This is a genomic window from Roseovarius sp. D0-M9, assembly GCF_037083805.1.
Classification (GTDB): domain Bacteria; phylum Pseudomonadota; class Alphaproteobacteria; order Rhodobacterales; family Rhodobacteraceae; genus Roseovarius.
Genome location: NZ_JBAPKZ010000012.1, coordinates 55596 through 112235, shown reverse-complemented (window position 1 = coordinate 112235; position 56640 = coordinate 55596). Strand labels below are relative to the sequence as shown.

Genomic DNA, 56640 nt, shown 5'->3' with positions numbered 1-56640 from the left:
GGGACTGGGCGACAGGGGCGATCTGGTGCCCGGTCAGCGCGCCGATCTGGTGGTGATCGACAGCCAGACGCGCCGAATTGCGGCCACCATCGCAGGCGGGTGCATCAGCTATCTCAGCGGCGCGGCTGCCGAGCGCATGATCGGCGCGCGCGCCGTCGCGCCTTAAGCGAAACCTCGCGGTCAGATCATCCGTCACGCTTTCACACATGACGGTTGTTGCATATCATGAGACAATTCCAATTCATGACGCGGTCTGGAGGCAATTCATGACATATTTCAAGGCAGGCATCGCAACGCTGCTTTTGATGCTGCCGCCTGCCGCATTTGCAGAGTTGTCCAGCGATTTGCGCCCCCAGCCACGGCCCGAGGGGCTACAACAAACCGCACTGCGCGTGGCCGTTTCAGACGCCGGGTTTCGCCAGTGGCTGACCTCGTTTCGCAGCCGCGCCATTTCGGCGGGCATTCACACCAGAACGCTCGATGCCGCCTTTGCGGGCGTGCGCTATGACGCGGGCATCATCCGGCTGGATCGAAATCAGTCGGAATTCTCCAAGCAGATCTGGGATTATCTCGACACGGCCGTCTCGCCCACCCGCGTTGCCAACGGCCGCAAGGCGATCTCGCGCCACGGCGCCGCGCTGCGCGGGATCGAACAGCGCTATGGCGTCGATAAGGAAATCGTCGCGGCGATCTGGGGACTCGAGAGCGCGTATGGCGCCGTGCGCGGCGACACGCCGTTGATTGGCGCGCTGGCAACGCTGGCCTACGATGGCAGGCGCGGCGCTTTTTTTGAGGAGCAGTTGCTGGCCGCGCTCAAGATCGTGCAATCCGGCGACGTGGCACCGCGCACGATGACCGGCTCCTGGGCTGGGGCGATGGGCCACACGCAGTTCATGCCGACGTCATACCTGGCGCATGCGGTGGATTATACCGGCGACGGACGGCGCGACATCTGGTCGGACGATCCGGCCGATGCGCTGGCCTCGACCGCTGCGTATCTTCAGCATTTCGGTTGGCAAAAGGGTCAGCCCTGGGGCGTGGAGGTGCGCCTGCCCGCGAGCTTCGATCCCGCCGATGCCCGCCGCGACAACACGCGCAGCCCCGCTGCCTGGGCCGCCGAGGGCATCCGCGACACAGCCGGGCGCAGCGTGCCGAACCATGGCCGCGCATCCATTCTGCTGCCCGGCGGCGCAGAGGGGCCCGCCTTCATGATCTTTGACAATTTCGAGGTGCTCGAGCGCTACAACAAGGCCGACGCTTATGTGATCGGTGTCGGCCACCTGTCCGATCGCCTCAAGGGCGGTCCAGACATCGCAGCCCCCTGGCCGCGCCAGCACAGCGCAATCAGCGCGCCCCAGCGCAAGGCGCTTCAGCGCCACCTCAAGCGGCGCGGCTTTGCGGTGGAAAAGATCGACGGCATCATCGGACCCAACACTATCGACGCCATCCGCGAATTCCAGAAATCTGCGGGTCTGAGCGCCGATGGATTCCCAACACATGAATTGCTGGAAGCGTTGGGAAGCTAAGCCAAGGGTTTTGGGTATTTCCCCCCAAGAATAAGCATGAGGGCCGGCAACGGTTTTTTTCCTGGCGGAAATACCCCCTCGCCGGAGCCGTCCGGACCCTGCAACATACGCACAACCATGAAAAAGGGGCCGCCGGATGGCGACCCCTCTGAAGTTTTGCGTAAGCTCGGTCAGCTTGGTGGAGGTTTGGCGCGCCTGGCTCTGCCAGATGCCCGGTCCTCCACCTGCTCGATCATTTTCGCGATGCGAAAACGATCTTACATCATGCCGCCCATGCCGCCCATGTCGGGCATGCCGCCACCGGCACCGCCGCCGTCCTTCTGGGGACGATCGGCAATCATGGCCTCGGTGGTGATCAGCAGACCGGCGATCGAACCTGCGTCCTGCAATGCGTGACGCACCACTTTGGCCGGGTCGATGACACCGAATTTGAACATGTCGCCATATTCTTCGGTCTGCGCGTTGAAGCCGAACTTGGGATCGTCCGACTCGCGGATCTTGCCCGCGACGACCGAGCCGTCGACACCTGCGTTCTCGGCAATCTGGCGCAGCGGAGCTTCAAGAGCGCGGCGCACGATCGAGATACCGACAGTCTGGTCGTTGTTCTCGCCGGTCATACCTTCGAGAACCTTGCCAGCCTGGACCAGGGCAACACCGCCGCCGACGACGATACCTTCCTGCACGGCTGCCCGTGTGGCGTTCAGCGCGTCATCGACGCGATCCTTGCGCTCCTTGACTTCGGTTTCGGTCATGCCGCCGACGCGGATGACTGCAACGCCGCCTGCGAGTTTCGCAACACGCTCTTGCAGCTTTTCCTTGTCGTAGTCGCTGGTGGTCTCTTCGATCTGGTTACGGATCTGGGCAACACGTGCCTCGATCTCGGCCTTCTCGCCCGCGCCGTCGACGATGGTCGTCTCGTCCTTGGTGATGGCGACTTTCTTGGCCGAACCCAGCATGTCCATCGTGACGGACTCAAGCTTCATGCCCAGATCTTCGGAGATGACCTGACCGCCGGTGAGGATCGCGATGTCCTGCAGCATTGCCTTGCGGCGATCACCAAAGCCGGGTGCCTTGACCGCTGCGATCTTGAGACCACCGCGCAGCTTGTTGACGACCAGCGTGGCCAGGGCCTCGCCTTCGACGTCTTCGGCGATGATCAGCAGGGGCTTCTGGCTCTGGATGACCTGCTCGAGCAGGGGAACCATCGGCTGAAGCGACGACAGCTTCTTCTCGTGCAGCAGGATCAGGCAGTCCTCAAGATCTGCAACCATCTTGTCGCTGTTGGTCACGAAGTAGGGGCTGAGGAAGCCACGGTCGAACTGCATGCCTTCGACCACATCGGTCTCGGTCTCGAGGCCTTTGTTCTCTTCGACGGTGATGACACCCTCGTTGCCGACCTTCTGCATCGCGTCCGCGATCTGCTGACCGATCGCCTTTTCGCCGTTGGCGGAAATGGTGCCGACCTGCGCAACTTCGGCGCTATCGCTGACGTCGCGGGCTGCGGCGCGGATGGCCTCGACGACCTTGGCTGTCGCCATGTCGATGCCGCGCTTGAGGTCCATCGGGTTCATACCCGCTGCGACCGATTTCATGCCCTCCTTGACGATGGCCTGAGCCAGAACCGTCGCGGTGGTTGTGCCGTCGCCGGCCTCGTCATTGGTGCGGTTGGCCACTTCTTTGACCATCTGCGCGCCCATGTTCTCGAACTTGTCTTCCAGTTCGATTTCCTTGGCGACAGAAACACCGTCCTTGGTGATGCGCGGGGCGCCGAACGATTTGTCCAGAACCACGTTGCGGCCTTTGGGGCCAAGCGTCACCTTGACCGCATCGGCCAGGATGTTGACGCCTTTGAGCATCTTGTTGCGGGCGTCAGTACTGAATTTGACATCTTTAGCGGACATGTCTGATTTCCTTTGTATGAGTGAAAAGGGACCAATGCGCGCCCGGCGGCCCTAGGGGCGTCGGCGCGGCATCGTGCGATATCAGGCCATCTTGCCCAGGATATCGCTCTCCTTCATGATCAGCAGCTCTTCGCCGTCGATCGTGATCTCGGTGCCAGACCACTTGCCGAAGAGGACGCGATCACCGGCCTTCACGGCCATTTCGATCAGGTCGCCATTGTCCTTGCGGGCGCCATCACCAACCGAGACGATTTCGCCTTCGCTGGGTTTTTCCTTGGCGCTTTCGGGAATGATCAGACCGCCCTTGGTTTTCTCTTCGCCTTCAACTCGGCGAACGAGGACGCGGTCATGCAGCGGTTTAAATGCCATCTCTGAGGCTCCTTAGCTCAAAGTTACGTTTTTACGGCCCGGTTCCGGGCCGTTAGCACTCACTCCAGGCGAGTGCTAACGAGTGGTAGTTAGGGGGCTTGCGACGATCTGTCAACGGCCGAGTGATGCAAAAAATCACGGGGCCGTGAAAGCGCCGTCCCGGCCTGCCCCAGATGCGAAGGCCGCCAATACAAGGCGGGCTGCGTGAGCGGGCGGCAGGCTCGCGTTGACCTGCTACCTGCGCAACTATCCGGCGATCGCTGCGCCCGGATCGTAACTGGCGACCTCGCAGCCCGTTTCGGACAGCGCGTAAACGCCGCGCGCGACCCTAACGAACCAGCCGTGATGGTTGGCCGCCATGATGCCCGTCGCGCGGGCAACCCCCGTGGCGCGCGCCACCTCGGCACCCTTGCAGGGTCCCGCGCCTGCCAGATGCGCGGCGCAGGCCAGCGCATCCTGACGATAGGATGTCATGACCTGCCCGTTGGTGCCGCCATGCGTGGGATCGCCCAAACGCGACGCGAACTCGCGTTGCAATCGTGCGCGTTTCCTTGGCGATTTGCGCGGCTGAAAGGGCTTTGGCTCGGCATGGAGCTGCACCGTGCCATCAGGGCCGACCGACAGAACGCCAATGCCCAGCCGTTTGCACAGTCCGACATTGCCCTTGAACGCCTTCCAGCCGGCCTTGCCCTTCCATCGCGGCACAGCGACGTAGACAGCATCGCACAGCGCCTGCCGCGCCACGGCTTGCTGGAGCAGAACCAGCGAAAACCCCAGCTTCAGCTCGACGATCAGCAACTCGTCCTCCTTGCGCGCCACCACGTCGGCGGGCCCCACCTCGCCCTTCACTTCATAGGCGCGGGCGATCAACCATTCCTTGACGGGAGGATAAAGATCGGTTTCGGCAGCTTTGCTCATAGAGGGCAGACTGGCCGCACCCGGCCCCCGTGACAAGGCCCGATCCTGCGCCTATAAGGCCCGCAAAACCACAACGCTTCAGCCCAAGGACATCGCCCCATGACCACACTCGTATTCGGCCACACCTCCCCCGACACCGACAGCACCGGCTCGCCCATCATCTGGGCCTGGTATCTGAGCGAGATCAAGGGCGAGGCTGCCAAGCCCGTCCTGCTGGGCCCGCCCAATACCGAGGCAGCGTTCATGTTGAAGCGCTGGGGCCTTGAGACCCCCGAAATCATCGACGACGTGACCCCGGATCAGGCGGTCGTCATTGTCGATACCAACAACCCCGCCGAGCTGCCCAAGTCCATCAACAGCGCCGATATCCGCAGCATCATCGACCACCACCGCCTTGTCGGCGGCCTCGAGACGCGCGGCCCGCTGGAGATCCGGATCGAGCCGGTGGCCTGTACGGCAACCATCATGTGGAAGATGATCGGCAAGGACATGGCCCAGATGCCCACAGGCGTGAAGGGCGCGATGCTTTCGTGCATTCTGAGCGATACGCTGGAATTCCGCAGCCCCACGACGACGCAAGAGGACAAGGCCATCGCCTATGATCTGGCCGAGCAGCTGGGCGTCGACATCAGCGAGTATGCCGCCGAGATGTTCGCCGCCAAATCCGATGTTTCAGCCTTTTCCGACGCCGAGCTTCTGCGCATGGACAGCAAGGAATTCGAGCTGCCGAACAAGAAATTCCGTGTCTCGGTGCTGGAGACAACGGCACCGCAAGTGGTGCTGGATCGCAAGGACAGCCTGATGCAGACGATGCAGACCGTCGCCACCGAGGATGGCGTCGATCAGGTGCTGCTCTTTGTTGTCGACATCCTGAACGAGGAAGCGACGCTCTTGGTGCCCAACGATCTGGTCAAGGGTCTGGCCGAGGCATCCTTTGGCGCCACCGTCAGCGGCGACACCGTGGTGCTGCCCGGCGTGATGAGCCGGAAAAAGCAGATCATCCCCAACCTCAAGCTGTAAGCGATGCTCGGTCTTGGCCACCCGGCGGCGCTGGGTGGCTATTTCCTTTTCGTCAATCTGGTGACCTACGCGGCCTTCTGGCGCGACAAGCGTCGCTCCGAGGCGAAGAGCCGGCGCACCCCGGAAAAGACGTTGCTGACGCTGGCGATGGTTGGCGGCTGGCCAGCCGCCAAACTGGCGCAGCGGCGCCTGCGCCACAAGACCCGCAAACAGCCCTTTGCCTTCACGCTGAACCTGATCGGGGTGGCATGGGTCTGTGCGCTTGTGTTGCTGCTGGGGGCAGCGGCCTACACCGGCGGATAGACTCACCGGCGGATAGGCTGTCACATTTCCTGTTCGATCGTCACATGGCCTATGCCATGCCTCTCTTGCAGCAGCGCCCGGATCGCGGATTTGGCCCCGGCTGCATCCGTGCCGTCCTCCAGCGCGACCGTCATGGTGACCATGGGCCGCTCTTGGGTGACCGACCACGCGTGGACATGGCTGACCTCACGCAGGCCCGGCACTTTGGCGCAGAGATCCTTTGCGACCTCGCGCCGATCAAAGCCATCCGGCGCGCCCTCCAGAAGGATATGCCCGGCCTGGCGCACGACCGCCCAGGCCGAGCGCAGGATGATGAAGGCCACCAGCACGGACAGGATCGGGTCGATCGGCGTCCAGCCCGTCCAGATGATGACCAGCGCCGCGACGAGGGCCGCGACCGATCCCAAGAGATCCCCCATCACATGCAACGCAGCGGCGCGCACATTCAGATTTTCGCCCTCTCCGCCCCGCGTGAGAACCAGAAAACAGACGATATTCACGATCAGACCGCCCAGAGCGACCCACAGCATCACATCGCCCAGCACCTCCTGCGGGGCGCCCAGACGTTGCACCGCCTCCCACAGAATCCATGCTGCAATGACAAAAAGCGACATGCCGTTGACAAAGGCGGCCAGCACCGAGAAACGGTCAAAGCCGTAGGTCCGCTTCCAATCTGCCGGGCGGCGGGCAAGGCGAAAGCCCAGCCAAGCCAGGACCAGCGAGGCGAAATCAGTCAGCATATGACCTGCGTCAGCAATCAGCGCGAGCGAGCCCGAGATGACGCCGCCAGCGACTTCGGCCAGCATGAAGGTGCCCGTAAGCGCAGCAGCAATGGCGATCTTGGTCTCGTTCTTCAGGATGTGGCCGTGGTCGTGCCCGTGGCCATGATCGTGATGCGGATGGTCGTGCATGGTGCCCTGCCTTTCAGCGCGGACCCTGCCGCGCACCGCGCCTGTCTGCAAGTGCATCGGCACTGGCCTTGGCGCGGCGCGCCTGCCATATCTGGCGCGAACGCCACGCAGGGAGACCGCCATGACCCAGATCATCCAATCGCTTGCCGAAATATCCAGCCGCTATGACGCGCTTTTCGTCGATCTGTGGGGGTGTCTGCACAACGGCGTGACGGCCTACCCCGATGCGGTCAAGGCAATGCAGACCTATCGCGCGGGCGGCGGCACTGTCGTGCTGGTGACAAATTCGCCCAAACCGCGCAAGGGCGTCGCCGCGCAGTTGCATGAATTCGGCGTGCCCGAAGATGCCTATGACGCCATTGCCACCTCGGGCGATTCGGCGCGCGCCGCAATGTTTCGCGGGGTGGTGGGCGACAAGGTGTACTTCATGGGCGAGCCCGAGCGCGACGCGGGCTTCTTTGAACCCATGGAAGTGATCGACGATGCCGTGGACATCAAGCGCGTGCCGCTGGACGAGGCAACGGGCATCGTCTGCTGCGGCCCCTTCGATCCAATGGCGGACCCGTCCGAGAACCGCAGCGACTTCCTTTATGCCAAGCAGAAGGGCATGAAACTGCTGTGCGCCAACCCCGATATCGTCGTCGACCGGGGCGAGACGCGCGAATGGTGCGCGGGCGCGCTGGCGCGGCTCTATACAGAAATGGGCGGCGAAAGCCTTTATTTCGGCAAACCGCATCCCCCCATCTATGACCTTGCGCGCCGCCGCCTTGCCGCGTTGGGCAAGGATGTCGGCGAGGCAGGCATCCTTGCCATCGGGGACGGCATCGGCACCGATATCGCGGGCGCAATGGGCGAGAATTTCGATTCGCTCTTCATCACGGGCGGGCTGGCGGCCAGTGAGACGAATGGCTCGGAGGGCCTCGATGCAGACAAGCTGGAGGCCTATCTGGCGCGCGAACAGGCCAGCCCCACCTACACCATCAGCCATCTGCGCTAGGGCGCGTGCGCCGCATCGGGCAGTTTTTTCAAGATTAGAGGTTGATTTTCTGCGCGCGCAAAGCAATAAAGTTCCAATATTGGGCGTCACAGCGTCCTAAAATTACCCGGCCGATTGCGGCGACCACCCCCGGAGGGCCCCATGTTGGACAATATGCCACGCGGCACGATCTGTATCGAAGATATCGAGATGGGCATGACCCGCCATCTGCGAAAGGTCATCACCGACCGCGACATCGAGATGTTCGCCGAGGTTTCGACCGACCGCAATCCGGTGCATCTGGATGAGGATTATGCCCGCGACACCATCTTTGCAGGTCGCATCGCGCATGGGATGCTGACCGCTGGCCTCATCTCGGCCGTGATCGGCGAGCAGCTGCCCGGCCATGGCACCGTCTACATGGGCCAATCGCTGAAGTTCCTCGCGCCGGTGCGGCCCGGCGACATGGTGACAGCCGAGGTAGAGGTCATCTCGATCGACCATGCAAAAAGGCGCGTCGGCCTCGATTGCCGCTGCATGGTGGACGGCAAGAAGGTGTTGATTGGCGAGGCCACCGTGCTGGCCCCGTCGCGCAAGTTCGACTAGTCCAAACGCCTCTCTTCACCGCTTGCGCAGAGCCATGCGGCGCGCTACGCCTGCGCAATGCGTATTTATCGTGATTACAAGGCCGTCCCGGCCACGGCCAAGGGCGCCAGCGCCGCGATTGGCAATTTCGATGGCGTGCATCTGGGCCACCGCGCGGTGATCGACCTTGCGCGCAGCGCGGCGGATGCCCCTTTGGGTATTCTCACCTTTGCACCGCATCCGCGCGAATACTTCGCGCCAGACGCCCCACCCTTTCGCCTGATGAGCCCCGCCGCCCGCGCCAATCGCCTTGCCAAACTGGGGGTTGAGACGCTTTTCGAGCTGCCCTTCGATGCAGATATGGCCGCACTCACCCCACGCGCCTTCGCGCAGGAGGTGATCGCCGATGGCCTCGGCCTCGGTCATGTGGTGGTCGGGCGCGACTTCTGCTTTGGCAAGGGGCGCGCGGGAACGGCGCAGATGCTCGAGGACTTCGGCGCCGAGATGGGCTTTGGCGTGACCCTGTCGGATCTGGTCGCGGGCAACGGCGGCGCCGTCAGCTCGACCGCGATTCGCGCGGCGCTCAGCCAGGGCGACGTGCGCGGCGCCGCCGCGATGCTGGGCCATTGGCACCGGATCGACGGCACCGTCATCACCGGCTTTCAACGGGGGCGCGAGTTGGGCTATCCCACCGCGAACATGTCGATCGAAGGGCTGCATCCGCCGCGGTTCGGCGTCTATGCCGTTCTCGTCGATGTGCTGAGCGGACCGCACGAAGGGCAATACACCGGCGCGGCATCGCTTGGCGTGCGCCCGCAGTTCGCGGGCGAGCAGGCCAATCTCGAGACGTTTATCTTCGATTTCTCAGGCGATCTTTATGGCGCGGAGCTGTCGGTCGCCCTCGTCGAGTATCTCCGCCCCGAAGAGACATTTCCCAGCCTTGAGGCGTTCATCGCCCAGATGGATGCCGATTGTGTCCGCGCGCGCGCGATTCTGGCGGCGCTATGAGCACCCTGCGCCCCCGCTATTGGGAAGATACCCCCCTCACCCGCATGACGCGCCCCGAATGGGAGGCGCTCTGCGATGGGTGCGGCAAATGCTGCATGAACAAGCTGGAGGATGAGGAGACGGGCGAGGTCGTGATGACGCGCGTCGCCTGCCGCCTCTTTGACGATATAAGTTGCCAATGCGCACAATACCCGATCCGGCACCAGTTCGTCCCCGAATGTATCGTGCTGAAGCCCACGAACATGGACGCCAACCTCTACTGGATGCCCGAAACCTGCGCCTACAAACTGCTGTGGCAGGGCAAGAAGCTCTATGACTGGCATCCGCTGATTTCGGGCGATCCACAGTCTGTCCATGACGCCGGCGTGTCGATGCAAAGCCGCACAGTGCCTGAATTCGAAATAGACGAAGACGACTGGGAAGATCACATAATCGAGGAACCGACCTGATGTTTTTTGCCTCCGACAACACCGGGCCCATGCACCCCGCCGTGGCGCAAGCCATGGTCGCTGCCGACACCGGGTATTACCCCAGCTATGGCGCGGATCCCATCATGGACGGCGTGCGCGCGCAGATCCGCGAAGCCTTCGAGGCGCCCGAGGCGGCGGTTTACCTTGTGGCCACTGGCACGGCGGCCAACGCGCTGGCACTGGCGACGATGGCGCAGCCCTGGGATGCAGTATTTTGCACGCCGCTCGCGCATATCAACGTGGATGAATGCCACGCGCCCGAATTCTACACCGGCGGCGCAAAGCTGAGCCTTGTCGGCACCGGCGACAAGATGACACCCGACCAGCTGCGCGCCCGGATCGAGGGCTGGGGCGAAGGCGATGTCCACACATCCCAGCGCGGGCCAGTGCAGGTGACACAAGTCACTGAAATGGGGCGACTCTATACGCTGGACGAGCTGCGCGCGCTCACGGATGTGGCGCATGAATACGGCCTGCCGACCTTCATGGATGGCGCGCGATTTGCCAATGCGCTGGTCGCGCTGGACTGCTCGCCCGCCGAAATGACGTGGAAGGCAGGCATCGACGCGCTCAGCCTTGGGGGCACGAAGAACGGCTGCGCGGGCGTCGAGGCAGTGATCTTCTTTGATCCGTCCAAAGCGTGGGAGTTCGAGCTGCGGCGCAAGCGCGGCGCGCATCTTTTCTCCAAGCATCGCTACCTGTCTGCGCAGATGCAGGGCTACCTCACGGACGGTGTATGGCTGGACGCCGCGCGTGCAGCCAACGCCAACGCGGCGCGGCTGGCCCAAGGACTGCGCGATGTGCCCGGCCTGCAATTCGTGGAAGAGCCCGAGGCGAACATGATCTTTGCCACCCTGCCCCGGCGCGATCATCAGCGGCTGAAGGCTGGCGGCGCGGTCTATGGCCTCTGGGGCGCACTTGAGGGCGACCCCGATGAGCGCATCATGATGCGCCTTGTCTGCGACTGGTCCATGACCCACGAGATGATCGATGCGTTTCTGGAGCTTGCACGGGGCTAGGCGCGGGGCTGGAGCGCATCAAACGTCGCGCAAGAACCGCAGCACCTCGGCGCTGACCTGATCGGGGTGCGTTGCCACCGACATATGCCCGGCCCCGCCGATCACGCCGCGCCTGGCCTGCGGCAAGCGGGCGGCCAGCACCTCGTTTATGGCGGGGATGATAGCGGGCGCCTCGCTGCCTTCCAGTAGCAGTGCGGGTATCGTGACCGCCTCCAGCGCGCCGGGGTCCAGCATCCCGCCCGAATCATCATATAGCGCGGGGCCCGCCGCCGCGATCAGGGGCATCTGCGCGGCCATGCGGCGCTGCGTTTCGGGGGCAAAGCTGTCCCATGGGCGACCGCCACCCCAAGCGCCGATAAAGCCGCGTGCCGCCTCGTCCAGATCGCCCGCCGCCATGGCGGCCTCGAACGCGCGCCGTTCCTCACGGTGCTGCGCGCAGGCAGCCCCGCCACCCCGCAACGCGGCGGCGAAATAAACCGGCTCGATCATCGTGATGCTGCGCACGAGGTCCGGGCGCTCCATTGCCAGCCGCAGGCCAACCACCCCGCCAAAGCTGTGGCCGATCACATCCATCGGCGCGTCTTGCGCCGCGAAATCGGCGGCAATTCCGGCGCAAACCGCGCTCATCTCGCCGCGTGCGTCCCAATCGGCGCTGCGCCCATGGCCCGGCAGATCAAAGGCCGTCATGCTGAGCGCGCCCGACAGATACCGCGCCATGCCGCCCCAGATTGCAGTCTCGGCCAGGCTGCAATGGATCATCAGCGCCGCACGCGGCCCCTGCCCGAAACTCGTCCAATAGGTTGGATAGCCGCCAAACTCACCGCGCGGCATTTCAGGCCCGGCCTGCACAATTTGTGCAAAAAGTGACGGTCAGACCCATGTTTTCTTCTCCAAGCGGCTGCGGCAGCTTTGCCAGACCCTACGCCCATGCTAAGCGGTGTCAACGTGCCGAATCCGTTAACGCGATCCGCAAAACAGCCATCCAAAGGACTCCAGCCATGTCATCCACGTCAGAGCCGAAACTGATCTCGGGCAATGCCAACATGCCGCTGGCCACCGCCATTGCCCGGCGCATGTCGATGCACCGCGGCGTGAATGTCGGCCTTGTCGATGCACGGGTCGAGCGGTTCAACGACGGCGAGATATTTGTCGAGGTGTTCGAGAACGTGCGCGGCGAGGATATGTTCATCATCCAGCCCACGTCGAATCCGGCCAATGACAACCTGATGGAACTCTTGATCATGTCCGACGCGCTGCGCCGGTCCTCGGCGGCGCGCATCACCGCCGTGATCCCTTACTTTGGCTATGCGCGGCAGGATCGCCGCTCGAAGGCGCGCACGCCCATCTCGGCCAAGCTGGTGGCCAACATGCTGGTCGAGGCGGGCATCGAGCGGGTGCTGACGATGGACTTGCACGCGGCGCAGATCCAGGGCTTTTTCGATATTCCGGTGGATAACCTCTATGCATCCCCCGTCTTTGCCCTCGATATCATGAAGCAGTTCAAGGGCAGCCTTGACGATGTCATGGTGGTGTCGCCCGATGTCGGCGGCGTGGCGCGGGCGCGCGAGTTGGCCAAGCGGATCAACGCGCCTCTCAGTATCGTGGACAAGCGCCGCGAAAAGGTCGGCGAAGTGGCCGAGATGACCATCATCGGCGATGTCACCGGCAAGAAATGCATCATCGTCGACGATATGTGCGACACGGCCGGCACGCTTTGCAAGGCCGCCGAAATTCTGATGGACAACGGCGCATCCGAGGTTCACGCCTATACCACCCACGGTGTCATGTCCGGCCCGGCGGTCGAGCGGGTCACGAACTCGGTGCTGAAATCCATGGTCATCACCGATACGATCGCCCCCACCGAGGCCGTGCGCGGCACCCATAACATCCGCATCATCCCGACAGCGCCCGTGTTTGCCCAGGCGATCCTGAACATCTGGAATGGCACCTCCGTCTCGTCTCTCTTCGAGACGCCCACACTGGAGCCTGTTTACGAAGGGCAGTTCGGCAACTGAGCGCGCGGCAACTGCCGCCCCCTCCCCCTTCTCAGTAGAGATCCCAGTCATCCTCTGACGCTACCTCGCCGATAGCCATCCAGCGCACACGCGCGCGCGCGATACGGGTGTCCGCCCAAGTTCGAAAAACAACCGTGAAGCCGTGGGGGGTGATGTCTTCGGCGCTCACCTCAACGCGGGCGTTCGTGCCGCAGTCGATATCCCACATCGAAAGAGAGCAATGCACCGCCGGCTGGCTACGGAATGGTTCGATAAATCGAACCGAGTGCCGGCTCGTGCGCTCCCCCGTGCCCGTCCACATGGGGCCGCCAGTCTCGAAATCCGAGAAAAGGACAGTCTCGCCCTGATCAATCCCCATGAGTTTGGTGTCGATGCGTTTCATATCAGTTTTGAGCTAGTTTCCACAGGTAGACGGGTGAGAGCTGCCAGACGCTAAAGCGGCAATCTGGCAAGACTATGATCCGCGATAAAAAAAGGGCCCGCAAGATGCAGGCCCTTTTAAATTCATCGCCCGGATGGGGCGAAATCAATACGCGCTGAGACCCATGTGCTCGCCCATGGCGACCATATCAGACAGAAGCTTGGCCGCATCATCGACGGGGCCGGGTTCGTTCTTGAAGGTCTCACGGGTTTTCTCAAGGCGAGCTTTTGCGTCGTCGACCAGCTCCTTGAAATTCTCTTGGGTCATGTCACCGCGCGGGATCGCCCGCTCGGCCAGAACCGAAACACTGTCGCCGTTGATCTCGGCAAAGCCGCCGGTCACGGCATATTCCTGCTCACCCTCGGAGGAGGTGACGCGCACGATGCCCGGGCGCAGCGTGGTGATGAGGGGCGAGTGATCGGCCATGGCCGTCAGATCGCCTTCGGCACCGGGGATCTGTACTTCGCGCGCCTGCACGGATGTCAGAAGGCGCTCGGGCGATACCAGATCGAATTGCACTGTGTCAGCCATGGATGGCCTCCTTCAATTGCGGATGTGCCGGACCGCGCTGGCGGTCCGGCAGGTGCATTATGCGGCGTCCGATGCCATGCGCTCGGCCTTGGCCTTCACATCCTCGATGCCGCCAACCATGTAGAAAGCGCCTTCGGGCAGGTGATCATACTCACCGGCGACAACGGCCTTGAAGGACGAGATGGTCTCTTCCAGCGGGACCTGCACACCGTCAAAGCCGGTAAACACCTTGGCCACGTCGAACGGCTGGCTGAGGAAACGCTGGATCTTCCGGGCGCGAGCCACGGTCAGCTTGTCCTCTTCCGACAGCTCGTCCATGCCGAGGATCGCGATGATGTCCTGAAGCGACTTGTAGCGCTGGAGGATACCCTGAACATCGCGCGCGACCTGATAGTGCTCTTCCCCCACGATGGTCGGGTCCATCAGGCGCGACGAGCTGTCGAGCGGGTCCACGGCCGGGTAGATGCCCAGCTCGGAGATCGCCCGGCTGAGAACGGTCGTGGCATCGAGGTGCGCAAAGGAGGTCGCAGGCGCAGGGTCGGTAAGGTCGTCCGCAGGAACGTAGACGGCCTGAACGGAGGTGATCGAGCCCTTGTTGGTCGATGTAATCCGCTCCTGCATCTGGCCCATGTCGGTCGCCAGCGTGGGCTGATAGCCCACAGCCGAAGGAATACGGCCCAGAAGCGCCGACACCTCGGAACCCGCCTGAGTAAAGCGGAAGATGTTATCGACGAAGAACAGAACGTCCGTGCCCGACTGGTCGCGGAACTGCTCGGCCAGCGTCAGACCCGTCAGCGCGACGCGCATACGCGCACCCGGAGGCTCGTTCATCTGGCCATAGACCAGCGCCACTTTGGACTCGGTCAGGTTATCCGGGACGATAACGCCCGACTCGATCATCTCGTGGTAAAGGTCGTTGCCCTCACGCGTCCGCTCGCCCACACCGGCGAAAACCGAGAAGCCCGAGTGCACTTTGGCGATGTTGTTGATCAGCTCCATGATGAGAACCGTCTTGCCCACACCGGCACCGCCAAAGAGGCCGATCTTGCCGCCCTTTGCGTAGGGTGCCAGCAGGTCGACGACCTTGATCCCGGTAACCAGAACGGTCGATTCCGTCGACTGATCCGCGAAAGGAGGTGCATCGTTGTGGATCGAGCGGGTTTCCTCGCGCGAGACGTCGCCGCCCTCGTCCACAGGCTCGCCCACCACGTTCATGATGCGGCCCAGCGTGGCGTTGCCAACGGGGATGGTGATCGGGCCGTCGGTGTCGGTCACTTCCTGGCCGCGAACGAGACCCTCGGTCGCGTCCATCGCGATGGCGCGCACGGTGTTCTCGCCAAGATGCTGAGCAACCTCGAGGACGAGGCGCTTGCCATTGTTGTCGGTGGTCAGGGCGTTCAGAATCTCGGGCAGGTGGTCGCCGAACTGAACGTCGACCACGGCGCCGATCACCTGAGTGATTTTGCCTTTTGCGTTTGCCATGTTTGCTGTCTCCGGTTCGTGTTCTAGAGCGCTTCCGCGCCCGAAATGATTTCAATCAGCTCGTTCGTGATCACGGCCTGACGCGAGCGGTTATACTCGATTGTCAGATCATCGATCATCTCGCCTGCGTTGCGGGTCGCATTGTCCATCGCGGACATGCGCGCGCCCTGTTCGGACGCCCCGTTTTCCAGCAGAGCGGCAAAGATCGACGTGGCCACGCCGCGCGGCAGAAGATCCGCCAGAATGGCGGCCTCGTCCGGCTCGTAGTCGTAGAAGGCGTCGGCATCATCATCTTCGGGCGCCTCAAAGTCAGCCGGGATGATCTGCTGCTGGGTCGGAATCTGCGTGACCACATTCTCGAACTCCGAGAAATAGATCTTGGCCACGTCGAAATCACCTTCGTCAAAGCGGTCGAGCACTTCCTTGGCGACATTCTGCGCGTCGGCGTAACCGATGCGCTTCACGTCGCTGAAGTCGATGTGATGCACGAAATACTTGCCGTAATCGCGGCGCATCGCGTCGCGCCCCTTCTTGCCCACGGTCATGATCTTGACCGTCTTGCCCTCGGCGATCAGCTTGGTCGCCTCCTGCTTGGCCAGCTTGGCGATGTTGGCGTTGAAGCCACCGCAAAGCCCGCGCTCGGCGGTCATCACGATCAGCAGGTGCGTCTGATCCTGACCCGTGCCGCTGAGCAGCCGGGGTGCGTTATCCGCACCGCCGACCGACGCCGCAAGGCGCCCCATAACGGCGTTGAAACGCTCGGTATAGGGGCGCGCCTGCTCGGCAGCGTCCTGCGCGCGGCGCAGTTTCGCCGCGGCAACCATCTGCATGGCCTTGGTGATCTTGCGGGTCGATTTGACCGACGCGATCCGGTTTTTCAGGTCCTTGAGATTCGGCATTGCCTTATCTCCCTTTTATGCGAAGTCGGCAGCGAATTCGTCCAGCGCGGATTTGATCTTGTCCTCGGCGTCCCCTTTGATTTTCGGGTCCTCCTTGGTGATCATGTCCAGCAGATCGGAATGCTTGCCGCGCAGATGCTTGAGCAGACCCGCTTCGAAACGGCCCACGTCCTTGACCGCGACCTTGTCCAGATAGCCCTTGGTGCCGGCGTAGATGACGCAGACGATCTCGGAGTTGGTCAGCGGCGCATATTGCGGCTGCTTCATCAGCTCGGTCAGACGTGCGCCACGGTTCAGCAACTGCTGCGTGGCGGCGTCAAGATCCGAGCCAAACTGGGCAAAGGCCGCCATTTCGCGATACTGCGCCAGCTCCAGCTTGACCGGGCCCGCGACGGATTTCATCGCATTGGTCTGAGCGGAGGAGCCCACGCGGCTGACCGACAGACCGGTGTTCACGGCGGGGCGGATGCCCTGATAGAACAGTTCGGTCTCAAGGAAGATCTGGCCGTCGGTGATCGAGATCACGTTGGTCGGAATAAAGGCCGAAACGTCGCCACCTTGGGTCTCGATGATCGGCAGAGCCGTCAGCGAGCCAGAGCCATTCTCTTCGTTCAGCTTGGCCGAACGCTCCAGCAGGCGAGAGTGGAGATAGAAAACGTCGCCGGGGTAGGCTTCGCGGCCGGGCGGGCGGCGCAGCAGCAGCGACATCTGGCGGTAGGCCACGGCCTGCTTGGACAGGTCATCATAGACGATCAGCGCGTGACGGCCGTTGTCGCGGAAATGCTCGGCCATGGCGGTTGCCGAATAAGGCGCAAGGAACTGCATCGGCGCAGGGTCGGATGCGGTTGCAGCCACGACGATCGAATATTCGATCGCGCCGCTCTCTTCCAGCTTCTTCACCAGCTGCGCCACGGTCGAACGCTTCTGGCCGATGGCGACATAGACGCAGTAGAGCTTCTTGCTCTCGTCGTCGCCGGCAGCATCGTTGATCGACTTCTGGTTCAGCATCGTGTCGAGGGCGATGGCAGTCTTGCCGGTCTGGCGGTCGCCGATGATCAGCTCGCGCTGGCCACGGCCAACGGGGATCATCGCGTCGACGGATTTGATGCCGGTTGCCATCGGCTCGTGCACGGATTTACGCGGGATGATGCCCGGCGCCTTGATGTCGGCCAGGCCGCGCTCCTTGGCCTTGATCGGGCCCTTGCCATCCAGCGGGTTGCCGAGGCCGTCAACGACGCGGCCAAGCAGCTCGTCACCGATGGGCACGTCCACGATGGACTTGGTGCGCTTGACGGTGTCGCCTTCCTTGATGTCACGGTCCGAGCCGAAGATCACGATGCCGACGTTGTCGGCCTCGAGGTTCAGCGCCATGCCCATGATCGAGCCGGGGAATTCGACCAGCTCGCCAGCCTGGACATTGTCCAGACCATGCACGCGGGCGATACCGTCACCGACGGACAGAACCCGGCCAACTTCGGCCACTTCGGCCTCTTGGCCGAAATTCTTGATCTGGTCCTTCAGGATTGCAGAAATCTCTGCCGCTTGGATACCCATTTATCCGACCTCTTTCATTGAATTCTGGAGCGATGCAAGCTTGGAGCGGATCGACGTGTCGATCATCTTCGAGCCCACCTTGACGATAAGACCGCCGATGAGGCTTTCATCAACGGTCGCATTAATTTTCACATCTTTGCCGATATTCGACTTCAGCGTGGCAGCAAGCTTGTCAGCCTGCGTCTTGGTCAGGGCCTTGGCGGTCGTCACCTCTGCCTGCACTTCGCCCTTGTGATCAGCAATCATGGCGCGCAGGGCGGCAATCGCCTGGGGCAATGCAAAGAGACGGCGCTTTTGCGCCATCAGAGCGATGCCGCGCGACAGAGACGGCGTCAGCTTGAGGTGATCGGCAACGGCGCTGATCGCCTTTTCCTGATCTGTCCGGCTGATGATGGGGCTGGCGATCATGTCCCGCAGGTCTGAACTGGCGTCCAGCGCTTCTGCGAGGTGATCGACACTGCTTTCCAGCTTGGCCAGTTCTTTGCTTTCTTGTGCGATCTCAAAGATCGCGGTCGCGTAGCGTTCGGCGATACCCGAGGAAATCGAAGCTGGTTCGGACACGTCCACCCTTTCGACAATTAGGCCCCGACGACAGACGCATATTTGCGTCTGAGGGGCGTTTGCGAGCACTCAGCACTCTTATCATTGCAGTCCGGCGTGGGTCTAGCAGAGCGTTGAGCGCTTGCCAAGTTGCTATGCGGCCCGCGACACGGTGTCAAAATCAAATGTTTTCAACATGATAGGAACGCCAAGGCGCTTTCGGGCAAAAAATCGGGCCTCGAACATCGTGTTTTGCGGATGGAACGACGAATCCGAAATATGGTTGTTTGCGCTAAACTTCGGCTCGACCAGACCGCTTTGATCCCGCAGGCCGCGATTGGCGATGCGTGCAGGGGATGGCAGGGCCGCCCCAGATGTATCCACGAATCTGGCGATACGGAAAACTGCTGCTCCGGATTCTTTGGTCATCGGTGCGGGCGAAGTCGATATATCGGCAGCTCAGCTCGATTGAAGTACCGTGCAAGCCCGCGCCCGGACAAAGACCGTCCCGCCGGAGTTCAGGTCAACCACACGCACCTCAGATCTGCCCGGCCACCGGCTTGGGCTTGGGTGCCAGCGCCTCCAGCGGCTTGCGCACGCTCGCACGCAGGCCGGGCCCGCGCGGCGCCTGCACACGCTTGGTTGCCTCGACCATCAGGACACCGCCCGCTGCGATCACCGACATCTTGCCGCCCAGACGCTCCCACATGCCGGCCGTCTTGCGCCAGAACCGGCGCGAGCTGGGCGGCTGGTAAAGCGTGGTCATGTGCCGTTCAGGCAGAAAGCTATGGGATTTCAGAAGGCTTTCCAACTGGGTCTGGCTGTAGGGCCGGCCAGATCCAAAGGGCGTGCGATCACTGCGTGACCATAGACCGGCACGGTTTGGCACCACGAAAAGCGCAGATCCCCCCGGCCCCAGCACGCGCCAGCATTCATCCAGCAGATCGGCTGGCCGCTCACTCGCCTCCAGCGCGTGTATCACAAGGAGCTTGTCGACATGCCCCGTCTCGATCGGCCACAACGTTTCTTCGCACAGAACCGAGATATTGGGCATTTTCTGCGGCCAGGCGACCACCCCCTGAGGCCCTGGCATCAGAGCGATCACACGGCGCGCGTCGCTCAGATATGGCCTCAGAAACGGCACCGCAAAGCCAAAGCCGACGACTGTCTGCCCCTTTGCCTCGGGCCACGCCGTCGCAATTTCGGCGCGCACGGTTTTCTGCACGGCACGGCCCAGCGTGCTGCGATAATAGAAATTCCGTAACTCCTGCACGTCGACATGCATTGCAGTGGCACCCTTGATCCGTCACGCTCAAGACTAGCTTATGAAGGGGGCCGGGAAAATAGGCCATGGCCCCGACGTCCACGTCTGACACCAAGGAGCGCCTCAATGCCGTTCGAGATTGCCACCATCCCCTGCCTTTCGGACAACTACGCCTTTCTGGCACATGATCCAGCCACTGGCGCGACCCTTTGCGTCGACGTGCCCGAAGCGGCCCCGATCAAGGCGGCACTGGAGCAGCGGGAATGGACGCTCAGCCACGTCCTTTTGACGCATCACCATGCCGACCACGTGCAGGGATTGGACGCGCTTCTGGGGGATCATCCCGCGCAGGTCATCGGCGCCAAGGCAGATGCGCACCGCCTGCCCGCGCTGGATCTGCAAGTGTCCGAGGGTGACGAGATCACCATCGGCGACCAGATTGGCCGGGTGATTGATGTCAGCGGGCACACCACCGGCCACATCGCCGTGCACTTTGCCGCCAGCCGTGCGGTCTTTACCGCAGATAGCCTGATGGCGCTTGGATGCGGCCGTCTCTTTGAGGGCACTCCGGACCGGATGTGGTCCTCACTGTCCAAGTTGATGGCGCTGCCGCCCGAGACGATTGTCTATTCCGGCCACGAGTATACCTTGACGAACGCTAAATTTGCGCTCACCGTTGATCTTGGAAACTCCGATCTTATATCCCGTGCCAGACAGGTTGAAACGGCCCGTGCCGAGGGCCGCGCGACAGTTCCCACAACTCTGGCCGAGGAATTGGCCACCAACCCCTTTCTACGCGCCGCCGACCCGGACATCCGGGCGCATTTGGGCATGCAGGAAGCGACCGACGCCGCCGTCTTTGCCGAAATCCGCGCGCGCAAAGATGCCTTCTAAATTAACAGCACCAAAACGGCACAGCAGTTCACGATTGCGGAAAAGTGACCTCGCTTTGCGAAAAAAACCTTGAAGCGTAGCGGTTATCGACCAAACTTTAAGAATATAAGGCCAAGGTAGTCGGCATACCGCCGCACCAGACAAGAAGGAGCACCCCACGTGCCTTCATTCTCGACCACACTGGAACAGGCAATTCATGCCGCACTGGCGCTGGCCAATGCGCGCCAGCACGAATTCGCCACCCTGGAACATCTGCTGCTCGCCCTCGTGGACGAGCCTGACGCAAACCGCGTGCTCAAGGCATGCAGCGTCGACTCCGAAGAACTGCGCACCACGCTTGTCGAATTCATCGACGATGAGTTGTCGAACCTCGTGACTGACATCGAAGGCTCCGAGGCGGTCCCGACCGCCGCATTCCAGCGTGTCATTCAGCGCGCGGCGATCCATGTGCAATCCTCGGGCCGCACCGAAGTCACAGGCGCAAACGTGCTCGTCGCGATATTTGCAGAGCGCGAGTCGAATGCCGCCTATTTCCTACAGGAACAGGACATGACGCGCTACGATGCGGTCAACTTCATCGCGCATGGCGTGGCCAAGAACCCCGCCTTTGGCGAGGCGCGGCCTGTCTCCGGCGCCGATGAGGACACCAGCAGCACGAGCCAGGATCCCGGCGCTGTCGAGCAAGGCGAATCGGCGCTAGCCAAATACTGCGTGGACCTGAACGAGAAGTCGCGCACCGGCGATGTCGACCCGCTGATTGGCCGGGCTGGCGAAGTCGAGCGCTGCATTCAGGTGCTGTGCCGCCGCCGCAAGAACAACCCGATCCTCGTTGGCGACCCCGGCGTGGGCAAGACCGCAATTGCCGAGGGTCTGGCCTATAAGATCGTCAAGGGCGAGACACCCGAGATCCTGTCGAAAACCACCATCTATTCGCTCGACATGGGTGCGCTGTTGGCCGGCACGCGGTATCGTGGCGACTTCGAAGAGCGGCTGAAGGCGGTGGTGACCGAGCTGGAAAACCACCCTGACGCGGTGCTGTTCATCGACGAGATCCACACCGTGATCGGCGCAGGTGCCACCTCGGGCGGCGCGATGGACGCCTCGAACTTGCTCAAGCCCGCGCTTCAGGGTGGCAAGCTGCGCTGCATGGGCTCCACCACCTACAAGGAGTTCCGCCAGCACTTCGAAAAGGATCGCGCCCTTGCGCGCCGTTTCCAGAAGATCGACGTGGCCGAGCCTTCGGTCGAGGATGCGGTCAAGATCCTCAAGGGCCTCAAGCCCTACTTCGAGGAGCATCACAGCGTCAAATACACCAACGAGGCGATCAAGACCGCCGTTGATCTGGCCTCGCGCTACATCAACGACCGCAAGCTGCCCGACAAGGCCATCGACGTGATCGACGAGGCGGGCGCAGCCCAGCATCTGGTCGCCGCCTCCAAGCGCCGCAAGAGCATCGGCGTCAAAGAGATCGAGGCCGTTGTCGCCAAGATCGCCCGCATCCCGCCCAAGAACGTCTCGAAGGACGATTCGGCGGTGCTGCGCGATCTGGAGACGTCGCTCAAGCGCGTGGTCTTTGGCCAGGATACGGCCATCGAGGCGCTGAGTTCAGCGATCAAGCTGGCCCGTGCGGGCCTGCGCGAGCCTGAAAAGCCCATCGGCAACTACCTCTTTGCCGGTCCCACCGGCGTGGGCAAGACCGAGGTGGCCAAGCAGCTGGCAGACACGCTGGGTGTTGAGTTGATCCGTTTCGACATGTCCGAATACATGGAGAAACACGCGGTCTCCCGCCTCATCGGTGCGCCTCCGGGGTATGTCGGCTTTGATCAAGGCGGCCTGCTGACCGACGGCATCGACCAGCATCCGCATTGCGTCCTTCTTCTGGACGAGATCGAAAAGGCGCACCCGGATGTCTTCAACATCCTGCTGCAAGTGATGGATCACGGCACGCTGACGGATCACAATGGCCGCAAGGTCGATTTCCGAAATGTCGTGCTGATCATGACCTCGAATGCGGGGGCCTCGGAGCTGGCCAAATCGGCAATCGGCTTTGGCCGCGAGCGCCGGACGGGCGAAGATACTGCCGCGATCGAGCGCACGTTCACGCCCGAATTCCGCAATCGTCTTGATGCGACCATCTCATTCGGCCCGCTGCCGAAAGAGGTCATCATGCAGGTCGTCGAAAAGTTCGTGTTGCAACTCGAGGCGCAGCTGATGGACCGCAATGTCACGATCGAGCTGACGGCGCCCGCCGCCGAATGGCTGGGTGACAAGGGCTATGATGACAAGATGGGTGCGCGTCCCTTGGGTCGCGTCATTCAGGAGTACATCAAGAAGCCACTGGCCGAGGAGCTGCTCTTTGGCAAGCTGGCGAAGGGCGGTGTCGTCAGGGTCGGCGTCAAGGACGGCAAGATCGACCTTCAGATCAACGGCCCAGACACACCGCGTCTGAGCGGTGGGAAGCCGCCGCTTCTGACGGCCGAGTGAAAATTTGCGCGAATATTGCGGCGCTCGCCTTTGTGGCGGGCGCCGCAAGCGCGCAAGATGCCCCGCGCCTCGGCCTGCCGGTCGATTGCACGCTGGGCGACACCTGTTTCATTCAGCAATACACCGACGTAGACCCCGGCCCCGCCGCGCAGGATTTCATGTGCGAGGGGCTCAGCTACGACGGCCACAAGGGCACAGATTTCGCCCTGCCCTCTCTGGCGGCGATGGAGGGTGGCGTCGCGGTCATCGCGGCCGCGCCGGGCACTGTCCGGGGCATCCGCGATGGTATGGCGGACAGAGTCCATGAACCGCAGAGCGGCGATGACCTGGCGGGCCGCGACTGCGGCAACGGCGTGGTGATCGACCATGGCGACGGCTGGGAGACGCAGTATTGCCACATGGGCAAGGGCTCGGTCCTCGTGTCAACGGGCGATCAGGTCGAGCGCGGCACGGCCCTCGGGCAGATCGGCCTTTCGGGCCGCACGCAGTTTCCGCATCTCCACCTGAGCCTGCGCAAGGATGGAGAGGTCGTGGATCCCTTCCGCCCCGAGGGCGGATGTGGGGCACAGGGCGCCAGCGCTCTGTGGATTGATCCGCTCAGCTATCAGCCCGGTGGCCTTCTGGCGGCGGGCCTGTCGGTGACGGTGCCCGAATACGATGCGGTCAAGGCAGGGACCGCAGCAATCACCCAAGTCGCTCCGGACGCCCCATCGCTGGTGGCGTGGGGGTATGGATATGGTGCGCGGCCGGGCGATGTCGTGCGCCTGACGATCATCGGGCCGGGCGGCGAGACGCTATTTCAGCATGAGGCGCAATTGGAAAAGGCGCAGGCGCAGTATTTTCGCGCAGCGGGCAAGCGCGCCCGCGCGCGCTGGCAGGGCGGCGACTACACGGCGCGCGCCGAATTGCTGCGCGGCGGCAAGGTGATCGACACCGCCGAGCGCGGCACGGCCGACGGCCCTATTTCTCAGTAAATTTCAGCTCGATCCGGCGGTTCTGCGCCCGCGCTTCGGCGCTATCTCCGGTCGCGATGGGCTGATATTGCCCAAACCCGTTGGCCGCGAGGCGATCGGGCGGCAAGCCGAGGAAATCGATCATGTAGCGGACGACAGACAAGGCGCGCGCCTGGCTCAGCTCCCAATTGTCGACGAATTCGGCCGAGCCGAGGATCGGCACATCGTCGGTATGGCCGTCGACCCGGATGATCCAGTCGATGCCGTCCGGAATGTCGCCCGCAACGTTGCGCAGGATTTCGGCGACCTTGGCAATTTCGTTCTTGCCCGAGTCCGACAGCGTCGCCTGCCCCGGCGCAAACAGAACCTCCGAGCTGAAGACAAATCGGTCGCCCTCGATGCGCACCCCCTCCTGGTTGCCCAGAACGTCACGCAGACGTCCAAAGAAGTCCGAGCGATAGCGCTCCAGATCCTGCTTTTCCGCCTCCAGCAGCCGGTTCTTTTCCTCCTCGGCCTCGCGCCGACGCTTTTCGGCGGCAGCGACGCGCGCCAGCGCGGCATTCAGATCTTGGCCAAGAGATTCAATCTGCACGTCGGTTGCGGCCTCGCGGGCCTTCGCATCGTCGAGCAGCGCCTGCAACTGACCCAGCTGATCGCGCAGCGCGGCGACCTGCTGATTGAGCAGCTCCTCCTCTCGCAGCGCCTCTTCGGTGCGGGCCTCTTGCTCATTCAGCGACTCGCGCGCTTGTGCCAGAAGGGCCGCGCGCTCTTGGGCTGCGGACATCTGCGTCTCGGCAGCGGTTTCAGCGGCGCTTTGCGCGGCAAGCGCGGCAGCAAGCCGTTCGCGCACCTCTTCCATGCTCAGCGCCTGCTCTTCCTTGAGCGTCTCAAGCTCGGCCTCGAGCGCTGCGACGCGCGCCTGCGCGGTGTCCAGATCATCGCCAAGCGTCTCGGCCCGCGCGCCCGATTCCTCCTGCTCGGCCAGCGCAGCCGCAAGGCGCGCTTCCAGATCGGCGCCGCTATCGCGCGCGGCCGCCAGCAGGGTCAGCGTCTCTTCGGCCCGGCGGCGCTGCTCTTCGAGGGCGAGGGTCATGGCGGTCAGTTCGGCTTGCGCGCCCGACAGCCGCTCGCGCAGCGCCTCGGCGGCAGCCGCCTCTGCAAGGCGCGCGGTTTCGGCGGCGTCCAACTCGGCCTCGGTCTCTTGCAGCGCGGCGGTGCGCCCCTCGGCCTCGGCGCGCAGATCAGCGGTCAGCGCCTCCAGCGCGTCGCGCTGCGCCGCCGCAAGGCGGGCCGCCTCAGCCTCGGCATCGACCTCCTCCCGCAGATCGGCCAGTGCCAATTGCAGCGCCTCCTGCTCGGACATCAGCGTATCGCGCGTGTCCTCCAGATCGCTGACCTGCCCCAGCGCGCTGTCCCGCTCGGCCAGTAGGCTTGCGACCTGCGTCTCGAAGCTGGCGATGCGGGCATCCGCCGCCGCATTGGCCTCGTTCAGCGAGGCGATGAGGGCGGTCTGCTCCTCCTGCCGCTCGCGCGCGTCCTCCAGCGTGGAGGTCAGGGCGCCGACGCGCTCTTCCAAGGTGGCGCTGCGCTCCTGCTCAAGGCCGAGGGCCCGCGACAGCGCCGCAACCTCAGACGACAACGTGTCCAGCTGAGTCTCCTGCCCCGTGATCGTCTCGCGCAGGGCAAACTGCACGACCATGAAGATGGTCAAAACGAACATCAGGACCAGCAAGAGACCCGTCATCGCATCGACGAAGCCCGGCCAGATCGACGATTGGAAGCGTTGGCCGGTGCGGCGAGGCAGGGCCATGACCTAGCCCTCCCGCTCCGGCGTGTCGGAGCCGCCACTGGCGATGCCCGGCGCCGCACGATAACTGCTCCGGCGGGTCGTGCGCGTGCCTATCAGCGCGGATTTCAGACCCGCCAGATCCGTGCGCAGCTCGCTCACCGCCTCCTGCCGTCCGGCACTGATTTCCTCAAGGATTCGAAGCATCTGCACGTCGATCGAGCGCAGGCGCATCCGGCTTTCCGCATCCAGTCCGGCCTCGGCCGGGGCTTTTTGCGCATGGAGCGCCTCGATCAGACGCTCCTGCCCGTCCGCGACGCGGCCAAGCGCCGCCGACGTGCCAGTGTTGTCGGTCTGATCGGCCAGCCGCGTGACCGCCGCAGCAAGGCTGGCCATCTGCTCGTCCGAGGCGGCGCGCGCGATGTCCGATTGCGTCAGCATCTGCTGAAGCGACTCCATCTGCTCGCTCATCTGGTCAATGATGCCGGTCAGCAGCGCCTGCTCGGTGCTGCCATCGTCGGCCCCCGCGAGGCCGACCCGCGTGATGGTCGACATCCACTCTTCGAGCTCGCGGTAGAAGCGGTTCTGACCGTGGCTTGCGAACAGTTCCAGCAGGCCCACGATCAGCGATCCGGCAAGGCCCAGCAGAGACGAGGCAAAGGCGACGCCCATCCCGCCAAGCTGTGACTGCAGGCCCGTCATGAGGCGGGAAAAGACCTCGACCCCACCTTCGCCCTCTCGCGGGGCGAGGCCCTGAATGGTCTCGACCAGCGCCGGAACCGTTGTGGCGAGGCCATAGAATGTGCCCAGAAGGCCAAGGAAAATCAGCAAGTTGACGATATATCGCGTAATCTCGCGCGCCTCGTCTATGCGCTGCGCAACCATATCCTGGATAGAGCGGGCCGAGGTTTGCGAGATTTGCATGCGCTTGCCGCGCTGGCGCAAAAGCGTGGCAAGCGGTCCCAGCAGCAGGGGCGGCTTGGTCTCTTCGGAGCCCGGCACCTCGCGCGCAAAATTCTCGATCCAGCGGACCGAGCCGATCAATTGGAATACCTGCCAGAAACAGGCGATCACGCCGATCAGAAAGACAAAGAAGATGAACCCGTTAAGATAGGGGTTTGCCTCAAAAACCGGCAGCACGCGCGGCATCGCGATGAACGCGCCAAGCCCTGCCAGGCCCAGCACCACGAACATGCTGACGATCTGGCGCCATGGCTGTGAGAATTGCTGCTCGACCTCACGGTCCGGCTTGTCCATGCGGACGCTCCAGGCTCTTGTGCAAATTGGGTTTACCCTACGCGGATTGCCCCTCCAAGCCAAGGCGTTATGCGCAAAGTTGACGCACTCGGGCAGACAGCCATTCAAGGTCACCGTCGCTGATGCCAAGCTCGGCCAGATGGGCGGCGGTGTTGTGCAGATACTCGGTGTTGGGCCCGCGCCCGCCGACCGCGCGGGCGATGATGCGGGCCTGCTGCTCAAGCGGCAGACCCCCGCAATACTGCACGTGGTGCGGATCAATCACGTAGGTGACCGCGCGCACGGTCTGGCCATCCTCAAGTCGAATGTCGATGTCGCGCTCCAGATAGGCCGAGGAGATCAGCTCGCGCGCGCGCAGGTAGTCCAGCGTCTCGGCCTCGCGCCCCGCAGCCACAGCCAGCGCGACACCCCGGCATTCGGCGCCATGCGCCTCGTCCAGCGCCAGGACCAGCCCCGGTTCCTTGTCGGTGCCACGATGATGGACCGAGCGCATGCAAAAGCTGCGCGCATAGCCCGGCAGGGTCGCGATGATCTGGCGCTCCACCTCGAAACCGGGGTTCCACACCAGCGAGCCATAGCCGAACACCCACATCGTCATAGTTTCGTCTCTCCTTTTGTGCCTGCTCGCATATCCTGCGATACATCGCGGCTGTGGGCATCCGCCCGAAACACTCTATAAACACCTTTGCAAAGAGGCGCAAAAGGGGGCAGTCATGCGGATATTGCTGGCGATCTGTCTGGCATTGGCTGCGGCCTGGGCCGGGTATTGGTTCATCGGGTCGGGCGCAGTGAAATCGGGCATCGCCGCGTGGTTCGATGCACGGCGCGCCGAGGGGTGGGTGGCCGAATATTCCGATCTGACCGTGCAAGGGTTTCCCAGCCGGTTTGACACCACCCTGACGGAGCCTCGGCTGTCGGATCCCAGCTCCGGGCTTGGCTGGCAGGCGCCGTTCCTTCAGCTCCTGACGCTCAGCTATACGCCCAATCATGTGATCGCGGTCTGGCCGAACACCCAAGATGTCTCCGGGCCTCAGGGCACCTACACCCTGACCAGCTCGGACATGCGCGCCTCTCTCATCGTTGCCGCCAGCACATCGCTGGCGCCAAAGCGCGCAACCCTGACCGCCGCGGACCTGTCGTGGGCGCCCTCGACCGGGGGCGACGCCGCCAGCATGGCCGCATTGCGGCTGGCCGCAGAGCGGATCGAGGACGCGCCCGGCAGCGGCGACGCGCGCTATCACCTCGGCCTTGCGGCCGATGACTTGGCGCCGCCGGCGGACCTCTTGGCAATTGCGAATGCGGCCGACACGCAGCCCCGCGTCATCGACAGCCTGACCGCCGATATCACTGTTGATTTCACCGCTCCGTGGGATCGCACCGCAATCGAGGAAGTCCGCCCGCAGCCGACCCGGATCGATATCACGCGCCTCACCGCAAGCTGGGGCGCAATGACGCTGGAGGCTTCGGGCACTCTGGACGTGGATGCGCGCGGCCTGCCCGAGGGCATGATGACGCTCAAGGCGCGCAACTGGCGCGACATGCTGGCGCTGGCGCAAGATACAGGCGCCCTGACGCCGGACGCGGCAAGCATGGCCGACCGGGCATTGGGCATGGTTGCGACCGCGTCAGGCGACGACAAGACGCTTGAAATGCCGCTGCGTTTTGAGGGGGGCCAGATCTGGCTGGGGCCTATGCCCATTGCGGATGCGCCCGTGCTACGGTTCCAATAAGGCGCGGCTGCGCAGCACTACGGCGGGTCGGTTCAGCGGCAGTAACTGCCGCTGCGATACCGCGCGGTGTCAAAGTGGAAGTGATCCTTGTGGAACCGGTCCGACTCGGGGCCCAGCACCGTGCCGAATGGCCCGCAGGCCGAGCGGTGCATCCGGCTGAGGATTTGCCCTTTTTGCCCGCGTCCCCAATCGGACAGCAGCGTGATCGTGCGCCCGTCGCGCAACAGGAAGCCCGATATGTCTATCGCCCGCCCGCGCCCATGTTCCGAAACCTTGGCGCCAGACTGATTGTTCCGCGTGCGGCAGGCGTAATGCGCTGAAACGCGCAGTTGCGCCACGCCGCCGCCATAGCTGCCGACTGCGGGTTTCATGCCGGTTGCGATCCACGTCTTGACCGCGCTGGCGGTGCGGCAGTCCATCAGCGCGTGCTGGCTGAGCGCGATGCCGTCGATGCTGCGCACCCTGACGGCATCGTCGATCCCGCACGCCGAAATGCGGCCCGGCACATGGCCCACGTCCTCGCCCTGAATGGACGGATCACCGCAGACCATGCCGCGGGCGCGCGCCTCCTTGCGCTTTTGCGCCTCGCGGCCAATGACGAGGGGGCGAAGAAGCGGCCTGAGCGAGGAAAGAAGGCCGCCGCGCTCCTGATTGGCGGCACCGGGCGAGGGAGTGGTGGCCCTATCGCTGCGATCTCGCCCTGCCGGGCTGCCCGTCTCGGCGCTCGCGCGGGACGGCTGAGTTTGGACAGGCTGGGTTTGAGCAGACTGGGTTTGGGCTGGTTCGGATTGGGGGGTGAGTTCAGAGGGCCGCGCAAGGGGTCGCAGGGATGTCTCGGGGGCGCCGGCAAAAGCGGCGCTGGCGGCGGCGATCACGGCGACCATGATCGCGGCCCGCCTCATCCGCCGCGCTCCCTGCCGAAGTTTGGCTCGCCCGTGTCCTGACCCGCCTCGATGATGCCGCGCCGGATAGCGCGCGTGCGGGTGAAATACTCGTGAAGATGATCGCCATCACCGGTGCGGATCGCGCGTTGCAGCGCAAAGAGCTCTTCGGTGAAGCGGCCCAGAATTTCCAGCGTCGCCTCGCGGTTGTTGAGGAAAACGTCGCGCCACATGGTCGGATCGCTGGCCGCGATCCGGGTGAAGTCACGGAAACCGGCGGCAGAATACTTGATGACCTCGCTATCGGTCACGCGGCCCAGATCATCGGCCACCCCCACCATGGTGTAGGCGATGAGGTGCGGCGCATGGCTGGTCACGGCCAGCACCAGATCGTGATGGTCTGCGTCCATCTCATTGGTCAGCGCGCCCATGCCCTGCCACAGCGCCTCGAGCCGATCCACGGCGGCGCGGTCGGCGCCTTCCTGCGGCACGATCAGGCACCAACGGTTGTCGAAAAGCTCGGCAAAACCGGATCTTGGCCCCGAATGCTCGGTCCCGGCCAGCGGGTGGGCTGGCACGAAATGCACATCTGCTGGTAAATGCGGTGCCACGGCGTCAATCACCGCGCGCTTGACCGAGCCGACATCACTGACCGTCGCGCCGGGTTTCAGGCCCGGAGCTATCTCGGCGGCGACCAGCCCCATGGCGCCGACAGGCACGCAAAGAACGACCAGATCGGCCCCCTCGACAGCCGCCGCCGCGCTATCCTCGATCCGGTCGCACAGGCCAATCTCTCGCGCGACATCGCGCGTCTCGGCAGAGCGCGCATAGCCGACGATCTCGCCCACAAGCCCCGCGCGGCGCATTGCCAGCGACATGGACCCTGCGATCAGACCCAGCCCGATCAGCGCGACGCGGCCATAGATATGGCTCATCGTGCGGTGGCCATGAATTGTCCCACCGCATGGGCGACGCGGCGGCAGCTGGCCTCATCCCCGACGGTGATGCGCAGGCAATTGGGCAGGTTATAGCCCGCCACGCGGCGTACGATCAGACCTTGGGATTTCAGGTGATCGTCGCAGGCCTCGGCCTCGGCCTGATTGGCGAAACGGGCGAGGATGAAATTGGCAAGTGAGGTGTCCGAAGGCACGCCATGCTCGGCCAGCGCCTCGGCCAGCCAGCCGCGCCAGCGGGTGTTGCCCTCGCGGCATTTCTCGGCCCATTCGGTATCGCGGATCGCTGCCTCGGCGGCGGCCAGCGCGGCAGAGGACAGATTGAAGGGGCCGCGCACACGGGCCAGCACGTTCATCACATGCGCCGGGCCATAGCCCCAGCCAATGCGCAGACCGCCCAGCCCGTAAAGCTTGGAAAACGTGCGCGTCATCACGACATTCTGGCGCGCCTCGACCAGCGCGGCACCACCATCATAGCCCTCGACATATTCCGCATAGGCACCATCGAGCACCAGCAGGACATGATCCGGCAGGTTCGCGGCAAGGCGCGCAACCTCGCCCTCGCCCACCATCGTGCCGGTGGGGTTGTTGGGGTTGGCGATAAAGACCAGCCGCGTCGCCGGCGTACAGGCATTGAGGATCGCATCCACATCTGTCACCCGCTCTCGCTCGGGCACCTCTACAGGTGTCGCGCCATTGGCCAGCGCGCTGATGCGATACATGCCAAAGCCGTGCTCGGTATGGATCACCTCGTCGCCGGGTCCGGCATAGGCCTGGCACAGGAAGGCAATAATCTCGTCGCTGCCGTTGCCGCAGAGGATCCGCGCAGGATCAAGCCCATGCATCTCGGCGATCGCATGGCGCAGGTCTGCGTGATCCGAGGACGGATAGCGATGCAGGTTGTAGGAGGCATTGCGAAACGCCTCCTTGGCGGCATCGCTGGGTCCGAACGGGTTTTCGTTCGAGCTGAGCTTGACCGCATTTTCAACGCCCGGCACATGCGCGGCACCGCCCTGATAGAGCGTGATGTCCAGAATACCTGACTGAGGTGTGATGTTACTCATGCGCTCCCCTCCAACGACGCCCGTTCTACCGATGGCATCCGGCGTTGACCAGTGCCAATGAAAAGGCCGCCCCGGTTTCCCGGCGCGGCCAATGCTCGCATCGCACAGAATAAGACAGCGTAAAGCGGCGCTTTAGTTCTGAGCGTAAAATTCGATGACGAGGTTCGGCTCCATCACGACCGGATAGGGCACATCGCTCAGACCCGGCGTGCGCACGAAGGTCGCGCTCATCTTGGAGTGGTCGGCGTCGACATAGTCGGGCACGTCACGCTCGGCCAGTTGGGTCGCCTCGAGAAGGACGGCCATCTGCTTGGAACGGTCACGGACCTCGATCACGTCACCCTCTTTCACGCGGTAGGAGGGGATGTTGACGCGCTGGCCGTTCACCTTGACGTGGCCGTGGTTCACGAACTGGCGTGCGGCAAACATCGTCGGCACGAACTTTGCGCGGTAAACGACGGCATCGAGGCGGCGCTCGAGCAGGCCGATCAGGTTCTCGCCGGTGTCACCCTTGACGCGGGCGGCCTCGGAATAGATGCGCTTGAACTGCTTTTCGGTCAGGTCGCCGTAGTAGCCCTTGAGCTTCTGCTTGGCACGCAGCTGAAGACCGAAGTCGGAAATCTTGGCCTTGCGGCGCTGGCCGTGCTGGCCGGGGCCGTATTCGCGGCGATTGACGGGTGATTTGGGGCGGCCCCAAATGTTTTCGCCCATGCGGCGGTCAATTTTGTACTTGGCAGACGTGCGTTTGGTCACGGCTGATCTCCTTGCTATCGTTTGCGAAGGGCGTTGTCCTCTGGATTGCTCCCGACAGGCATCCCCTTGCGAGGGCCACCAACACCAATGAAGCCGCGCTTATATCGGGGTTTGGCGCGGAGTCAACGGGATCTGCCAAAAGAGATGCACGGGTGCCCGGTCCCGGACATGAAAGGTCATACCGCGCCACCTGATGGGACGCGCCCAGATTTTCGAGTGACCTTGATGTAGCATATCGGTGGAAATCGTGCTTTGCCTGCGTGGACACACAGAATTGACGTGCTTTTCTGCGGTATGCGCTAGATGCTATGGGCTTACAACGCAGGCAAACAGAGGAATGCTCCGATCATGAAAGCCCTTCGGCAAATCCTCCTCTCGTTCGCTGTTGTTGCCGCTGGCGTTTATGTCTGGATCGCGTATGTGCCCGCCGCCCAGCCCATGCTGGACCGGATCGGACTTCTGGATCTGCTGGGCATCGAGGCTGCGGACGGCGAGGACCAAAATGCCAAGGGCCCCGGCGGCCCGGCGCGCGTGGTAACAGAACGCGTCACCGAACAGGCGTTGGCAGACAACATAACGGCCATCGGCAATGGCCGGGCGCACCGATCGGTCAGCGTCCGGGCCAATGCAGAAGGGATCATCATGGATCTGATGCTGGAGGCCGGTCAATACGTGGAGAGCGGCAGCGTCATCGCGCGTCTTCAGGATCAGGCCGAACAGATCGCTCTGGAGCGCGCGCAGATCCAACTTCAAAACAATCTGGCTGACGCCGAACGGATCAGGCAACTGGCCACCACAGGCGCCGTGACAGAAGTGCGTGTGCTCGAAACCGAGTTGGCGATGCGCAGTGCGGAACTGGCCGTGCGGCAAGCCGAATTCGACCTGTCCGAGCGTCAGATCGAAGCGCCCATTTCAGGGTGGGTCGGGATCATCGACCTCGAAATAGGCGACCGCGTGAGCGCGCAGGACATCCTGGTGACGATTACCGACCGCTCGAGCATTCTGATCGACTTTCGCGTGCCCGAACGGGTGGTCGGTAAAATCATGATCGGCCAGCGCATCGACGTAACGCCCTTGGGCCTGCCCGACCGGATCCTGAGCGGTGAAGTTGCGGCGATTGATACGGTTGTGGACCGCGCCAGCCGGACGTTGCTGGTGCAGGGCCGGGTGCCGAACGACGAGGATCTGCTGCGCGACGGGATGGCCTTCTCGGTGAAGCTGTCCTTTCCGGGCGATACATTGTTGTCGATCGCGCCCTTGGCGCTGCGATGGTCCAGCGGCGGCCCTTATGTCTGGGCGGTGCGCGAAGGCAAGGCAGTCGAGGCGCCAGTGGCCATCGTTCAACGCAACAACGATGCCGTACTCGTCACATCGGATGATCTGAAGCCGGGGGAGACTGTTGTCACCGAAGGCGTCCAGACCCTGCGGGAAGGTGCCGAGGTTACCCCGCTGGCGCAAGAGGAAGAGGCCGCATCTGCCGGGCTTTCCACGAAACAGGGGGCTCAGCTTTGAGCGTGCCGTCCAAATCGGACGCACCCGGCACGGCGCTGTTCGTGCGCCGGCCCATTCTGGCCTTTGTCTTGAACGCACTTATTATTCTTGCCGGTGTGGCGGGTCTGGTTGGTGCGGAAATTCGGGAACTGCCCAATGTCGACCGGCCCGTGGTCACGATCACGACCCCCTTTCCGGGCGCTTCGCCAGAATCCGTCGATCAGGAACTGACCGGCCGGATCGAAGGCGCGGTCGGGCGCGTGTCGGGCGTGCGCAGCATTTCGTCCAATTCGCGCTTTGGACGCAGCCGGGTCACCGTCGAGTTCAACGACAGCGTCGATGTCGATGTGGCTGCGACGGATGTGCGCGATGCGGTCGCGAGAATTGTCAACGATCTCCCGGAGGATGCGGACCGGCCCGAAATCGTCAAAGCCGATGCAAATGCGCAGCCGGTCATGCGAATCGCCGTGATATCGGGCGGGCGCTCACCCCAGGAATTGACGGCGATCGTTCAGGATCGCATCGAAGATCGGCTGATCTCAGTCGAAGGTGTCGCCGATCTTCAGATCTATGGTGACCGCGAGCCGATCTTTCGGGTCGATATCAATCAGCTGGAACTGGCGAGCAGGGGTCTGACACTGGCCGATATGGAGCAGGCCTTGTCCGACGTCGCGCTTGATACGCCAGCGGGCGATCTGGCCGGCGACCGCCAATCCATCAACGTGCGCACCACCGCGAATGTGGCGACGGCCGAGGCGTTTTCCGCGCTAGAGCTCAAGAAAAATGTCACGATCGGAGACGTCGCAGAGGTGACACTGGGCCCTGCCCCCGGCGAGACGATCCTGCGCGCAAATGGCCAGCAAGGCGTGGGCATCGGTGTCATCCGGCAGTCAACGTCGAACACGCTGGAAATCTCGGCTAATGTGCATGAGGTCGTCGCCGAGCTGAACCGGACCCTGCCCGAGGATGTCGATGTCATCGTCACATCCGATGACGCAATCTTCATTTCCGGAGCAATCTCCGAAGTGCTGAAAACGCTGGGCTTTGCGGTCCTCATCGTCGTGGCGGTCATTTTCCTGTTCCTGCGCGACGTTCGCGCAACGCTCATCCCCGCGCTGACCTTGCCGGTGGCCTTGGTCGGCACTCTGGCCGCGATCTATCTGGTCGGGTTTTCCATCAACATCCTGACACTGCTGGCGCTGGTGCTGGCGACCGGCATGGTGGTGGACGATGCCATCGTCGTTCTGGAAAACATCGTGCGGCAACGCGCGGCGGGCATGGGGCCTCGGGCGGCTGCCGTCCATGGAACGTCCCAGGTCTTCTTTGCCGTGGTCACCACGACGGCGACGCTGGCTGCCGTGTTCGTGCCCCTGTCATTCTTGCCGGGGCAGGCCGGCGGGCTCTTTCGGGAGTTCGGTTTCACGCTCGCCATGGCGGTCCTGCTGTCGTCCATCGTCGCGCTCAGCCTGTGCCCGGTTCTGGCCAGTCGCCTGCTGACCAAGCCGCCAAAAAAGGATGCGACCGGCCCCATGATCTGGCTGGGAAATCGGCTGATGCGGCTTTACGAGGCGACCCTGCGCGGTGCTTTGGCGATGCCGATGGTGATCGTGCTGGTCGCCCTGTTCGTGGCCGTGACCGCCGCCATGATGGCCGGTAGCATCCGGCAGGAACTCACACCCTCCGAGGACCGCGCTGTCGTGCTGCTCAGCATTACGGCGCCGCAGGGGGTGTCCCTGGACTACACGCAGTCCAAGATGAACGAGATCGAAGAGGCGGTCACGCCTCTGATCGAGAATGGTGAGATTTCCTATACCTTTGCCTTCAGCGGATACAGCGCCGACAACCGCGGCTTCATGGTGTTCACGCTGGCCAAATGGGATTCCCGGAACCGCGGCCAGCAGGACATCGTGAGCGACATCAACGAAAAGCTGTCTGACGTCATCGGGGTGCGTGCCTTTGTCATCCAGCCCAATTCGCTTGGCATCCGGGGGGCTGGCCGGGGCCTTGCCTTCGCCATCACCGGCAACAGTTACGAGCAACTGGCGGATGTCGCCGAAAACATGGTGGACCGGTTGCGCCAGACCCCCGGCATGGGGCAGGTCCAGCTGGAGTATGAGCGCACGCAGCCGCAGCTGTTCGTGCAGATCGACAGGGCGCTGGCCGCTGATCTTGATATCGACATCACCGGCCTCGGCCGGGCGTTGCAGGCCATGCTGGACGGGCGCAAGGTGAGCTCGGTCTTCATTGAGGACAAAAGCTTTGACGTCCAGATGCTGTCCACGTCCAATCCGATCAATGATCCGGGCGATCTTGAGAATATCTTTGTCCAGTCCGGCAGCGGCCAGATGGTTCCTATGGCCAGCTTTGTAACGCTCGAGGAACGCGCCATTGCCCCTGAACTCGACCGCGAGGGACAGAACCGTTCGGTAGAACTGACTGCGGGCCTGACGCCCGAACTGTCACTGGGCGACGCGATGACCCAGGTTCGCGCGATCGGCCAAGAGGTTCTGGCCGATGAAAACCGCATCGTGCCGCTGGCGGAGGCCGCCACGCTGGATCAGACCAGTTCTGGCCTCCTCATTACGTTCGGCTTCGCGATCCTTGTGGTGTTTCTGGTGCTGGGCGCCCAATTCGAAAGCTTTGTCTCTGCCGTCGTGGTGATGGCCACCGTGCCGCTCGGCTTGGCCTGCGCCGTATTTGCACTGCTGCTGACGGGCCAGAGCCTGAATGTCTATAGCCAGATCGGTCTGGTCATGCTGATCGGAATCATGGCCAAGAACGGGATTCTGATTGTCGAATTTGCCAACCAGCTGCGCGACAAGGGCGAGACTGTCCATGATGCCATCCTCAATGCGTCGACGATCCGGCTTCGCCCGGTGATGATGACGATGACCTCGACGGTCTTGGGCGGCGTGCCATTGGTCATGTCCGCAGGAGCCGGGGCCGAGGCGCGCGAGGCCTTGGGCTGGGTGATCGTTGGCGGGCTGGGGTTGGCCACACTCTCGACGCTCTATCTGACGCCGGTCGCCTATCTGTTGCTGGCCCGTTTTTCAGCGCCTAAGGCGCGGGAAGAGGCGCGCCTGCAACAAGAGCTGGATGCCGCGCGGGTGCAAACCGAATAACCCTGCAGGGCCTGCAAACGATGCGCGCTTCAAACGGACCTTGCTGATATTGCCGGCAGGGGTGCGACGGACAAGCAAGACCTGCCATCCTAGACTGTCCGTAAGCTGGCCTTTTGAGACACATCATCTTTGCGCCGCACGGCACAGCACAGTTACCTTGCGCCATGAGTCAAAAATTTCCTGATACATCCCATTTGGACAAATCAGCCGGAAATATCCTCGAAAAAGTTGATCTGGAAGGCTGATTATTGCAACTTTTAAATTGCACACATTTGAAGACCGAAGACTTTTTATCAGGAGATTTTGTGATCCATTTTTCACGCCGCCGCCTTTTGGGCACACTTGGTGCCACCGGCCTGACAGGCTCCGCCCTACCCGCCGTCGCCAGCCATGATACAGAGCTGTGTGAGGCCGACGCATGGGTCGGGGACTGGACCGTCAAAATAAGCATCGCTTCCAGGTTTTCTTCCGGGTCAAACGGCGACTTCATCGGGTACGAATACAAGACCCGTGCACTTCATGGTCCATCGGGGCTCGTGCTTTCCATGACCACAGGCTCTACCGATGCATTGGAACAGCAGTATTTTGCAGACGGTTCCGCAGCCAATGTGGATATCCCCACATATCACTATGTGTCGCTTTTCACGCCGGAATATCAGGGCAGAGCGCCGATGGAGGTGCGGACCTTTCTATTGGCGATCAACGCAGACACAGGCGACGAGTCTAGTATTGTCCAGCTGTTCGAGCCGCGAGACATCTGTGAGGAAGCCTCCGGCGACGACACGGCCGATGATTATGCCAAACAGAATGGACGGCTCGAATGTGTCCCATACGAAGAACCTGACAAATGGCCAAGGCTCAACTCGTCCGATCCCAGCACGCGAGGCTGGGAGAAAACAACAGTTTCGCATCACGATCAGGCCTATGGCGTCGCAAAGATCTTGCTGTCTGCGCAGACGGTCTGGCTACGGCTTGGGTATCGCGACTTTGACGCCGGGCAATGGAGAACACACGGCCAATACGAGTTGGATACCACCGGCCTCTACCGTGGCATTGAAGAGCTCGCCGAACAGGCGGTGGCACGTCTGGAGCAACACGGTCGTGGGCCGGACACCTGTGACGATTCAAGTTGCTTTCTGACCACTGCGTGCTGCACCCATATGGGTCGGCCGGACACTTGCGGCGAGCTTCAAACCTTGCGCGCGTTTCGAGACGGGTGGCTTGCCCGGCAGCCGCGGGGCGCTGCCGTGATTGCGGAATATTACCGCATCGCCCCCACGCTTTGCGCGCACATTGCAGAGAATCCCGCCGCATTGCGAGCGCTCTATTGGGGCACCATCGTGCCGTGCGTCGTGGCTATACGGCTTGGGGCAAACGGGATTGCTTTTCGGCTTTATCGGCGCATGGTGCGAAACCTTCAGCGCCGGTATGGCGCCCAAGTCGGCGCATAACTCTGATCGCGCGCAAGGCAATCCGATACGCAATCATTCGGATGATCGCAGATGCCCAAAAAAGCTGTCCAATTCAATTTCGTTGGCGTCTACGCGCGCTGGGGTTGCATCGCCCGAACGCTTTGGCGACCCGAACATTTCCACGCCCCCGGTCTGGCGCGCGGTAACGGCGGTCTTGTTCTGGGTTGCCCACATGAGTGCAACTTCGTCTATCGTCGTCGTCATCACGTCTTTTGGTGCCGTAAGCAGCGCCATGCCGATGGTCGGAGCAATCACCAAGGCGGCGAAAATGCCGATTTTGGAATGTGAGGCAAACAATCTATCCAAAGTGAGGAAAAACAGCAGAAGAGTCGCAAATATGACGCCCATTCCGACAATGATCATCATGTTGAAATCAAGGGGCACCAAAAAACGCATCGGGACGACTGCGGCAGAGACCATGACAACACCCAGGAGCAAGGTCATCACGGCTGCACCCAAGCCGGGGCTGGCCTGTCTTTCCGAAGAGGCGTTGGGTGCGTCACCCGGCCCTGCCGACGCATCCGGTGAAGGCCCGGATGCGTCCGGTGCCTCGGTTCTTGGCGCTGTGGATGTCGCCCCGCGTGCGCCCCTTGGCCTCGTATCGGACGCTACGACGCTTGATAGACCCACGACCGGCACAGCTTGGGCAAAATACGCACCCTTGGGAACGGGGCCTTCTGTGATGGCACCGGCAAAGGGTGCGCGCATCATCCCGAACTTTCCGCGCGCATCCTGAAGGGTATAGAGGGGATCACCCTTCTCAACCGCCTCGTCAGGCCGAAAATGCACGTCCGTGATGGTCACCGGATAGGTGAGATGTGTCGGCAATTTCAATCGCTTCAGGGTCATACGCGATACTGTGAGGCGCTCAAATTTCCAATGCAAGCGGTTTTCGCAGCAAGACGAAACACCGATGCGCCGAACTGCTTTGCCGAGGCAAGACCAGGGAATTTGAACCCGTGCGGGCCCACAGGCGCCGGAGCTCTCAATCGCGCGGAACAACGCCTGCGACACGGGCAATCCGGAGTGCGCCAAGTTTATCCCCTGCGTGCAGCGCGGCAACCTGACGCGTCCTGTGCCAGCAGCACACGGGCGGTGGCCCACTCAGGTTTGCATATTCGCAACAAGAAGAATGGCGCCGTGCTCCGCCAATGGCTGGACTTGCGCACGCGGCATGATTAGATCGACATCATGGCAAAAACCGATGAAAACAAGAACTACAAGGTGATCGCCGAAAACCGGCGCGCGCGCTTCGACTATGCGATCGAGGACGATATCGAGTGCGGTATCATTCTGGAAGGGTCCGAGGTGAAATCCCTGCGCCTCGGGGGCGCGAACATCGCCGAAAGCTACGCGACCGTGGACGAGCATGAACTCTGGCTGGTCAATAGTTACGTCGCGCCTTACGCGCAGGCCAAGACCTTTGGTCACGAGGAAAAAAGGCGGCGCAAGCTCTTGGTCTCCAAGCGCGAGATGGCGCGCCTGTGGAACGAGACGCAGCGCAAGGGCATGACGCTGGTGCCACTTGTCCTCTATTTCAACCATCGCGGCCTCGCCAAGCTGAAGATCGGTATCGCCAAGGGCAAGAAGAACCATGACAAACGCGAAACCGCGGCCAAGCGCGATTGGGGTCGCCAGAAGCAACGCCTGCTGAAAGAACACCGCTGATGGAGATGCTGGCTGCGATGATGGCCGGCGCGGTCGGTGGCGTCGTCGGGGGCGCGGTTGACGGCATGAAGGCACGCGGCGGCGCGGGGCACGCAGAGGGCCGGTGGCCCGCCACCCTTCTGGGCATCATTGGCGGCGGGGCCGCGTGGTGGATCCTTGGCGCGATCGGCCCCGATGAAAAAGCGGGGCCGCTGCTGATGTGGCATCTTGTCGGCGGGGCGCTCCTCGGCGGCGCTCTGGCGGCCTTGGCGGTTTTTCTGTTGGGGCGCGCCGCGCGCTGAGCCACGCTTGCCTTGACGCCAGCCGGGTTATACTCAAGGGGGCAACGCAAAACTGAGGGGGCCAACATGTCTGGCGATGATCCGAAAACACTGGTTTCGACCAACTGGCTGGCCGCGCATCTGAAGGATCCGGATCTGCGCATCCTGGATGCGACGACGTTCCTGCCCGGCACGGGGCGCGATGCGCGCGCCGAATATGAGGCAGCGCACATCCCCGGCGCGCGTTTCTTCGATATCGACGAGGTCAGCGATCACCGCTCGGAATTGCCGCATATGGCGCCCAGCCCCGAGAAATTCATGTCGCGTCTGCGCGACATGGGCGTGGGCGACGGGCATCAGGTGGTGGTCTATGACACGCATGGCCTCTTCTCCGCGGCGCGCGTCTGGTGGCTCTTTCGACTGATGGGCAAGTCCGACATTGCCGTGCTGGATGGCGGTCTGCCCAAGTGGCAGGCCGAGGGCCGCGAGACCGAGGATATGCCCCCGATTGTGCGCGACCGCCACATGACCGCGCGGCGCCAGAACCATCTGGTCAAGGATGTCACGCAGGTCTCGGCAGCCTCCAAGCTGGGCGATCACACCATTCTGGACGCGCGCGCCGCACCCCGCTTTCGCGGCGATGCGCCCGAGCCACGGGCAGGCCTGCGCTCGGGTCACATCCCCGGATCGCGCAATGTGCCCTATACCGATCTGCTGAACGAGGACGGCACAATGAAGGCACCGGACGCGCTGCGCGCCGTGCTGGACGCGGCGGGCGCGGATCTGTCCAAGCCTGTCATCACCACCTGTGGGTCGGGCATCACGGCGGCCGTCATCAATCTGGCGCTCGCGCGGATCGGTCACGAGGGCAGCGCGCTCTATGACGGATCATGGACAGAATGGGGCGCCTTCCCCACCGTCCCCGTGGCGACGGGCGACGCCTGAGCCAATGCTGGAGTACCTGCCGCAGCAATCGCCAGACGGAATCCTGCAATTGAAGGAACAGCTGAGCGCCGATCCGCGCGCGCAGAAGGTGGACTTGGGCGTCGGCGTTTACCGCAACGCATCCGGCAACACCCCGATCATGCGCGCCGTCCGCCGTGCCGGGCGGCAGCTGTGGGAGGATGAAACGACCAAGACCTATACCGCGCTGGCCGGGGATGCGGCGTTTCTCGGCAGCGTGCGCAATCTGGTGCTGGGCGAGGCGCCGGGCCTCAATGTCGCGGCCATCGCCACGCCCGGTGGCACAGGCGCGGTGCGCCTTGGCTTTGACCTTGTGCGCATGGCCTGGCCCGATGCACGCGTCTTCTACACCGATCCGACATGGACCAACCACCTCAGCATCCTTGCCTACCTGGGGATGGAGACGGTGCCTTTCCGCTACTTCGACGCCGCCACGCATGATGTGGACATGGAAGGCATGCTTCAGGATCTGGCGCAGTTGCGCGAGGGTGATATCGTGCTGCTGCACGGCTGCTGTCACAATCCGACCGGCGCGGATCTGGATGCCGAAGGCTGGCAGGCGCTGATCGCCTGCATCACTGGCGCAGGCGCGGTGCCGATGATCGACCTGGCCTATCTGGGCCTCGGAGATGGGATCGAGGCGGATGCCGCAGGGCTACGCGCGGTTTGCGCCGCCTGCCCCGAGGTGCTGATCGCGCTGTCCTGTTCCAAAAATTTCGGCCTCTACCGCGAACGTGTAGGCGCGCTGATGGCCGTCACAGGGGACGCCCGCAATGCCGCCCTCGCCCAAGGCTCGCTGACGCATCTCAACCGGCAAACCTATTCCTTTCCGCCCGATCACGGCGCGCGGCTGGTCACGCTCGTGCTGAATGACCCTGACCTGCGTGCCGAATGGCAAAGCGAACTGGACGAGATGCGCGGCCAGATCACCCAGCTGCGCGCCGCACTGGTGCAGGAATTGCGGGCGCGATCGAACGCGGACCGGTTCGATTTCATAGCAAGGCATCGGGGGATGTTTTCGATGATCGGGGCCAGCCCGTCGCAGGTGACGCAGATGCGCACCGAGCACGCCATCTACATGACGCGCGACAGCCGCATCAACATCGCGGGGCTGAGCGCGCGGGACGTGCCCGTGCTGGCCGCCGCGATGATCGAGGTCGGCCTCTGAGCGCATCTCGCGACGGGCTTGCGCGCCGCCGCCCCATGCCGTTATCTGGCGCCATGTCACATGCACGCACCACACCGCTGATCCAATCCCTGCCCCCCAAGGTCCCCTTCGTGGGCCCCGAAGTGCAGGAGCGCCTGAGCGGCGTCGCCTTCTCGGCGCGCCTCGGCGCCAATGAGAATGCCTTTGGCCCCTCGCCCAGCGCGATCGAGGCCATGCAAGAGGGCGCTGCCGAAATCTGGAAATACGGCGACTCGTCCAGCTTCGACTTGCGCACTGCCATCGCCGCGCGCCAAGGCTGCAAGATCGAGAATATCGTCGTGGGCGAAGGGATCGACGGCCTTCTGGGTTATCTCGTGCGCATCATGGTCGCGCAGGGCGATGCGGTGGTTACCTCCGACGGCGCCTACCCCACCTTCAACTACCACGTCACAGGCTATGGCGGCGCGCTCCACAAGGTGGCCTACCGCGATGACCACGAGGATCTGCCGGTCCTGATGGCACGCGCGGCCGAGGTGGATGCAAAGCTGATCTATTTCGCCAATCCCGACAACCCGATGGGCAGTTGTTTGCAGGGCGCGGACATCGTCGCCGCGCTGGACGATCTGCCCGATGGGTGCCTCTTGATCCTCGATGAGGCCTATGTGGAGTTCGCGCCCGAAGGCATCGCCGCGCCGGTCGAGATCAACGACCCGCGCGTCATCCGTATGCGCACCTTTTCAAAGGCTTATGGAATGGCCGGGGCGCGTATAGGCTATGCCTTGGGCGCGGTCCCGCTGATTGCCGAGTTCGAGAAGATCCGCAATCACTTCGGCCTGAACCGCGCCGCGCAGGCCGGAGCCTTGGCCGCATATGAGGATGATGCGTGGCTGGCCCACATCCGGCAGGAGGTGGCGCGCGCCCGCGACGAAATCGCGCGGATCGCACATGACAACGGTCTTACTCCCCTGCCCTCAGCCACCAATTTCGTCAGTGTCGATTGCGGCGAGGATGGCGATTTTGCCCGCGCCGTTCTGGCCGGATTGACGGCGCGCGGCATTTTCGTGCGCATGCCCTTTGTCGCGCCGCAAGACCGCTGCATCCGCGTCAGTTGCGGACGGCCCGAGGATCTGGAGAAGCTGGCCGCCGCCCTGCCCGGCGCCTTGGCAGAAGCGCGCAGCTAGACGCCTTGGGCCTGGCCCTCGGCGATCACCTGCGCCGCCGCACCCAGCGCGCCCTGCCCATGGGGCATCTTGAGCGCGCTCATGCCTGCCTCGATGCTGGCCAGAACGCCCAAGACCATATGTGCGTTCACATGGCCCATATGCCCGATGCGAAAGAACCCGTGCCATGCCGGATCGCTTGGCTCGGCCATGCCGAGCCCGACGCCCAGCGTCACGCCTGCATTCGCCTCCAGCCAGAAGCGCAGATCGCTCGCCCCCGGCGCAGGCAGCGACAGCGCGGTGACGGCCCGGCTGCGATGCGCCGGATTGGCCATATTCATGCGCAGCGCCCCGCCCTCGGACCAGACATCGCTCGCGGCCCAGATGGCGCGCGCCAGCAGGTCATGGCGCGCCCAGACCGCCTCCACACCTTCCTCGTGAATCATATCGAGCGCGGCGCGCATGCCATAGAGGTGATGCGTCGGCGCGGTGCCAAAGAAATACTGGTAGAACTCCTCGGGGTTCGCGCGCAGCGTCCAGTCCCAATAGGGGCTCACGCGGCTCAGACCGCGCCGCACCTCTGCCGCCTTTTCGCTAAAGAAAAGAAGGCCAAGGCCCGGCGGCATCATCAGGCCCTTCTGGCTGCCGGTGACGATGACATCGACGCCCCATGCGTCCATCTCGAAACGGTCGCAGGCGAAGGAGGCGATGCAATCGGCCATCAACAGTGCCGGATGCCCCGACGCGTCCATGGCCGCGCGAATGGCCGGCATGTCACTCAGCGCCGAAGTCGATGTGTCGACATGGGTGGCCAGCACGGCCTTGATCTTGCGATCCTTGTCAGCGCGCAGCGCCGCCTCGACCTGCGCCGGATCAATGGGTGAGGCGCGCCCGAAATCAATCGTCTCTACCTCGAGGCCCATGTCCCGCGCCATCTGCGACCACCCAAGACCGAACCGGCCCGTGACCAGCGCCAGCACGGTGTCGCCCGGTGCCAGTGTGTTGGCAAAGGCCGCCTCCCACGCGCCATGGCCGTTGGCCATGTAGATCGCCACATGCGCATCAGTGCGCGCCACGCGCTTGAGATCGGGGATCAGCGTATCGACCATGTCGATCAACGCGCCCTGATAGATGTTGGGCGATGCGCGGTGCATGGCACTCAGCACGCGGTCCGGCACGACCGAGGGTCCGGGAATCGCCAGATAGGATCGCCCGCCCGCCAGCGCGCCTTGCGTGTCTGAAATGCCCATGTCTTGCCTCGCCCTTTTCTTGTCCGCGCACCATTACCCCGCCTGTGCGCGGCGTCAATATGCCCCCCCTCGCTCTCCCGATCCTCGCCCGATACTTGCCATGTGGCGCGGCTGCGACTAGACCGTCCATTCCTGCCGCAGCGCCCGAGGCCCGCATGTCCCTATTCAAACGCCTGACCACATGGGAACGCGGCCTGCGCCAATCCTACAACACGGACCTCTCGACCCCCGAGAACCGCCGCCGCGCCCATATCTACAACCTCTGGTTCGACCACGCGATCCTGCGCGGCATCTGGACCAACGAGTTCGAAGTCGCGCCGGGCGTCTGGCGCTCGAACCATCCGACACAAAAGCGCTTTGCCGCGATGAAGGCGCGCGGGATCAAGTCCATCCTCAATCTGCGCGGATCGGCCGGCGCGGCGCATTACCTCACCGAAAAGCAAAGCTGCGAGGCGCTGGGGCTGGCCCTCGTCGATGTGACGCTGCACGCGCGCTATGCGGTGCCGCCCAGCGATATCGCTGCGTTGATCGCGGCCTTCCGCACGATCGAGCGGCCTTTCGTCATGCATTGCAAGTCGGGCGCCGACCGCGCGGGGTTTGCCTCGGCCATCTATCTAACGGTGATCGAGGGACGTCCCGTCTCTGAGGCGCGCAAGATGCTCGGCCTCAGGTTCTTGCATGTCAAACGCTCGCGCACGGGCGTGCTGGACTATATCCTCGACCTCTTTGAGGCGCGCCATGCGCAGACCGGCATCGGCTTTGAGGAATGGGCCGCGACCGAATATGACCATGCCCAAGTGCAAGCCGACTTCGAGGCGACCTTCAAACCCTGGTTCTAGACGGCGCCCTGGCCCCGCGCGCCGATGCGCACCGCCATGTCCAGCATCCGGCAGCTGAAACCCCACTCGTTATCGTACCAGCCAAAGACGCGCAGCAGCCCGCCCTCCGAGACGGAAGTCTCGGGCCCGCACATGATGATCGACTCGGGCCGCGCCCGCAGGTCCGACGACACGAGCGGCTGCTCGGTCCAGCCGAAGACACCCCCGTGCGGCCCCGAGACGGCACCGCGCAGCACGTCGTTCACCTGATCCGCAGAAACCACCTCGCGAAGCTGTACCGACAGATCGATGCAAGACACGCTCGCCGTCGGCACGCGAATGGCCCGCGCATCGATCCGGCCCGCCAGATGCGGCAGCACCCGCGCCATCTGGCCACATGCGCTGGTGGTCGTCGGCACCATCGACAGGGCCGCCGCGCGGCTGCGCTCCAGCGCAGCGCGCGGCTTGTCCACCGTCGGCTGACTGCCGGTATAGCAATGCACGGTGGTCATCTGCCCTGATACGATGCCAAACGCCTCATCCAGCAGCCGCGCCAGCGGCGCCAGCGCATTGGTCGTGCAGGACGCATTCGAAATGATACTCTGCCCGGCCAGATCCCCCTCGTTCGCGCCCAGAACCAACGTCACATCGGCCTCGGCGGACGGCCCCGAGACCAGCACGGCGCGCGCGCCTGCCGCGATGCCTCGCTCGGCCACAGCGCGCTTGCCGGCCATCCCGGTGCACTCCAGCACCAGATCGACCCCGCTCAGATCCAACTCTCGCAGGTCCGCCTCGGAATGAAACGGCACGCGGCGCCCGTCAACGATCAGCGCCCCCGGCCCGGTCTCGACCCCGCCCGACCAGGGACCATAAACACTGTCATACTCAAAGAGATACGCACAGGTCTCCAGCGGTTCTATCTCGTTGATGAGCACCAGTTCGACATCCGAGCGTCCGGCCAGCAAGATACGCAATATCGCGCGCCCGATCCGGCCAAACCCGTTGACGGCAATCCTGACGGGAGGTTTCTGCATGGCGATGCCTCATTGAATGACACCCAATCGCTACCGCATCGCGCCATGCCCCACCACCCCCCAAGACGCATCCGATACCGCGCCACTCCTACGCCCTCTGTTGCCACAGCGCGCCCCTTCTTTCATTGTTCCCAAAATACTCTCGCCGAAGGCACCCACGCCGCCACAGGCGCGTCAAAGCCCCGCGCGCCACACGTTGCTGCCCCCGCCGCAGCCATGCTATCTTCTATCCAAAAAGTGGCGCATGGATGCGCGCATAATTCTGCATTGGGGGCAGGCATGACGGCACTTAGCGAATATCAGCGCCTTGAGGCGTCGGGGCTCTGGCGCGCCGCGCCGGGCGATCAGCGCAGCGAAGTCGTGGTTTCGGTCGGCGATGCAACCCTTGTCATCACGGATATGCGCGACCGGGTGCTGACGCATTGGTCAATCCCGGCGGTCAGCCGCGCCAATCCCGGCGAGCTGCCGGCGATCTACCATCCCGATGGCGATACCGGCGAGACGCTCGAACTGGACGCATCAGAAGGACAGATGATCGACGCCATCGAAAAGCTGCGCCTTGGCATCGCGCGGCAGCGGCCCCGGCCTGGCCGCCTGAGGCTCGGGATCCTGCTGGCTTCGGCGGCGGTCATCGGCGGTCTGGCAATCTTCTGGCTGCCGAATGCGGTGCGCGATCATGCGCTGCGCGTCGTGCCCCCGGTCAAGCGCGCCCAGATCGGTGCCGCGCTCGAACGCGAGATGCAAAGCGTCACCGGCCCGCCCTGCCGCGCGCCCGGCGGCGCGCAATCCCTGGCCAAGCTGGCACAGCGCCTGCCCTCGACGCGCGGCACCGGCGCGCTGCGAGTGGTGCGGGGCGGCGTCGATGGCACGGCCACCTTGCCCGGCGGCACGATCCTGATCCACCGCGGGCTGGTCGAGGACTTCGAGGAGCCCGATGTCGTTGCGGGCTACATCGTGGCCGAACGGTTGCGCGCGCGGGCGCATGACCCGCTGGGCCGCCTTCTGGATCACGCAGGCATTGGCGCGGCATTTCGCCTTTTGACCACGGGCGATCCGGGCGAGGCGGCATTACGCAGTTATGCTGAATACCTCTTGGCCGACGCCCCTCTTCAGCCGGTATCGGACGCCGCCCTGCTTGATGGCTTTTTGGCGTGGTCCGTGCGCGCCGCCCCCTACGCCTATGCGCGCGATATCACGGGCGAGAGCACGCTGGCCCTGATCGAGGCAGATCCCTTTGCCAGCGAGGCGCCGCCGCCCCTTCTGAGCGATGCCGACTGGCTGCGCCTTCAGGGGATCTGCGGCGGCTGAAGCGGTCCGCCAGCCCCCGGACCACAGCCTTTGGCGATGCGCAGTGGACAATATGCACGCCTCCTCTTTGGCGGATGCCTCAAGGTCAAAGGCGCGACGCATTGATCCATGCTATGCGCATAGAACAAGCGCCAGAACCCGCAGGATCCGGCGCTTGTTCATGGCTGTGATGTCTTGCCGCTCAGCGCAGGCGCGCGTTGCCAAATCCTGCACCGCGCACGCGGGCCAGCGCGCCTTGGGCGTCCCGGCTGCTGGCGAAAGGACCGCTCAGTAACAAGCTATATTGCGTGTCGCCCCGCGTCAGGCTGCCCAGCCGCGCGGGAAGACCCGCGCGCGTCAGGCGTTGTGCTGCCTGCTGCGCCTGTGCCCGGCTCGCAAAGACACCCGCCTGAACATAGTTCTGCCCCCCGGTCGAGCTGGCGGCGGGCTGCGCCGCGCGCGCCTTGGGGGCCTGCGATTTCGCATCGGGCTGGCTGGACTTGGTCGAAATGGTGCCCTTGGTATGACCCTGCCCAGCAGCGGGCGCAGACATCGCGGCGCGCTGCTCTTCGTAGCTGGTGTAGGGGTAGATCAGGCCGGGATAATGGCCCGACATATCGCGCCCGGTATCGGTCAGGATCAAACGGCGCGGCACCGTCTTGGTCCACATAACGTCCATTTGCGCCTTGCCGGCAAAGGTCTGATGGGCGCGGTGCGGGTTGAGGCGTCCATCCATCCAGACCCGTTTGTAGCCCTCGGGAATGCTCACCCCTTGGGTCGCGCGAGCCTGATTGCGCACAACATGGCGCGGCGCGACGCGCGTGTTGGGATCCACCGTGACCACCTTTTTGGCGGTCCCTTGCGGCGCGGCGGGCGCGGTCACGGGTGTATAGGCGGGCACGGCTGTCGGGCGCGGCGCGGCAGCATAGCTCGGCGCGGCATAGCTCGGCGGCGCGACAGCACGCGGGGCGCTCCGCATGGCTTTGGTGCCCTGAACGCGGGGGGCATGCGGTTCGCTCTGCGGGCCACAGCGCACGGCAAAGCCGGACGTCGTCCGGGTATAGCGCGACGATGCGGCGCTGGCGCCCGGGCAGGCGGGCGAAGCCGCGACTGTGCGCGCACCGCGCGGGGCTGCCTTGGCCACCGGCTGGGGCGCTTGTTTGACAGGGGGCTGTTTGCGCACCTTCTGAGCCTTAGGCGCGGGCTCGACATTGCGCACAGGCTGAACCGTGGGCTCGGGCGCCGTCCTTGCCACACGCTGAGGTGTTGATGTCGGCGCTGGCGCAGCGGCAGCAGCTTTGGGCTTTGGTTTGGGTTGGGGTTGCGGCTGCACCTCCGGTTGCGCCTGCGCAGCCTGCACTGGTTCGGCGGCGGGCTCCGGCTTCGGCGCGGCGGCCAGCGTGGGCTGCTGATTGCAAACGGCTTGGCGCCCCCGGCTGACGCGCGGTACCCATGTCACATTACCATCGAACCCGGCACGGACGAACACACATCCCTCGCTGTCGACGTATTGCCGGCCGGTGTATGTGCTGGGCGGAAATTCAGCAGGCTGTTCCATATTTCGCAGGCTCTGCGCCTGGGCCACCCCAAGAGTTTCCACGCCCAAAGCGCCGGACGCAGCGATGATCGCAATCGCTATCACGCGTGTCAGTTTCATAATGCCCCCACAATATCTGCCTTATTGTTGCCTTAATTCACTGACCGAGTAAACAGGCAAGCAGAGGGAGGCAGGCGCTTATTTCGTGCCGAACATGCGGTCTCCAGCGTCACCGAGGCCCGGCAGGATATAGCCCTTCTCGTCCAGCCGTTCGTCCAGCGCGGCGGTGACGATGGGCACATCGGGATGCGCCTCCTTCATCCGCGCCACGCCCTCGGGCGCAGCCAGCAGGCACAAGAAGCGGATGTCAGTCGCGCCCGACTGCTTGAGAAGATCGACAGCCGCAGCGGAGGAATTGCCCGTGGCCAGCATCGGATCGACCACGATCACCAGACGCTTGCCCATCTGGTCGGGCACCTTGAAATAATACTGCACCGGCTTCAGCGTCTTTTCATCACGGTAAAGCCCGACAAACCCGACCCGCGCCGAGGGGATCAACTCCAGCATACCGTCCAGAAGGCCGTTCCCGGCCCGCAGGATCGAGATGAGCGCGAGTTTGCGTCCGGCAAGAACGGGCGCGTCCATTTCCTGCATCGGCGTTTCGATCTCGCGCGTGGTCATGGGCAACTCATGCGTGACCTCATAGGCCAGAAGTTGCGAGATTTCGCGCAGCAGTTGGCGAAATACGGCGGTCGACGTGCTTTTCTCGCGCATCAAGGTCAGTTTGTGCTGGATGAGCGGGTGTTTGACGACGGTCAGGTGCTGCATGGAATCCTCCGGCATTGGGCTGACGTCTTTTAGGCGCATCGCCCTGCCAAGGGCAATGCCATGAGGGCAAGGCCAGCACCGCCATTTCTATCTGATTGCGCAGATCGCCGCAAAAAGGCAGTGTCATTCGCAAAGCCCCTGCGCCACTGCGGGGCAAAGTAGTTTAAAGCTAAACCAGTTCTGGCAAGGAGCCGCACCATGAGCGATAGCAACGACACGCTGAGGCAGGCGGCCCTGCACTACCACGAATTTCCCAAGCCCGGAAAGCTGGAGGTCCGCGCGACGAAACCGCTGGCCAATGGACGCGATCTGGCCCGCGCCTACTCGCCCGGCGTTGCCGAGGCCTGCCTTGAAATAAAGGCCGATCCCACCAATGCCAGCCGTTATACGAGCCGCGGAAATCTGGTGGCCGTCGTCACCAATGGGACCGCCGTGCTGGGCCTTGGCAACATCGGCGCGCTGGCGTCCAAGCCGGTGATGGAGGGCAAGGCCGTCCTGTTCAAGAAGTTCGCCGACATCGACTGCTTTGACATCGAGTTGAACGAGTCCGACCCCGAGCGTCTGGCCGATATCGTCTGCGCGATGGAGCCGACCTTCGGCGCGATCAACCTTGAGGACATCAAGGCGCCCGACTGCTTTATCGTCGAGAAGATCTGCCGCGAGCGGATGGGCATCCCCGTCTTTCACGACGACCAGCACGGCACGGCGATCGTCGTCGGCGCGGCGGCGACCAACGCGCTTTATGTCGCCCAGAAACGCTGGGAGGATATAAAGATCGTCTCGACGGGCGGCGGCGCGGCGGGCATCGCCTGCCTCAACATGCTGGTGAAACTGGGCGTCAAGCGCGAGAATATCTGGCTGTGCGACATAAATGGCCTTGTCTACGAGGGCCGCGTCGAGGACATGAACCCCCAGAAATCCGAGTTCGCGCAAAAGACCGATCTGCGAAATCTCGATGACGTGATCGAGGGCGCCGACCTCTTTCTGGGTCTGTCCGGGCCGGGCGCGCTGAAACCCGAGCACATCAAGAAGATGGCATCTCGTCCGATCATTTTCGCCCTCGCCAACCCCACGCCCGAAATCATGCCAGACGTGGCCCGCGCCGCCGTGCCCGATGCGATCATCGCTACGGGGCGCAGCGATTTTCCCAATCAGGTCAACAACGTGCTGTGCTTCCCGTTCATCTTTCGTGGAGCTTTGGATGTGGGTGCGTCGCAGATCAACGACGCCATGCAGATCGCTTGTGTCGACGGCATCGCCGAACTGGCCCGCGCCAGCACCTCCGCCGAGGCGGCCGCCGCCTATCAGGGTGAGCCTATGACCTTCGGCGCCGATTACCTCATCCCCAAGCCCTTCGATCCGCGCCTCTCGGGCATCGTCTCCTCCGCTGTCGCGCGCGCCGCGATGGAGAGCGGTGTGGCAACCCGCCCGCTGGAGGATCTGGAAGGCTACAAGGCCAAGCTGGACGCGTCGGTCTTCAAATCCGCGCTGCTCATGCGCCCGGTTTTCGAGGCCTCGAAAAAGGATGCCCGCCGCATCGTCTTTGCCGAGGGCGAAGACGAGCGCGTGTTGCGCGCCGCGCAAGCCATTCTGGAGGAGACAAGCGAGCAGCCCATCCTGATCGGCCGCCCCACGGTGATAGAGGCGCGCTGCGAACGCATGGGCCTCGACATCCGGCCCGGACGCGATGTTCACCTCGTCAATCCCGAGGACGATCCGCGCTACCGCGACTATTGGGGCACCTATCACGAGATCATGAAGCGGCGCGGCGTCACCCCTGATCTGGCCAAGGCCGTGATGCGCACCAACACCACCGCGATCGGCGCCATCATGGTGCATCGCGGCGAGGCCGACAGCCTGATCTGCGGCACCTTTGGTGATTACCGCTGGCACCTCAACTACGTGACACAGGTACTCAGCGACCAAAGCCGCCGCCCGCATGGCGCGCTCAGCATGATGATCCTGGAGGATGGCCCCCTCTTTATCGCGGACACGCATGTGCGCGTGCATCCCTCGCCCGAGGATCTAGCCGAGACGGCGATGGGCGCCGCGCGCCATGTCCGCCGCTTCGGGATAGATCCCAAGGTCGCCTTTTGCTCGCAATCGCAGTTCGGCAACCAGGGCGAGGACTCGGGCAAGCGCTTGCGCGCCGCAATCGCCCTTCTCGACGAAAAGCCGCGCGACTTTTGCTACGAGGGCGAAATGAACATCGACGCCGCGCTCGATGAGGAATTGCGCGCGCGCCTCCTGCCCGACAACCGGATGGAGGGGGCGGCGAACGTCCTGATCTTCTCCAACGTCGATGCGGCCTCGGGCGTGCGCAACATTCTCAAGATGAAGGGCGGCGGCCTCGAAGTGGGGCCGATCCTGATGGGAATGGGCAACCGCGCGCATATCGTCTCGCCTGCGATCACCGCGCGGGGTCTGTTGAACATGGCCGCCATCGCCGGCACGCCGGTGGCACATTACGGCTGAGACACAGTCGCCGCCCCGGATATCCGGGGCGGCGCAGTTATTGCGGTCCTGAAGCGTGATCCTGGGCAGGATTACTTCTTCTTGCCGCCGGGCTTCGATCCGGCGTCCTTGGGCTGGGGTTTGGGTGCGTTTGCCATTTCGGCAGACCTCGCTGTAACGGCCTGGCACCGTGCCGGGCCTGCCTGCGAGTATCTCAAATCGGCGCCGAGTCTCATACAGGTTTTCGCGGGCCTTGGGCCCGCATCACCGCCTGATCGGCCAATCGGCGCCAACGCGCGGGTGCCATCGGCCAATTCTGGCCTGCGACCGAAAAATTTGCATAAATGGCATGCTGCGCAAGGAACGATTCCCGTCCGCGCCGAAATTTTCTGCATCATTGCGCAGCCTTCGGCCCGCTGGCGTCTTGCCCATCCCTGCAAGCGCCCTTTACAACGGTCAAAAGACTGCACGGGAGGGCAGAGATGGGCTACGCCGATATTTACCAGAGCTGGAAATCCGACCCCGAAGCCTACTGGCTGAACGAGGCCAAGTCGATCGACTGGGATGTGCCCCCGACCAAGGCGCTCTTTGATCGTGGCAATCACATGTACGAATGGTATGCCGACGCCAAGGTGAACACCTGCTACAACGCCGTCGACCGTCACGTGATCGCCGGACGCGGCAGCCAGGCGGCCATCATCCACGACAGCCCCGTCACAGGCACCAAGCACACCATCACCTACGCCGAGCTTCAGAAGCGCGTTGCCAGCCTCGCGGGCGCCCTGCGTGCCAAGGGCATCGAAAAGGGCGACCGCGTCATCATCTACATGCCCATGGTGCCAGAGGCCGTCGAGGCGATGCTGGCCTGCACGCGCATCGGCGCGATCCATTCGGTCGTCTTCGGCGGCTTTTCCGCAAATGAGCTGGCGGTGCGCATCGACGACTGCACCCCCAAGGCGATCATCGCCGCCTCCTGCGGGATCGAGCCGAACCGCACCGTGCATTACAAACCCCTGCTCGACGGCGCCATCGAGCAGGCAGCGCACAAGCCCGAGTTTTGCGTCATCCTCCAGCGCGAGCAGGAGGTGGCCCAACTTACAGAGGGCCGCGACGTCAGCTGGCATGGCTTTCAATACGGGGTGGAGCCCGCGGACTGCCTGCCCGTCGAAGGCAATCATCCCGCCTATATCCTTTATACCTCCGGCACCACCGGCGCGCCCAAGGGCGTCATCCGCGCCACGGCAGGGCACCTCGTGGCGCTCAACTGGACGATGAAGAATATCTACAACGTCGATCCCGGCGATGTGTTCTGGGCGGCCTCCGATGTGGGCTGGGTCGTCGGACACAGCTATATCTGCTACGCGCCACTGATCCACGGCAACACCACGATCGTCTTCGAGGGCAAGCCCGTGGGCACGCCCGATGCCGGCACCTTCTGGCGCGTGATCCAAGAGCATGACGTGCGCTGCTTCTTTACCGCGCCCACGGCCATCCGCGCGGTCAAGCGCGAAGACCCCAAGGGCGAGCTGCTCAAGAAATACGATCTGTCACGGCTCAGGGCGCTCTACCTCGCGGGCGAGCGGGCGGACCCCGATACGATCATCTGGGCGCAGGAGATGCTGGACAAGCCGGTTTATGACCATTGGTGGCAGACCGAAACCGGCTGCGCCATCGCCGCCAACCCAGTCGGCGCCGGTGCGCTGCCGGTCAAGATCGGCTCGCCCACCGTGGCGATGCCGGGCTATGACATCCAGATCCTCGATGAGGAAGGCAAGCCCAAGGCCACGGGCGAGTTGGGCGCCATTGCCATCAAGCTGCCCCTGCCCCCCGGCACCCTGCCCGGCCTTTGGAACGCCGAGGCGCGGTTTCGCAAATCCTACCTCGACCGCTTCCCCGGCTATTACGAGACCGGCGATGCAGGCATGATCGACGAGGATGGCTATCTCTACATCATGGCGCGCACGGACGATGTCATCAACGTTGCTGGCCACCGCCTCAGCACCGGCCTGATGGAAGAGGTGCTGGCCAGCCACCCAGACGTGGCCGAATGCGCGGTGCTGGGCGCCAAGGACGACCTCAAGGGTCAGGTGCCCATCGGTTTCGTCTGCCTGACCAAGGGCGTCGATCGCCCGGCCGAGGATATCGCAAAGGAATGCGTCGCCCTCGTGCGCGACAAGATCGGCCCTGTTGCCGCCTTCAAGCTGGCCGTCGTGGTCGACCGCCTGCCCAAGACCCGCTCGGGCAAGATCCTGCGCCGCACCATGGCCAGCCTCGCCGACGGCGAAGCCTTCAAGCCACCCGCGACCATCGACGATCCCGCCATCCTCGATGAGATCAAGGAGGCGCTGAAAACCATCGGCTATCCCAGATAGGCATGGGCGGGCGCCGCAACCGGACACTGCGGCGCCCCGCTCCCACCCTTCATCTTGGTAAAAATACTCTCACCGAAGGCCAGGAAAATTCCTTAATTTTCCTGAACCCTCTGGAACGGGGCGTCGTTCATCAGACTGGGAATGCGCCCCACGGTCTGGGCGATCATGTCCAGATCGATCTGCGCCGCGATGACGCCCGGCCCCTCGCCGCCATCCGCCAGAACCGTGCCCCATGGATCGACGATCAGGGAGTGGCCATAGGTCGCGCCGCCGCCGGGCACCGGACCGACCTGCGCGGCCGAGACGACAAAGCGCGTCGTCTCGATCGCCCTCGCGCGGTTCAGCACATGCCAATGCGCTGCGCCGGTCTTGGCCGTGAAGGCTGCGGGGCACGCCAGTATCTCGGCCCCGGCCTGAGCCAGATTGCGAAAGAGACGCGCAAACCGCAGGTCATAGCAGATCGTATGCCCGATGCGGGCGAGCGGCATGTCGTGGATCACCGCGCAATTGCCCGGATCGACGCGGTCGCTCTCGCGGTAAACCTCGCCATCCGAAAGCTGGATGTCGAAGAGGTGGATCTTGTCATAGCGCCCGGTGACCGCGCCCTCGGGGCTCAGCATGAAACCGCGATTGATGATGCGCCCGTCCGGGCCGTCGACGGCGACCGAGCCGAGGTGGATCCAGACACCGCTCTGCCGTGCGAAGTCCTGCATCGCGGCCAGAAAGGGATGGGCGTCCTCGGGCGCCGAAGGCGGCGCGACCGCCGCACCATCGGACCGCAGGCCGCCGCAATATTCCGGCAGGAACAGCATCTGCGCCCCGCCCTCCACGGCCTCGCGTGCAAGCGGCAGCGCCTCGTCCAACGCCGCATCCATATCCGGCATAGGGCGCAGTTGCAGGCAGGCGATATCGAGGGGACGCGGCATGGCGATGGCTCCGGTTGGGGACGACAGCCCAAGCCTAGGCCAGCGCCGCCGCCGGGAGCAACCCGGCAGCGGCAAAAGATCTCAGGTCACGACGACGTCCAGCGGGGGGAAACCATTGAAGCCCACCGACGAATAGCTGCTGGTGTAGGCACCGCAATTGCGGATCACGACGCGGTCACCACCCGTCAGCGCCAGTGGCAGGTTCACGGGGCGCTGCTCGTAAAGGATATCGGCGCTGTCACAGGACGGCCCGGCAAGGATGCAGGCGCCCGTCTCGGTCCCGTCATGCGGCGTCTGGATGCGGTAGCGGATCGCCTCGCCCATCGTCTCGGCAAGGCCCGAGAACATGCCGACATCAAGGTAAACCCAGCGATGCAGATCATC

General features: G+C 63.6%; 53 protein-coding genes (2 of these 53 running past the window's edge). 26 read left to right on the top strand and 27 right to left on the bottom strand.

Annotation, left to right across the window (positions count from 1 at the left end):
* Positions 1-166, top strand: partial view of an alpha-D-ribose 1-methylphosphonate 5-triphosphate diphosphatase gene (locus V8352_RS10180; protein WP_336424178.1) — the 3' end only. 1085 nt of this gene lie to the left of the window's left edge; only the last 166 of its 1251 coding nucleotides appear in the window; its start codon lies beyond the left edge, outside the window; it ends in the stop codon at positions 164-166.
* 100 nt (positions 167-266) lie between these two features.
* Entirely contained in the window at positions 267-1526 is a 1260-nt protein-coding gene (locus tag V8352_RS10175; protein ID WP_336424177.1) for a lytic murein transglycosylase, read from the top strand.
* Between the two features lie 257 nt (positions 1527-1783).
* Here the strand turns inward: V8352_RS10175 and groL are convergent, their stop codons facing one another.
* The 3 genes from groL to V8352_RS10160 all read right to left on the bottom strand — a co-directional run bounded on the left by groL (position 1784) and on the right by V8352_RS10160 (position 4714).
* The gene (gene groL, locus V8352_RS10170; protein WP_336424176.1) at positions 1784-3427 is read right to left on the bottom strand and encodes a chaperonin GroEL; all 1644 of its coding nucleotides are present in this window, start codon (positions 3425-3427) and stop codon (positions 1784-1786) included.
* An 81-nt stretch (positions 3428-3508) separates the two neighbouring features.
* Entirely contained in the window at positions 3509-3796 is a 288-nt protein-coding gene (locus V8352_RS10165) for a co-chaperone GroES (RefSeq protein WP_336424175.1), read from the bottom strand.
* Between the two features lie 246 nt (positions 3797-4042).
* The gene (locus tag V8352_RS10160; protein ID WP_336424174.1) at positions 4043-4714 is read right to left on the bottom strand and encodes a DUF2161 domain-containing phosphodiesterase; all 672 of its coding nucleotides are present in this window, start codon (positions 4712-4714) and stop codon (positions 4043-4045) included.
* Positions 4715-4813: 99 nt separating this feature from the next.
* Between V8352_RS10160 and V8352_RS10155 the strand changes: the two genes are divergently transcribed.
* A complete protein-coding gene (locus V8352_RS10155) occupies positions 4814-5734 on the top strand; it encodes a manganese-dependent inorganic pyrophosphatase (protein WP_336424173.1) in 921 nt (306 codons plus the stop codon).
* Between the two features lie 3 nt (positions 5735-5737).
* Positions 5738-6037 (top strand): DUF1294 domain-containing protein, encoded by a 300-nt coding sequence (locus V8352_RS10150; RefSeq protein WP_336424172.1) that lies wholly within the window; start codon positions 5738-5740, stop codon positions 6035-6037.
* A gap of 20 nt (positions 6038-6057) precedes the next feature.
* On the opposite strand, the gene V8352_RS10145 is transcribed toward V8352_RS10150, so the two are convergent.
* A complete protein-coding gene (locus tag V8352_RS10145; RefSeq protein WP_336424171.1) occupies positions 6058-6948 on the bottom strand; it encodes a cation diffusion facilitator family transporter in 891 nt (296 codons plus the stop codon).
* A 121-nt stretch (positions 6949-7069) separates the two neighbouring features.
* On the opposite strand from V8352_RS10145, the gene V8352_RS10140 reads away from it, so the two are divergent.
* From V8352_RS10140 to V8352_RS10120, 5 genes are all read left to right on the top strand, one after another.
* Positions 7070-7945 carry a TIGR01459 family HAD-type hydrolase gene (locus V8352_RS10140; RefSeq protein WP_336424170.1) on the top strand — a complete coding sequence of 292 codons (876 nt, stop codon included), beginning with the start codon at positions 7070-7072 and terminating at the stop codon, positions 7943-7945.
* Between the two features lie 141 nt (positions 7946-8086).
* On the top strand, positions 8087-8530 hold the full coding sequence (locus V8352_RS10135; protein WP_336424169.1) for a MaoC family dehydratase: 444 nt from the start codon (positions 8087-8089) through the stop codon (positions 8528-8530).
* Positions 8531-8587: 57 nt separating this feature from the next.
* Positions 8588-9517: a bifunctional riboflavin kinase/FAD synthetase gene (locus tag V8352_RS10130; protein ID WP_336424168.1), complete on the top strand. Its 930-nt coding sequence runs from the start codon at positions 8588-8590 to the stop codon at positions 9515-9517.
* Positions 9514-9966 (top strand): YcgN family cysteine cluster protein, encoded by a 453-nt coding sequence (locus tag V8352_RS10125; RefSeq protein WP_336424167.1) that lies wholly within the window; start codon positions 9514-9516, stop codon positions 9964-9966. The genes V8352_RS10130 and V8352_RS10125 overlap by 4 nt, the downstream gene beginning before the upstream one ends.
* Positions 9966-11006, top strand: coding sequence for a threonine aldolase family protein (locus tag V8352_RS10120; protein ID WP_336424166.1), 1041 nt, complete (start codon positions 9966-9968; stop codon positions 11004-11006). Before V8352_RS10125 ends, V8352_RS10120 begins: the two co-directional genes overlap by 1 nt.
* 18 nt (positions 11007-11024) lie before the next feature.
* Here the strand turns inward: V8352_RS10120 and V8352_RS10115 are convergent, their stop codons facing one another.
* Entirely contained in the window at positions 11025-11837 is an 813-nt protein-coding gene (locus V8352_RS10115) for an alpha/beta fold hydrolase (protein ID WP_336424165.1), read from the bottom strand.
* A 167-nt stretch (positions 11838-12004) separates the two neighbouring features.
* Here V8352_RS10115 and V8352_RS10110 point away from each other — a divergent pair, with 167 nt between their 5' ends.
* Positions 12005-13021: a ribose-phosphate pyrophosphokinase gene (locus tag V8352_RS10110; protein WP_336424164.1), complete on the top strand. Its 1017-nt coding sequence runs from the start codon at positions 12005-12007 to the stop codon at positions 13019-13021.
* 31 nt (positions 13022-13052) lie between these two features.
* On the opposite strand, the gene V8352_RS10105 is transcribed toward V8352_RS10110, so the two are convergent.
* The 8 genes from V8352_RS10105 to V8352_RS10070 all read right to left on the bottom strand — a co-directional run bounded on the left by V8352_RS10105 (position 13053) and on the right by V8352_RS10070 (position 19733).
* The gene (locus V8352_RS10105) at positions 13053-13403 is read right to left on the bottom strand and encodes an H-type lectin domain-containing protein (RefSeq protein ID WP_336424163.1); all 351 of its coding nucleotides are present in this window, start codon (positions 13401-13403) and stop codon (positions 13053-13055) included.
* Between the two features lie 144 nt (positions 13404-13547).
* Entirely contained in the window at positions 13548-13973 is a 426-nt protein-coding gene (locus tag V8352_RS10100; protein WP_336424162.1) for a F0F1 ATP synthase subunit epsilon, read from the bottom strand.
* Positions 13974-14030: 57 nt separating this feature from the next.
* A complete protein-coding gene (atpD, locus tag V8352_RS10095; protein WP_336424161.1) occupies positions 14031-15455 on the bottom strand; it encodes a F0F1 ATP synthase subunit beta in 1425 nt (474 codons plus the stop codon).
* A gap of 23 nt (positions 15456-15478) precedes the next feature.
* Positions 15479-16354, bottom strand: coding sequence for a F0F1 ATP synthase subunit gamma (locus V8352_RS10090; protein WP_336424160.1), 876 nt, complete (start codon positions 16352-16354; stop codon positions 15479-15481).
* Between the two features lie 15 nt (positions 16355-16369).
* Positions 16370-17908, bottom strand: coding sequence for a F0F1 ATP synthase subunit alpha (atpA, locus tag V8352_RS10085; RefSeq protein WP_336424159.1), 1539 nt, complete (start codon positions 17906-17908; stop codon positions 16370-16372).
* On the bottom strand, positions 17909-18469 hold the full coding sequence (locus V8352_RS10080; RefSeq protein WP_336424158.1) for a F0F1 ATP synthase subunit delta: 561 nt from the start codon (positions 18467-18469) through the stop codon (positions 17909-17911).
* A gap of 132 nt (positions 18470-18601) precedes the next feature.
* The gene (locus V8352_RS10075; RefSeq protein ID WP_336424157.1) at positions 18602-18877 is read right to left on the bottom strand and encodes a hypothetical protein; all 276 of its coding nucleotides are present in this window, start codon (positions 18875-18877) and stop codon (positions 18602-18604) included.
* Between the two features lie 109 nt (positions 18878-18986).
* Positions 18987-19733, bottom strand: coding sequence for a methyltransferase domain-containing protein (locus V8352_RS10070; RefSeq protein ID WP_336424156.1), 747 nt, complete (start codon positions 19731-19733; stop codon positions 18987-18989).
* Positions 19734-19838: 105 nt separating this feature from the next.
* Between V8352_RS10070 and gloB the strand changes: the two genes are divergently transcribed.
* The 3 genes from gloB to V8352_RS10055 all read left to right on the top strand — a co-directional run bounded on the left by gloB (position 19839) and on the right by V8352_RS10055 (position 24064).
* Complete coding sequence (gene gloB / locus V8352_RS10065; protein WP_336424155.1) at positions 19839-20606, top strand: hydroxyacylglutathione hydrolase; 768 nt, start codon at positions 19839-19841, stop codon at positions 20604-20606.
* Between the two features lie 159 nt (positions 20607-20765).
* Positions 20766-23090 carry an ATP-dependent Clp protease ATP-binding subunit ClpA gene (gene clpA / locus V8352_RS10060; protein WP_336424154.1) on the top strand — a complete coding sequence of 775 codons (2325 nt, stop codon included), beginning with the start codon at positions 20766-20768 and terminating at the stop codon, positions 23088-23090.
* A complete protein-coding gene (locus V8352_RS10055) occupies positions 23087-24064 on the top strand; it encodes a M23 family metallopeptidase (RefSeq protein ID WP_336424153.1) in 978 nt (325 codons plus the stop codon). Before clpA ends, V8352_RS10055 begins: the two co-directional genes overlap by 4 nt.
* Here V8352_RS10055 and V8352_RS10050 read toward each other — a convergent pair.
* From V8352_RS10050 to V8352_RS10040, 3 genes are all read right to left on the bottom strand, one after another.
* Positions 24051-25853 carry a peptidoglycan -binding protein gene (locus V8352_RS10050; protein WP_336424152.1) on the bottom strand — a complete coding sequence of 601 codons (1803 nt, stop codon included), beginning with the start codon at positions 25851-25853 and terminating at the stop codon, positions 24051-24053. The genes V8352_RS10055 and V8352_RS10050 overlap by 14 nt on opposite strands.
* Before the next feature lie 3 nt (positions 25854-25856).
* Entirely contained in the window at positions 25857-27086 is a 1230-nt protein-coding gene (locus V8352_RS10045) for a biopolymer transporter ExbB (RefSeq protein ID WP_336424151.1), read from the bottom strand.
* A 67-nt stretch (positions 27087-27153) separates the two neighbouring features.
* Positions 27154-27684, bottom strand: coding sequence for a gamma-glutamylcyclotransferase (locus V8352_RS10040; RefSeq protein WP_336424150.1), 531 nt, complete (start codon positions 27682-27684; stop codon positions 27154-27156).
* Positions 27685-27799: 115 nt separating this feature from the next.
* Between V8352_RS10040 and V8352_RS10035 the strand changes: the two genes are divergently transcribed.
* Positions 27800-28816 (top strand): DUF2125 domain-containing protein, encoded by a 1017-nt coding sequence (locus tag V8352_RS10035; protein ID WP_336424149.1) that lies wholly within the window; start codon positions 27800-27802, stop codon positions 28814-28816.
* Positions 28817-28848: 32 nt separating this feature from the next.
* Here the strand turns inward: V8352_RS10035 and V8352_RS10030 are convergent, their stop codons facing one another.
* The 4 genes from V8352_RS10030 to rpsD all read right to left on the bottom strand — a co-directional run bounded on the left by V8352_RS10030 (position 28849) and on the right by rpsD (position 32467).
* Positions 28849-29718, bottom strand: a complete 870-nt coding sequence (locus tag V8352_RS10030; RefSeq protein WP_336424148.1) for an extensin-like domain-containing protein — start codon at positions 29716-29718, stop codon at positions 28849-28851.
* On the bottom strand, positions 29715-30632 hold the full coding sequence (locus tag V8352_RS10025) for a prephenate/arogenate dehydrogenase family protein (protein WP_336424147.1): 918 nt from the start codon (positions 30630-30632) through the stop codon (positions 29715-29717). Before V8352_RS10025 ends, V8352_RS10030 begins: the two co-directional genes overlap by 4 nt.
* Positions 30629-31714, bottom strand: a complete 1086-nt coding sequence (hisC, locus tag V8352_RS10020; RefSeq protein WP_336424146.1) for a histidinol-phosphate transaminase — start codon at positions 31712-31714, stop codon at positions 30629-30631. The genes V8352_RS10025 and hisC overlap by 4 nt, the downstream gene beginning before the upstream one ends.
* 132 nt (positions 31715-31846) lie before the next feature.
* The gene (gene rpsD / locus V8352_RS10015) at positions 31847-32467 is read right to left on the bottom strand and encodes a 30S ribosomal protein S4 (RefSeq protein ID WP_336424145.1); all 621 of its coding nucleotides are present in this window, start codon (positions 32465-32467) and stop codon (positions 31847-31849) included.
* A gap of 348 nt (positions 32468-32815) precedes the next feature.
* On the opposite strand from rpsD, the gene V8352_RS10010 reads away from it, so the two are divergent.
* From V8352_RS10010 to V8352_RS10000, 3 genes are all read left to right on the top strand, one after another.
* Positions 32816-33979, top strand: a complete 1164-nt coding sequence (locus tag V8352_RS10010; RefSeq protein ID WP_336424144.1) for an efflux RND transporter periplasmic adaptor subunit — start codon at positions 32816-32818, stop codon at positions 33977-33979.
* A gap of 2 nt (positions 33980-33981) precedes the next feature.
* Positions 33982-37080 carry an efflux RND transporter permease subunit gene (locus V8352_RS10005; protein WP_336424184.1) on the top strand — a complete coding sequence of 1033 codons (3099 nt, stop codon included), beginning with the start codon at positions 33982-33984 and terminating at the stop codon, positions 37078-37080.
* Positions 37081-37352: 272 nt separating this feature from the next.
* Entirely contained in the window at positions 37353-38531 is a 1179-nt protein-coding gene (locus V8352_RS10000; RefSeq protein WP_336424143.1) for a CFI-box-CTERM domain-containing protein, read from the top strand.
* A gap of 33 nt (positions 38532-38564) precedes the next feature.
* Here the strand turns inward: V8352_RS10000 and V8352_RS09995 are convergent, their stop codons facing one another.
* Complete coding sequence (locus V8352_RS09995; RefSeq protein WP_336424142.1) at positions 38565-39566, bottom strand: hypothetical protein; 1002 nt, start codon at positions 39564-39566, stop codon at positions 38565-38567.
* Between the two features lie 177 nt (positions 39567-39743).
* On the opposite strand from V8352_RS09995, the gene smpB reads away from it, so the two are divergent.
* From smpB to V8352_RS09970, 5 genes are all read left to right on the top strand, one after another.
* Positions 39744-40220, top strand: coding sequence for an SsrA-binding protein SmpB (gene smpB, locus V8352_RS09990; protein ID WP_336424141.1), 477 nt, complete (start codon positions 39744-39746; stop codon positions 40218-40220).
* Positions 40220-40501, top strand: coding sequence for a hypothetical protein (locus V8352_RS09985; RefSeq protein WP_336424140.1), 282 nt, complete (start codon positions 40220-40222; stop codon positions 40499-40501). Before smpB ends, V8352_RS09985 begins: the two co-directional genes overlap by 1 nt.
* A gap of 66 nt (positions 40502-40567) precedes the next feature.
* Positions 40568-41425: a 3-mercaptopyruvate sulfurtransferase gene (gene sseA, locus V8352_RS09980; RefSeq protein ID WP_336424139.1), complete on the top strand. Its 858-nt coding sequence runs from the start codon at positions 40568-40570 to the stop codon at positions 41423-41425.
* Between the two features lie 4 nt (positions 41426-41429).
* Positions 41430-42611 (top strand): amino acid aminotransferase, encoded by a 1182-nt coding sequence (locus tag V8352_RS09975; RefSeq protein WP_336424138.1) that lies wholly within the window; start codon positions 41430-41432, stop codon positions 42609-42611.
* A 53-nt stretch (positions 42612-42664) separates the two neighbouring features.
* Positions 42665-43771, top strand: coding sequence for a pyridoxal phosphate-dependent aminotransferase (locus V8352_RS09970; protein WP_336424137.1), 1107 nt, complete (start codon positions 42665-42667; stop codon positions 43769-43771).
* On the opposite strand, the gene V8352_RS09965 is transcribed toward V8352_RS09970, so the two are convergent.
* On the bottom strand, positions 43768-45000 hold the full coding sequence (locus V8352_RS09965; RefSeq protein WP_336424136.1) for a pyridoxal-phosphate-dependent aminotransferase family protein: 1233 nt from the start codon (positions 44998-45000) through the stop codon (positions 43768-43770). The genes V8352_RS09970 and V8352_RS09965 overlap by 4 nt on opposite strands.
* Before the next feature lie 155 nt (positions 45001-45155).
* Between V8352_RS09965 and V8352_RS09960 the strand changes: the two genes are divergently transcribed.
* Positions 45156-45839, top strand: coding sequence for a tyrosine-protein phosphatase (locus tag V8352_RS09960; RefSeq protein ID WP_336424135.1), 684 nt, complete (start codon positions 45156-45158; stop codon positions 45837-45839).
* Here V8352_RS09960 and V8352_RS09955 read toward each other — a convergent pair.
* On the bottom strand, positions 45836-46852 hold the full coding sequence (locus tag V8352_RS09955; RefSeq protein ID WP_336424134.1) for a type I glyceraldehyde-3-phosphate dehydrogenase: 1017 nt from the start codon (positions 46850-46852) through the stop codon (positions 45836-45838). The two genes, V8352_RS09960 and V8352_RS09955, sit on opposite strands and share 4 nt — an antisense overlap.
* A 279-nt stretch (positions 46853-47131) precedes the next feature.
* Here V8352_RS09955 and V8352_RS09950 point away from each other — a divergent pair, with 279 nt between their 5' ends.
* Positions 47132-48160 (top strand): hypothetical protein, encoded by a 1029-nt coding sequence (locus tag V8352_RS09950; RefSeq protein WP_336424133.1) that lies wholly within the window; start codon positions 47132-47134, stop codon positions 48158-48160.
* A gap of 181 nt (positions 48161-48341) precedes the next feature.
* Here the strand turns inward: V8352_RS09950 and V8352_RS09945 are convergent, their stop codons facing one another.
* Both V8352_RS09945 and upp read right to left on the bottom strand, forming a co-directional pair.
* Complete coding sequence (locus V8352_RS09945) at positions 48342-49796, bottom strand: SPOR domain-containing protein (RefSeq protein ID WP_336424132.1); 1455 nt, start codon at positions 49794-49796, stop codon at positions 48342-48344.
* 78 nt (positions 49797-49874) lie between these two features.
* Positions 49875-50519 carry a uracil phosphoribosyltransferase gene (upp, locus tag V8352_RS09940; RefSeq protein ID WP_336424131.1) on the bottom strand — a complete coding sequence of 215 codons (645 nt, stop codon included), beginning with the start codon at positions 50517-50519 and terminating at the stop codon, positions 49875-49877.
* Between the two features lie 183 nt (positions 50520-50702).
* Here upp and V8352_RS09935 point away from each other — a divergent pair, with 183 nt between their 5' ends.
* Complete coding sequence (locus V8352_RS09935) at positions 50703-52979, top strand: NADP-dependent malic enzyme (RefSeq protein WP_336424130.1); 2277 nt, start codon at positions 50703-50705, stop codon at positions 52977-52979.
* A 461-nt stretch (positions 52980-53440) separates the two neighbouring features.
* Positions 53441-55330, top strand: coding sequence for an AMP-binding protein (locus tag V8352_RS09930; RefSeq protein ID WP_336424129.1), 1890 nt, complete (start codon positions 53441-53443; stop codon positions 55328-55330).
* 92 nt (positions 55331-55422) lie between these two features.
* Here V8352_RS09930 and V8352_RS09925 read toward each other — a convergent pair whose 3' ends face one another.
* On the bottom strand, positions 55423-56256 hold the full coding sequence (locus tag V8352_RS09925) for a carbon-nitrogen hydrolase family protein (protein WP_336424128.1): 834 nt from the start codon (positions 56254-56256) through the stop codon (positions 55423-55425).
* An 81-nt stretch (positions 56257-56337) separates the two neighbouring features.
* Positions 56338-56640: the end of a type III PLP-dependent enzyme gene (locus V8352_RS09920; protein ID WP_442971007.1), read on the bottom strand. 891 nt of this gene lie beyond the right edge of the window; 303 of the gene's 1194 nt are visible here — the last part of the coding sequence; its start codon lies beyond the right edge, outside the window; it ends in the stop codon at positions 56338-56340.

Bases quoted from the DNA above. Each gene is read 5' to 3' on its own strand.
- V8352_RS10175 (WP_336424177.1), top strand. From the start codon at position 267: ATGACATATTTCAAGGCAGGCATCGCAACGCTGCTTTTGATGCTGCCG.
- groL (WP_336424176.1), bottom strand. From the start codon at position 3,427: ATGTCCGCTAAAGATGTCAAATTCAGTACTGACGCCCGCAACAAGATG.
- V8352_RS10165 (WP_336424175.1), bottom strand. From the start codon at position 3,796: ATGGCATTTAAACCGCTGCATGACCGCGTCCTCGTTCGCCGAGTTGAA.
- V8352_RS10160 (WP_336424174.1), bottom strand. From the start codon at position 4,714: ATGAGCAAAGCTGCCGAAACCGATCTTTATCCTCCCGTCAAGGAATGG.
- V8352_RS10155 (WP_336424173.1), top strand. From the start codon at position 4,814: ATGACCACACTCGTATTCGGCCACACCTCCCCCGACACCGACAGCACC.
- V8352_RS10150 (WP_336424172.1), top strand. From the start codon at position 5,738: ATGCTCGGTCTTGGCCACCCGGCGGCGCTGGGTGGCTATTTCCTTTTC.
- V8352_RS10145 (WP_336424171.1), bottom strand. From the start codon at position 6,948: ATGCACGACCATCCGCATCACGATCATGGCCACGGGCACGACCACGGC.
- V8352_RS10140 (WP_336424170.1), top strand. From the start codon at position 7,070: ATGACCCAGATCATCCAATCGCTTGCCGAAATATCCAGCCGCTATGAC.
- V8352_RS10135 (WP_336424169.1), top strand. From the start codon at position 8,087: ATGTTGGACAATATGCCACGCGGCACGATCTGTATCGAAGATATCGAG.
- V8352_RS10130 (WP_336424168.1), top strand. From the start codon at position 8,588: ATGCGTATTTATCGTGATTACAAGGCCGTCCCGGCCACGGCCAAGGGC.
- V8352_RS10125 (WP_336424167.1), top strand. From the start codon at position 9,514: ATGAGCACCCTGCGCCCCCGCTATTGGGAAGATACCCCCCTCACCCGC.
- V8352_RS10120 (WP_336424166.1), top strand. From the start codon at position 9,966: ATGTTTTTTGCCTCCGACAACACCGGGCCCATGCACCCCGCCGTGGCG.
- V8352_RS10115 (WP_336424165.1), bottom strand. From the start codon at position 11,837: ATGCCGCGCGGTGAGTTTGGCGGCTATCCAACCTATTGGACGAGTTTC.
- V8352_RS10110 (WP_336424164.1), top strand. From the start codon at position 12,005: ATGTCATCCACGTCAGAGCCGAAACTGATCTCGGGCAATGCCAACATG.
- V8352_RS10105 (WP_336424163.1), bottom strand. From the start codon at position 13,403: ATGAAACGCATCGACACCAAACTCATGGGGATTGATCAGGGCGAGACT.
- V8352_RS10100 (WP_336424162.1), bottom strand. From the start codon at position 13,973: ATGGCTGACACAGTGCAATTCGATCTGGTATCGCCCGAGCGCCTTCTG.
- atpD (WP_336424161.1), bottom strand. From the start codon at position 15,455: ATGGCAAACGCAAAAGGCAAAATCACTCAGGTGATCGGCGCCGTGGTC.
- V8352_RS10090 (WP_336424160.1), bottom strand. From the start codon at position 16,354: ATGCCGAATCTCAAGGACCTGAAAAACCGGATCGCGTCGGTCAAATCG.
- atpA (WP_336424159.1), bottom strand. From the start codon at position 17,908: ATGGGTATCCAAGCGGCAGAGATTTCTGCAATCCTGAAGGACCAGATC.
- V8352_RS10075 (WP_336424157.1), bottom strand. From the start codon at position 18,877: ATGACCAAAGAATCCGGAGCAGCAGTTTTCCGTATCGCCAGATTCGTG.
- V8352_RS10070 (WP_336424156.1), bottom strand. From the start codon at position 19,733: ATGCATGTCGACGTGCAGGAGTTACGGAATTTCTATTATCGCAGCACG.
- gloB (WP_336424155.1), top strand. From the start codon at position 19,839: ATGCCGTTCGAGATTGCCACCATCCCCTGCCTTTCGGACAACTACGCC.
- V8352_RS10050 (WP_336424152.1), bottom strand. From the start codon at position 25,853: ATGGCCCTGCCTCGCCGCACCGGCCAACGCTTCCAATCGTCGATCTGG.
- V8352_RS10045 (WP_336424151.1), bottom strand. From the start codon at position 27,086: ATGGACAAGCCGGACCGTGAGGTCGAGCAGCAATTCTCACAGCCATGG.
- V8352_RS10040 (WP_336424150.1), bottom strand. From the start codon at position 27,684: ATGACGATGTGGGTGTTCGGCTATGGCTCGCTGGTGTGGAACCCCGGT.
- V8352_RS10035 (WP_336424149.1), top strand. From the start codon at position 27,800: ATGCGGATATTGCTGGCGATCTGTCTGGCATTGGCTGCGGCCTGGGCC.
- V8352_RS10030 (WP_336424148.1), bottom strand. From the start codon at position 29,718: ATGAGGCGGGCCGCGATCATGGTCGCCGTGATCGCCGCCGCCAGCGCC.
- V8352_RS10025 (WP_336424147.1), bottom strand. From the start codon at position 30,632: ATGAGCCATATCTATGGCCGCGTCGCGCTGATCGGGCTGGGTCTGATC.
- hisC (WP_336424146.1), bottom strand. From the start codon at position 31,714: ATGAGTAACATCACACCTCAGTCAGGTATTCTGGACATCACGCTCTAT.
- V8352_RS10010 (WP_336424144.1), top strand. From the start codon at position 32,816: ATGAAAGCCCTTCGGCAAATCCTCCTCTCGTTCGCTGTTGTTGCCGCT.
- smpB (WP_336424141.1), top strand. From the start codon at position 39,744: ATGGCAAAAACCGATGAAAACAAGAACTACAAGGTGATCGCCGAAAAC.
- V8352_RS09985 (WP_336424140.1), top strand. From the start codon at position 40,220: ATGGAGATGCTGGCTGCGATGATGGCCGGCGCGGTCGGTGGCGTCGTC.
- sseA (WP_336424139.1), top strand. From the start codon at position 40,568: ATGTCTGGCGATGATCCGAAAACACTGGTTTCGACCAACTGGCTGGCC.
- V8352_RS09975 (WP_336424138.1), top strand. From the start codon at position 41,430: ATGCTGGAGTACCTGCCGCAGCAATCGCCAGACGGAATCCTGCAATTG.
- V8352_RS09970 (WP_336424137.1), top strand. From the start codon at position 42,665: ATGTCACATGCACGCACCACACCGCTGATCCAATCCCTGCCCCCCAAG.
- V8352_RS09965 (WP_336424136.1), bottom strand. From the start codon at position 45,000: ATGGGCATTTCAGACACGCAAGGCGCGCTGGCGGGCGGGCGATCCTAT.
- V8352_RS09960 (WP_336424135.1), top strand. From the start codon at position 45,156: ATGTCCCTATTCAAACGCCTGACCACATGGGAACGCGGCCTGCGCCAA.
- V8352_RS09955 (WP_336424134.1), bottom strand. From the start codon at position 46,852: ATGCAGAAACCTCCCGTCAGGATTGCCGTCAACGGGTTTGGCCGGATC.
- V8352_RS09950 (WP_336424133.1), top strand. From the start codon at position 47,132: ATGACGGCACTTAGCGAATATCAGCGCCTTGAGGCGTCGGGGCTCTGG.
- V8352_RS09945 (WP_336424132.1), bottom strand. From the start codon at position 49,796: ATGAAACTGACACGCGTGATAGCGATTGCGATCATCGCTGCGTCCGGC.
- upp (WP_336424131.1), bottom strand. From the start codon at position 50,519: ATGCCGGAGGATTCCATGCAGCACCTGACCGTCGTCAAACACCCGCTC.
- V8352_RS09935 (WP_336424130.1), top strand. From the start codon at position 50,703: ATGAGCGATAGCAACGACACGCTGAGGCAGGCGGCCCTGCACTACCAC.
- V8352_RS09930 (WP_336424129.1), top strand. From the start codon at position 53,441: ATGGGCTACGCCGATATTTACCAGAGCTGGAAATCCGACCCCGAAGCC.
- V8352_RS09925 (WP_336424128.1), bottom strand. From the start codon at position 56,256: ATGCCGCGTCCCCTCGATATCGCCTGCCTGCAACTGCGCCCTATGCCG.